Origin of the sequence: Micromonospora sp. PLK6-60 (genome assembly GCF_019890675.1) — a bacterium.
Taxonomy (GTDB): domain Bacteria; phylum Actinomycetota; class Actinomycetes; order Mycobacteriales; family Micromonosporaceae; genus Micromonospora.
In genome coordinates, this window is record NZ_JAIOAA010000001.1 from 288,357 (window position 1) to 346,027 (window position 57,671).

At 72.7% G+C, this 57,671-nt stretch carries 43 protein-coding genes (2 of these 43 cut by a window edge); 24 read left to right on the forward strand and 19 right to left on the reverse strand.

Translation table 11 applies throughout. The annotated features are described in order from the left end of the window. A protein-coding gene (locus K7640_RS01125) for a hypothetical protein (protein WP_222952748.1) crosses the window boundary here: on the reverse strand, positions 1-787 show its 5' portion. The gene continues 164 nt to the left of window position 1, outside the view; 787 of the gene's 951 nt are visible here — the first part of the coding sequence; its start codon is at positions 785-787; its stop codon lies off the left edge, out of view. 323 nt (positions 788-1,110) lie between these two features. Between K7640_RS01125 and K7640_RS01130 the strand changes: the two genes are divergently transcribed. Further along, positions 1,111-2,592, forward strand: coding sequence for a hypothetical protein (locus tag K7640_RS01130; protein WP_222952749.1), 1,482 nt, complete (start codon positions 1,111-1,113; stop codon positions 2,590-2,592). A gap of 87 nt (positions 2,593-2,679) precedes the next feature. Then, the gene (gene ygiD / locus K7640_RS01135) at positions 2,680-3,546 is read left to right on the forward strand and encodes a 4,5-DOPA dioxygenase extradiol (protein ID WP_255607727.1); all 867 of its coding nucleotides are present in this window, start codon (positions 2,680-2,682) and stop codon (positions 3,544-3,546) included. Positions 3,547-3,555: 9 nt separating this feature from the next. On the opposite strand, the gene K7640_RS01140 is transcribed toward ygiD, so the two are convergent. Together K7640_RS01140 and K7640_RS01145 are read right to left on the reverse strand one after the other, a co-directional pair. Next, entirely contained in the window at positions 3,556-4,128 is a 573-nt protein-coding gene (locus tag K7640_RS01140) for a GNAT family N-acetyltransferase (protein WP_222952750.1), read from the reverse strand. Positions 4,129-4,157: 29 nt separating this feature from the next. Continuing rightward, positions 4,158-5,171: a helix-turn-helix transcriptional regulator gene (locus tag K7640_RS01145; protein WP_255607861.1), complete on the reverse strand. Its 1,014-nt coding sequence runs from the start codon at positions 5,169-5,171 to the stop codon at positions 4,158-4,160. A 472-nt stretch (positions 5,172-5,643) separates the two neighbouring features. Between K7640_RS01145 and K7640_RS01150 the strand changes: the two genes are divergently transcribed. The 5 genes from K7640_RS01150 to K7640_RS01170 are packed head-to-tail and all read left to right on the forward strand — an operon-like array spanning position 5,644 to position 14,979. Further along, positions 5,644-8,097, forward strand: coding sequence for a glycosyltransferase (locus K7640_RS01150; protein WP_222952752.1), 2,454 nt, complete (start codon positions 5,644-5,646; stop codon positions 8,095-8,097). Next, positions 8,094-9,725, forward strand: coding sequence for a glycosyltransferase family 39 protein (locus K7640_RS01155; RefSeq protein ID WP_222952753.1), 1,632 nt, complete (start codon positions 8,094-8,096; stop codon positions 9,723-9,725). The genes K7640_RS01150 and K7640_RS01155 overlap by 4 nt, the downstream gene beginning before the upstream one ends. Further along, positions 9,722-11,140, forward strand: coding sequence for an alkaline phosphatase family protein (locus tag K7640_RS01160; protein ID WP_222952754.1), 1,419 nt, complete (start codon positions 9,722-9,724; stop codon positions 11,138-11,140). Before K7640_RS01155 ends, K7640_RS01160 begins: the two co-directional genes overlap by 4 nt. Beyond that, on the forward strand, positions 11,137-13,323 hold the full coding sequence (locus K7640_RS30685; protein ID WP_222952755.1) for an endo-1,3-alpha-glucanase family glycosylhydrolase: 2,187 nt from the start codon (positions 11,137-11,139) through the stop codon (positions 13,321-13,323). Before K7640_RS01160 ends, K7640_RS30685 begins: the two co-directional genes overlap by 4 nt. A gap of 42 nt (positions 13,324-13,365) precedes the next feature. After that, positions 13,366-14,979 carry a right-handed parallel beta-helix repeat-containing protein gene (locus K7640_RS01170; RefSeq protein ID WP_222952756.1) on the forward strand — a complete coding sequence of 538 codons (1,614 nt, stop codon included), beginning with the start codon at positions 13,366-13,368 and terminating at the stop codon, positions 14,977-14,979. A gap of 58 nt (positions 14,980-15,037) precedes the next feature. Here the strand turns inward: K7640_RS01170 and K7640_RS01175 are convergent, their stop codons facing one another. Genes K7640_RS01175 through K7640_RS01185 form a run of 3 tightly spaced genes read right to left on the reverse strand, consistent with a single transcriptional unit; the run spans position 15,038 to position 17,624 of the window. Further along, complete coding sequence (locus tag K7640_RS01175) at positions 15,038-15,598, reverse strand: GerMN domain-containing protein (protein WP_222952757.1); 561 nt, start codon at positions 15,596-15,598, stop codon at positions 15,038-15,040. Next, entirely contained in the window at positions 15,595-16,953 is a 1,359-nt protein-coding gene (locus K7640_RS01180; RefSeq protein ID WP_222952758.1) for a cell wall metabolism sensor histidine kinase WalK, read from the reverse strand. Before K7640_RS01180 ends, K7640_RS01175 begins: the two co-directional genes overlap by 4 nt. Then, entirely contained in the window at positions 16,950-17,624 is a 675-nt protein-coding gene (locus K7640_RS01185) for a response regulator transcription factor (RefSeq protein WP_222952759.1), read from the reverse strand. The genes K7640_RS01180 and K7640_RS01185 overlap by 4 nt, the downstream gene beginning before the upstream one ends. A gap of 152 nt (positions 17,625-17,776) precedes the next feature. Here K7640_RS01185 and K7640_RS29870 point away from each other — a divergent pair, with 152 nt between their 5' ends. From K7640_RS29870 to K7640_RS01200, 3 genes are read left to right on the forward strand one after another with little or no spacing between them, the layout of a single operon-like run. Then, the gene (locus K7640_RS29870) at positions 17,777-18,220 is read left to right on the forward strand and encodes an STAS domain-containing protein (protein WP_308042391.1); all 444 of its coding nucleotides are present in this window, start codon (positions 17,777-17,779) and stop codon (positions 18,218-18,220) included. Further along, complete coding sequence (locus K7640_RS01195) at positions 18,217-18,561, forward strand: hypothetical protein (RefSeq protein WP_222952760.1); 345 nt, start codon at positions 18,217-18,219, stop codon at positions 18,559-18,561. The genes K7640_RS29870 and K7640_RS01195 overlap by 4 nt, the downstream gene beginning before the upstream one ends. 53 nt (positions 18,562-18,614) lie before the next feature. Next, positions 18,615-19,163, forward strand: a complete 549-nt coding sequence (locus K7640_RS01200; RefSeq protein ID WP_222952761.1) for an STAS domain-containing protein — start codon at positions 18,615-18,617, stop codon at positions 19,161-19,163. Here K7640_RS01200 and K7640_RS01205 read toward each other — a convergent pair. Both K7640_RS01205 and K7640_RS01210 read right to left on the reverse strand, forming a co-directional pair. Then, complete coding sequence (locus K7640_RS01205; RefSeq protein WP_222952762.1) at positions 19,153-19,626, reverse strand: molybdenum cofactor biosysynthesis protein; 474 nt, start codon at positions 19,624-19,626, stop codon at positions 19,153-19,155. The genes K7640_RS01200 and K7640_RS01205 overlap by 11 nt on opposite strands. 10 nt (positions 19,627-19,636) lie before the next feature. Then, positions 19,637-20,422, reverse strand: a complete 786-nt coding sequence (locus K7640_RS01210) for an FkbM family methyltransferase (RefSeq protein ID WP_222952763.1) — start codon at positions 20,420-20,422, stop codon at positions 19,637-19,639. Positions 20,423-20,639: 217 nt separating this feature from the next. On the opposite strand from K7640_RS01210, the gene K7640_RS01215 reads away from it, so the two are divergent. Then, on the forward strand, positions 20,640-21,668 hold the full coding sequence (locus K7640_RS01215; RefSeq protein ID WP_222953115.1) for an SIS domain-containing protein: 1,029 nt from the start codon (positions 20,640-20,642) through the stop codon (positions 21,666-21,668). A gap of 153 nt (positions 21,669-21,821) precedes the next feature. Here the strand turns inward: K7640_RS01215 and K7640_RS01220 are convergent, their stop codons facing one another. The 3 genes from K7640_RS01220 to K7640_RS01230 form a co-directional block, all read right to left on the reverse strand. Continuing rightward, on the reverse strand, positions 21,822-25,118 hold the full coding sequence (locus K7640_RS01220) for an SIS domain-containing protein (protein WP_222952764.1): 3,297 nt from the start codon (positions 25,116-25,118) through the stop codon (positions 21,822-21,824). Positions 25,119-25,373: 255 nt separating this feature from the next. After that, a complete protein-coding gene (locus tag K7640_RS01225; protein ID WP_222952765.1) occupies positions 25,374-26,117 on the reverse strand; it encodes an ABC transporter permease in 744 nt (247 codons plus the stop codon). Between the two features lie 38 nt (positions 26,118-26,155). Beyond that, on the reverse strand, positions 26,156-27,034 hold the full coding sequence (locus tag K7640_RS01230) for an alpha/beta fold hydrolase (protein ID WP_222952766.1): 879 nt from the start codon (positions 27,032-27,034) through the stop codon (positions 26,156-26,158). Positions 27,035-27,096: 62 nt separating this feature from the next. On the opposite strand from K7640_RS01230, the gene K7640_RS01235 reads away from it, so the two are divergent. The 5 genes from K7640_RS01235 to K7640_RS01255 all read left to right on the forward strand — a co-directional run bounded on the left by K7640_RS01235 (position 27,097) and on the right by K7640_RS01255 (position 32,033). Then, complete coding sequence (locus K7640_RS01235; protein WP_255607728.1) at positions 27,097-29,130, forward strand: BTAD domain-containing putative transcriptional regulator; 2,034 nt, start codon at positions 27,097-27,099, stop codon at positions 29,128-29,130. A gap of 171 nt (positions 29,131-29,301) precedes the next feature. Further along, the gene (locus K7640_RS01240) at positions 29,302-29,544 is read left to right on the forward strand and encodes a hypothetical protein (protein ID WP_222952767.1); all 243 of its coding nucleotides are present in this window, start codon (positions 29,302-29,304) and stop codon (positions 29,542-29,544) included. A 26-nt stretch (positions 29,545-29,570) separates the two neighbouring features. After that, on the forward strand, positions 29,571-29,996 hold the full coding sequence (locus tag K7640_RS01245; protein WP_222952768.1) for a VOC family protein: 426 nt from the start codon (positions 29,571-29,573) through the stop codon (positions 29,994-29,996). A 335-nt stretch (positions 29,997-30,331) separates the two neighbouring features. Continuing rightward, entirely contained in the window at positions 30,332-31,534 is a 1,203-nt protein-coding gene (locus K7640_RS01250; protein ID WP_222952769.1) for a serine hydrolase, read from the forward strand. A 79-nt stretch (positions 31,535-31,613) separates the two neighbouring features. Beyond that, complete coding sequence (locus tag K7640_RS01255; protein WP_222952770.1) at positions 31,614-32,033, forward strand: PPOX class F420-dependent oxidoreductase; 420 nt, start codon at positions 31,614-31,616, stop codon at positions 32,031-32,033. A 78-nt stretch (positions 32,034-32,111) separates the two neighbouring features. On the opposite strand, the gene K7640_RS01260 is transcribed toward K7640_RS01255, so the two are convergent. The 3 genes from K7640_RS01260 to K7640_RS01270 form a co-directional block, all read right to left on the reverse strand. Then, a complete protein-coding gene (locus K7640_RS01260) occupies positions 32,112-32,528 on the reverse strand; it encodes a YeeE/YedE thiosulfate transporter family protein (protein ID WP_222952771.1) in 417 nt (138 codons plus the stop codon). Continuing rightward, a complete protein-coding gene (locus tag K7640_RS01265) occupies positions 32,528-33,184 on the reverse strand; it encodes a YeeE/YedE thiosulfate transporter family protein (RefSeq protein WP_222952772.1) in 657 nt (218 codons plus the stop codon). The genes K7640_RS01260 and K7640_RS01265 overlap by 1 nt, the downstream gene beginning before the upstream one ends. A 678-nt stretch (positions 33,185-33,862) precedes the next feature. After that, entirely contained in the window at positions 33,863-34,144 is a 282-nt protein-coding gene (locus tag K7640_RS01270) for a hypothetical protein (RefSeq protein ID WP_222952773.1), read from the reverse strand. A 264-nt stretch (positions 34,145-34,408) separates the two neighbouring features. Here K7640_RS01270 and K7640_RS01275 point away from each other — a divergent pair, with 264 nt between their 5' ends. The 7 genes from K7640_RS01275 (at position 34,409) to K7640_RS01305 (ending at position 38,281) form a co-directional block, all read left to right on the forward strand. Then, positions 34,409-35,296, forward strand: a complete 888-nt coding sequence (locus K7640_RS01275; protein ID WP_222952774.1) for a helix-turn-helix transcriptional regulator — start codon at positions 34,409-34,411, stop codon at positions 35,294-35,296. Beyond that, positions 35,289-35,489 (forward strand): DUF397 domain-containing protein, encoded by a 201-nt coding sequence (locus tag K7640_RS01280; RefSeq protein ID WP_222952775.1) that lies wholly within the window; start codon positions 35,289-35,291, stop codon positions 35,487-35,489. Before K7640_RS01275 ends, K7640_RS01280 begins: the two co-directional genes overlap by 8 nt. Next, positions 35,486-36,115, forward strand: a complete 630-nt coding sequence (locus tag K7640_RS01285; protein WP_308042393.1) for a LysE family translocator — start codon at positions 35,486-35,488, stop codon at positions 36,113-36,115. Before K7640_RS01280 ends, K7640_RS01285 begins: the two co-directional genes overlap by 4 nt. Positions 36,116-36,248: 133 nt before the next feature. Then, positions 36,249-36,632 (forward strand): YbaB/EbfC family nucleoid-associated protein, encoded by a 384-nt coding sequence (locus K7640_RS01290; RefSeq protein WP_222952776.1) that lies wholly within the window; start codon positions 36,249-36,251, stop codon positions 36,630-36,632. Continuing rightward, on the forward strand, positions 36,619-36,936 hold the full coding sequence (locus K7640_RS01295) for a type VII secretion target (protein WP_222952777.1): 318 nt from the start codon (positions 36,619-36,621) through the stop codon (positions 36,934-36,936). The genes K7640_RS01290 and K7640_RS01295 overlap by 14 nt, the downstream gene beginning before the upstream one ends. Continuing rightward, positions 36,936-38,075: a WXG100 family type VII secretion target gene (locus K7640_RS29875; RefSeq protein ID WP_308042394.1), complete on the forward strand. Its 1,140-nt coding sequence runs from the start codon at positions 36,936-36,938 to the stop codon at positions 38,073-38,075. Before K7640_RS01295 ends, K7640_RS29875 begins: the two co-directional genes overlap by 1 nt. Positions 38,076-38,083: 8 nt before the next feature. Then, positions 38,084-38,281: a DUF4926 domain-containing protein gene (locus K7640_RS01305; protein ID WP_222952778.1), complete on the forward strand. Its 198-nt coding sequence runs from the start codon at positions 38,084-38,086 to the stop codon at positions 38,279-38,281. 109 nt (positions 38,282-38,390) lie between these two features. Here K7640_RS01305 and K7640_RS01310 read toward each other — a convergent pair whose 3' ends face one another. The 5 genes from K7640_RS01310 to K7640_RS01330 all read right to left on the reverse strand — a co-directional run bounded on the left by K7640_RS01310 (position 38,391) and on the right by K7640_RS01330 (position 56,660). Continuing rightward, positions 38,391-44,384, reverse strand: a complete 5,994-nt coding sequence (locus tag K7640_RS01310) for a DUF4011 domain-containing protein (RefSeq protein WP_222952779.1) — start codon at positions 44,382-44,384, stop codon at positions 38,391-38,393. 177 nt (positions 44,385-44,561) lie between these two features. Then, a complete protein-coding gene (locus K7640_RS01315; RefSeq protein ID WP_222952780.1) occupies positions 44,562-45,779 on the reverse strand; it encodes a serine/threonine-protein kinase in 1,218 nt (405 codons plus the stop codon). A 48-nt stretch (positions 45,780-45,827) separates the two neighbouring features. Beyond that, positions 45,828-47,996 carry a UvrD-helicase domain-containing protein gene (locus tag K7640_RS01320; RefSeq protein WP_222952781.1) on the reverse strand — a complete coding sequence of 723 codons (2,169 nt, stop codon included), beginning with the start codon at positions 47,994-47,996 and terminating at the stop codon, positions 45,828-45,830. Beyond that, a complete protein-coding gene (locus tag K7640_RS01325; protein ID WP_222952782.1) occupies positions 47,993-54,424 on the reverse strand; it encodes a DEAD/DEAH box helicase in 6,432 nt (2,143 codons plus the stop codon). The genes K7640_RS01320 and K7640_RS01325 overlap by 4 nt, the downstream gene beginning before the upstream one ends. A 163-nt stretch (positions 54,425-54,587) precedes the next feature. Continuing rightward, on the reverse strand, positions 54,588-56,660 hold the full coding sequence (locus K7640_RS01330; protein WP_222952783.1) for a DUF262 domain-containing protein: 2,073 nt from the start codon (positions 56,658-56,660) through the stop codon (positions 54,588-54,590). Between the two features lie 458 nt (positions 56,661-57,118). Here K7640_RS01330 and K7640_RS01335 point away from each other — a divergent pair, with 458 nt between their 5' ends. Beyond that, positions 57,119-57,671, forward strand: partial view of a hypothetical protein gene (locus tag K7640_RS01335; RefSeq protein WP_222952784.1) — the 5' portion only. 119 nt of this gene lie beyond the right edge of the window; 553 of the gene's 672 nt are visible here — the first part of the coding sequence; it begins with the start codon at positions 57,119-57,121; the stop codon falls past the right edge of the window.

The following is a 57,671-nucleotide window of genomic DNA, read 5'->3' on the forward strand; positions in this document are numbered from 1 at the left end:
CCACCCGGTGCCGCCGCCGGACGTCGTCGGTGGCCGGCACCTCCAGTCCCAGCTCCTCGGCCCGGCTGCGGGCCAGCCGGCTCTGCACCAGCAGGTCGGCCACGGAGAAGCCGGCCGCGCGGACGAACACCGCGGCGGCGAACGGCAACCGCCGCGGCGTCGGCGTGGCGGCCGGCGGGGGCGCGTAGCGCAGTTGGACGGTCGCCGTGCCCGCCTGGCCACGGACCCGGGTGACCAGGTCGGAGACGCTGCCGGCGCCGGTGGCGACGAGCAGCCGGTCCAGGTGCGCGTCGGTGAACGCGGCCGGCTGGTCCAGGCCGGCGCGCACCCGGGCCGCCAGCCGGCTGCGCCGCTCGGCCTCCAGCACCGTCGGGTCGGTGGGCAGCGCGCCGAGGTCGGCGACGATGTCCGGGTCGACGTCGAAGGAGGGCAGCGCCATCTCCAGCGCCTCGACCCGGTCCCGGGCGGCGGCGGTGCGGACCACCAGGCCGCCGCGCCACAGTGCGTCGACGCGCAGCGGCGCCGGCCCGAGGCCGTGCAGCCGCAGCCGCAGTTCGGTGCGTTCGTGCCCGCCGGCGCCCATCCACTCGCCCTCGGCGAGGGTGACCTGCGGGGTCACGTACCCGACGGTGAGCTGGTCGAAGACCGCCGCGTAGGGCGGGCCGACCGGCATCGCCTCGGTGTCGTAGGCGGCGGCCACCAGGTTGGCCAGCGCGTCGTCGTCGAGGATCCCGGCGCGGGTGGCCGGGTCGCCGAGCCGGACGAGCACGGAGTCCACGAAGTCCACGCCGCTCCCCTCGATGCCGGGCCGTACAGGGCAGAGGATGGCGGGCTGGGTGTCTCGTGATCGTCACCGGTCGCGTCGCGGTGCCGTCGCCGTACCGTCACCACCGCGTCGACCGGCCGGTCAGGGCGCCGGCGCCCACCGTGGACCTGACCGGAATCGGCCACCGGCGACGGTGGACGGCGACGGTCGGCCGGTGGGTCGGCCGCCGATCGCCGGGCCGGGGCTTCAATCTCGGCGGGGGCGGGCGGTAGCGTGGCGCCACGCGTGTCCGCCGGCGGCTTTCGCCGGCCGCGGCTGGCGTTCGACGGTACGGAGGATGGCGGATGTCCCACGGCGAGGAGCCGTTCACGGTACGCGACGACAGCGGGTCGCGGCCGGCTTTCGATCTCACCTTGCGCGGCTACGACAAGCGGCAGGTGGAGCGGCACGTGGAGCAGCTGGACCAGCAGCTCGCCCGGCTCACCGCGGAGCGGGAGCGGACGTCGGCGCGGGTCACCGAGCTGACCGGCCAGGTGCAGCGGCTGCAGGCCGAGGTGACCGAGGCGCGGCAGCGGGCGCCCCAGGTGGAGCGGGCCTCGTTCCGTGACCTGGGTCCGATGGTGGACCAGATCCTCGACCTCGCCGAGCGGCAGGCCGGCCAGATCACCCAGTCGGCGTCCGAGCGGGCCGAGAAGCTGCACGCCGAGGCGGAGAAGGTGCTGGCCGAGGCGCGGGAGCGGGGCGCGGAGACGCTGCGCGAGGCGGAGGAGCAGCTGGCCGCCCGGCGGGCCGAGCAGGACCGGGCCGACGAGGAGCGGCGGGCGGCGGCCGAGGCGGAGCTGGCCGAGGCGCGGGAGCGGGCGGAGCAGCTGCGTGCCGACGGCGAGGCCGCGCACGAGCGCGCCCAGCAGGAGGCCAAGCGGATCAGTGAGCAGAGCGCGCGCCAGATCACCCAGACCCGGGCGGCCAGCGAGGCGCTGACCAAGGCGGCGCGGACGCAGATCCAGCAGGAGATCCAGGCGGCCCGTACGCAGAGCCAGCAGGAGCTGGCGCAGTGGCGGGCGAACGTGGAGAAGGAGCTGGACGAGCGGCGGGCCGCCGCGGAGCAGGAGCTGACCGACGCGCGGCTCGCGGCCGAGCAGGAGATGGCCAACCAGCACAGCGCCGCCGAGCAGCAGATGACCACGCTGATCGCCGAGGCGCAGCAGTACTCCACCGAGGTCCGCCAGCGCGCCGACGAGCAGGCCACCCTGCTGCACGAGCAGCTCGCCTCGGTGCAGCAGGAGCTGGGCGAGCGGCAGCAGACGTTGAACCAGGTGCGGGCCGAGCTGGAGGTGGGCCAGGAGCAGTTGGCCCGGCTCCGGGAGGACGAGTCCACCGTCGGGCGGGAGCTGGCGCAGGCCCGGCAGCAGCTCGGCGACGTCCGGCGGGAGCTGGGTGGCGAGGTGGCCCGGCTGGAGGAGGCCCGCCGGGCGGCGGACCTCGCGGAGCGGCACGCCAAGGACGTCCGGGCCCGGGTCAGGGCCGAGGCGAAGCGGGTGGCGGACCTGGCCGCGGCGGCGGTGATGGCGGCCGCGGCGGGCGGCACGGAGACCGCGGAGTTCCCGGTGGTGGTGCCCCGGCGCGAGGCGGTGCCGGTGGGCGGGCCGGCCCGCGACGACGAGCCGGCGGAGCTGCGTGGCCTGGGGCCGGCGGTCGAGCCGATCGCGCTGCCCGGCCGTCCGGACGAGGCGCCGGCGCTGCCGGGCCGCTCCGACGAGCTGCCGACCGGCGAGGTGCCGGCGCAGCGGCGCGGGCCGCGCTCGGGGGTGGAACTGCCGGCCTGAGGTGGCACGGCCCGCTGGGCGAAGCTCCTGCGGGCCGGCGTCGAAGGGCACTACCGTCGGCTGCACGGTCGATCCCGAGGAGTTCGGATGAGCAGCACAGGGGTGGCGCGGATGCCCGCGGCGTTCTTCGGGCACGGCAACCCGATGAACGCCTTGGAGGTCAACCGGTACACCTCGGCCTGGCGGGCCTTCGGCGCGGCGGTGCCGCGACCGCGGGCGATCCTGGTGATCTCCGCGCACTGGTACGTCGGCGCGACGGCGGTCACCGCGATGCCGCGTCCGCGCACCATCCACGACTTCTTCGGTTTTCCGCCGGAGCTGTTCGACGTGCGGTATCCGGCGCCGGGGCTACCGGAGCTGGCCGAGGAGATCAGCGACGTGGTGCGTCCCACCTGGGTGGGTGCCGACCTGGACTCGTGGGGCATCGACCATGGCACGTGGTCGGTGCTGACCCACGCCTTCCCGGACGCGGACGTGCCGGTGGTGCAGCTGAGCGTGAACGCGTTCAAGGATCTGGACTACCACCTCGACCTCGGTGCCCGGCTGGCGCCGTTGCGCGAGCGCGGCGTGCTGGTGGTCGCCAGCGGGAATGTGGTGCACAACCTGGGTGGGGTGGACCGTCGGCTGCCCGACGCCGGTTTCGACTGGGCGCGGCGCTTCGACGAGGCCGCCCGCGAGCTGCTGCGGGACGCGCCGACGGAGGCGGCGACGTTGGACGGTCACCGCGACTACCGGCTGGCGGTGCCGACGCCGGACCACTTCATCCCGTTGCTGTATCTGGCGGGGGTGGCCGGCGCGGCGGGCGAGCGGCCCGAGGTGCTGGTGGACGGGTACGCGTACGGTTCGCTGTCGATGACCGCGTACACGGTGGGCATGACCTGCGTGACCGGTGACCAGCCGGCGGGTGCGCCGTCGTTGCCGGCGGACGTGCCGGCGGACTCGGCCAACATCTGACCCGGGCGCTCAGCCCTGCGCGCCGGCGGCCCGGGACCGCCACTCCCCGGCCAGGACGGCGAAGACGAGCTGGTCGGCCCACCCGTCGCGGAACCGGTAGCTCGCCACGTGGTGCGCCTCCTGACGCATGCCGAGGCGGGCCAGCAGGCGGGCGGACGCCTCGTTGCGGGCGTGACACCGCGCGTAGACGCGGTGCAGCCCGGCGCCGTGGAAGCCCCAGTCCACCAGCGCGGTGGCGGCCTCGGTGGCCAGGCCGCGCCCGCCGTGGTCGGGATGGAAGACGTACCCGAGTTCCGCGGTGCGGTCGACCTGGCTGCGCCAGACCAGCTCCACGGTCCCGATGACCCGGGCGTCGGTGACCACGGCCAGCGTGAGGCAGTCGCCCTCCGCGCGCAGCGCGTCCTCGCCGGTCATGGCGAGCACCGACGCCCGGGACTGCTCGCGGGTGCGCGCCTCGCCGCCGGCCAGCCAGCGGACGACGTCCGGCCGGCGCTGGTAGGCGTGCACGTCGTCGAGGTCGTGCGGGGTCACCGGCCGCAGGGTGAGCCGGGCGGTGCGGATCGGGTACGTCGGGCGGAGCATCGGGCGATCTTAGGACGTCCCGCGCGCGGTCACTGCCCGTCGGCCGTCGGGGCCCATCCGCCGGACCCGCGCAGCGTGTCGCCGGGGGACCGCCCGTACGTGTCGCGGTAGGCCCGGGCGAACCGGCCGGGATGGGCCCAGCCCCATCGCAGCGCCGTCGCGGCCACGGTCTGCCCCGGTTGGGCGTCCCGCAGGTCCTGGTGTGCCCGCCGCAACCGGATGGCGCGCAGGAACGCCATCGGGCTCTGCCCGTGGTGCCGCTGGAAGGCGGCCTGCAGCGCTCGTGGCCCGATCTGGCACGCCGCGGCGATCTGCGCCACGGTCAGCGGGTGCACGGCGTGCGCCTCGATGTACGCGGCGGCCCGGCGTACCACCGGGGGCAGCACCCGGCCGGGCCCGGGCAGGTACTGGGCGGTCATGCTGGTGTTCGGGAACACCGCCAGCGCGGTGGCGGCCACCAGGTCGAGCAGTCCGGCCCGTACCAGCGGGTTGGCGACGGCCTCGGCATTGTCTTCGACCTGGCGGCGCAGGAACGCCCCCACCGACTGCCAGTGTGCGGCCAGCGCCGGGGACACCGGCGCCAGGGCGGTGAAGTGGAACTCCTCGGCGGGCAGGCCGGTGCGGGTGGTGGCGACCGCCGAGATCGGCGCTAGGGGCAACCGGACCACGAAGGCGGTCACGTCCTCCGACACCAGCCTGCCCGGGGCGTTGGGGTAGCGGCCGCAGTCGCCGTGGCGCAGCCGGAGCTCCTCCCCGCGGCTGGTGACGCCGTAGCACCCCTGGGTCACGGTGACCGCGGTGAAGTGGGGATAGGGCGGGGTGTCGGTCCGGACGCCCAGCGGGTAGCGGATGTGGTCGAGTTCCAGGTTCTCCACGCGGCGGGTGCGGCGGCGGAAGCGGAAGCGGCTGCGGGGGCCGGATATCCGCGGCCGGTGCTCGCCGAAGCGGCGGGCGATGAGGTGGTGGGCCAGTTCCGGGTCGCGCGTGTCCACGTCGTCCGGGGTCTGTCCCGCCCAACCGGACGGGTGGGCGGGTCGTTGCATGGTCACGCTCGGCGGATCCTTTCACGCATTGAAACAGCCAGAACCTTAGGACTGCTCACCATTCCGGCGACATCCGGAGCAGAATCTACCGAGCCACTTTGCGCATTGACCAGCCGGTTCGCGCACCCGCTGTCCGGAAAGCGCACACGGGCCATTTAACGGCCTTGCAATAACTGTCCCACAAATCGGGATCGCCGCTTCTGCAGTGCTGCTGAGCTGCCAGAACTCAGATTTTTGTTAAGTATTGGTGTGCGGTATCAGTGCTTTCGCTGTCAGTTAGTTGACCGTTCAGGCATTGGACTCCCATTGTTCACCCGCCCTAACCTCGGGCTGTCCGAGCCACTTACCGGGCGGCGCGGCGCTATTCCGTCGGCGGGCCCTGAAACCCCAATCCCGATCGACGGTCTCCACTTTCCTTGCGATTGCCGTGGCGGTCGCGGCTGCTCGGCGTCCGCGACCAGGGGAGGTTGACATGACGAGATCCGAGGCGGCGCCCGGGATCCTGGCGGAACCTGGCGACGATCCGGTACGCGAGCTGTGGGCGCCGCCGGACGCCCGGCCACCACGACTGACCGTCCTGGTGCCCAGCCGCAACGAGGCGGAGAACGTCGCCGCGCTGCTGGCCCGGCTGGGCCCGGCACTGACCACGCTGGACGCGGAGCTGCTGCTGGTGGACGACAGCGACGACGGCACCGTGGACGCGCTCGCCCGCGTCGCGCCCGGGGCGCCGATCACCGTGCGGGTGCTGCACCGCCCGGTCGGCCAGCGCGGCGGCGGGCTCGGCGGGGCAGCGCTGCTCGGCATCCGGCACGCCCGCGGTGAATGGGTCATGGTGATGGACGCCGACCTGCAACATCCGCCGGAGTCGGCCGCGCGGCTCGCGGCGGTGGCAATGCGCCATGACGTCGACGTCGTCATCGGCACCCGGTACGCGGGCAGCGGATCGGCCGGCGGCCTGGACGGCCCGCTGCGCGCGGTCACCTCGTCCTGGGCGACCCGGCTGGCCAAGACGCTCTTCCCCCGCCGGCTGGCGACCGTCTCCGACCCGATGAGCGGGTTGTTCGCGTTCCGGCGCGCCGCGGTACGGCTCGACCGGATGAACCCGTCCGGGTTCAAGGTGCTGCTGGAGCTGCTGGTGCGCCACCCCGGCGCCCGGGTCGCCGAGGTGGCCTACGAGATGGAGCCACGCCACGGCGGACGGTCCAAGGCGTCGTTGCGCGAGGGGACAACGTACCTGCGGCAGTTGCTCCGGCTGCGCGGGCTGCGGCTGGTCGGGCAGATGCGTCGCCACCCGCGTACCCGGATGGAACGGTGGCGGGAGATGAGCCGGATGGTCGCCTTCGGGCTGGTCGGGCTCACCGGCATGGTGGTCAACACCGGCGCCCTGTGGTTGCTGCACGAGCCGGCGGGCATGCACCACCTGCTCGCCGCGGCGCTGGCCACGCAGGTCTCCACCACCTGGAACTTCCTGCTGGTGGACAACCTGATCTACCGGCGGGACCGCACCGGCGGGCCGCTCGCCCGCGCGGCGCGGTTCTTCCTGCTCAACAACGCGCTGCTGCTGCTGCGGCTGCCCGTGCTGCAGGCACTGGTGTGGACCGGCATGAACGTGCTGGTGGCCAACGCCCTGACGCTGACCGCCTTGTTCCTGGTGCGGTTCCTGGTCAACGACCGGGTGATCTACACGGCCGTGGACAAGAGCCGCCGCGACCCGGTACGCCTGCTGGTCGCGGTCGCCGAACGGGCGACGACGGGCACCCCGTCGCGCCGGCGCTACCAGTACCTGAAGTACCGCTACGACGTCGCCGGCCTGGTCACCATCGGCTCGCAGATGGTCCTGCCGGAGCTGGAGTTCTTCCGGGCCCAGTGGGTCGCCGACCGGGACGTGGACATCGCGGTGCGGGTCAGCGACGTGGGCGGGCGCGGTCCGCAGCGCCGGGCGGCGCTGACCCAGTACGCCGAGCACTCGGTGCTGCGCTACGAGGAGCAGCTCGGCCGGTTGGGCGCCAACTTCCGGATCCAGCTCGGGCCGCCGATCGACATCCAGGTGGGCCCGCTGCTGGCCCGTTCCCCCCACGTGGTCTACACCAACATCATCGAAGCGCTGCTGCGGTTCGTCATGATCGCGCGGGGGCACATGCTGGTGCACTCGGCTTGCGTCACGATCGACGGCGTCGGGGTGATGTTGTCGGCGTTGACCGACACCGGCAAGACCGCGACCGTGCTGCGGCTGCTGCGCGACCACGACGGCAGTTTCCTCTCCGACGACATGACCATCATCCGGTCCGACGGCACGGCCACCTGCTTCCCCAAGCCGCTGACCATCAGCGCGCACACGCTGCGGGCGGTGCAGGCCCAGGACCTCACGCCCCGCGAGTGGCGTCGCCTGCAACTACAGAGTCGGCTGCACTCCAAGGGTGGGCGGTCGTTCGCGCTGACGCTGGCCCGGCTCAACGTGCCGATCATGGGTATCAACGCGTTGACCCAGCTCGTCGTGCCGCCACCCAAGTACAGCGTGGACCGGCTGGTCCCCTGCCGGATCGCCCGGACCGCCGAGGTGGCGGAGCTGTTCATCATCGAGCGCGGCGCGCCGGCGCTGTCGGAGCTGGCCGGCGGGGAGACGGTCGAGCGGATGATCCGCAACACCGACGACGCGTACGGCTTCCCGCCCTTCCGTTACCTGGCGCCGTCGCTGGTCGTGGACGGCATCGGCTACCACGAGCTGCGGGCGCGCGAACGCGAGGTGCTCACCGGTTTCCTGTCCCGGGTGCGCAGCCGGGTGCTCGCCTCGGACACGTTCGGCTGGGCCGACGAGATTCCCCGGTTGATCCGGGCCGAACGGACCGGCGGTGTCCCGCACCCGGTGCCCGTCCAGGGCTTCCCGCGGTGGGGCGCCGAGTTGACGACGTCGAGCGGAACGGCATGAGCGTGGCCGACTCGGCCACGGCGACGCTGCCGGGCCAGCGGCTTCCCGGCGATCGCGGGCCGGGGTGGCCCCGGCTCGCGGCCCGGGTACCGGACTGGCTGCCGCGACTGCGCCGGTCGCGGTGGACCGTCGCCGCCGTGCTGGGCACGGTCGCCGGGGTGGCGCTGTTCGTGCGGTGCTGGCAGTTGGGCGCGCTCGGCTTCAACAGCGACGAGGCGGTGTACGCCGGCCAGGCCGCCGCGCTGGCCGGCAACCCGCGCTACGCCGAGCTGTTCCCGGTCTTCCGGGCGCACCCGATGCTGTTCCAGTCGCTGTTGTCGCCGTTCTACCGCGTGGGTGAGCAGGACATGGTGGGACGGGTCGTCGTCGCGTTGATCGGCACGCTGACCGTGCTGGCGGTGTACCCGGTCGGCGCCCGCCTCTACGGCCGGAAGGTGGGTCTGCTCGCGGCGGCGCTGCTGGCGGTCATGCCGTACCACGTCACGGTCACCCGGCAGGTGCTGCTGGACGGGCCGATGGTGCTGTTGTCGACGCTGACGCTGTACTGCCTGGTGCGGTTCGCCCTCCAGCAGCGGCTGCTGTGGTACGTGGCCACGGCCGCGATGCTCGGGTTGACCATGCTCGCCAAGGAGACCAGCATCGTGCTGGCCGGTGGTGTGTACGCCTTCCTGGCCCTCACCCCGAAGGTGCGCCGACCCGTGCGGGCGACGCTGCTGGCGCTTCCGGTGCTGGTGCTGGTCTTCGCCACGCATCCGGTGTCGCAGGCTTTGGCCGGGCGGACCGAGACCGGCCGCAACTACCTGGTGTGGCAGTTGTTCCGGCGGCCGAACCACCCGATGTCGTTCTATCCGGAGAACGTGCCCACCGCGATCGGCCCGCTGGTGCTGGTGGCGCTGCTGGCGGGACTGTGGTGGGCGCGGCGGCGGCGCAGTTGGCGGGAGACCCTGCTGCTGTGCTGGATCGCCGCTCCGGTGCTGTTCTTCCAACTCTGGCCGGTCAAGGGCTTCCAGTACCTGCTGCCGGTGGTGGCGCCGGTCGTGGTGCTCGCCGCCCGGGCGCTGGTGACGCTGCCCGTACCCGCGGCGCTCGCCGGCCGACCCGGCGGCGACCCCGTCCGGCGGCGGCGGGCGGTGCGGGTGGGGGCCGCCGGGCTGGTCCTGGTAAGCCTGGCGGTGCCCTGCTGGCGGGCGGTGAACGGTCCCGCCGGCACGAGCTTTCTCGCCGGGTCCGGCGGGGTGCCGGGTGGCCGGGAGGCGGGCCGGTGGCTGATGGCGAACACGCCGGACGGGTCGGTGGTGCTGACGTTGGGCCCGTCGATGGCCAACATCGTGCGGTACTACGGCAGCCGGCAGAGCTACGGGCTGTCGGTGAGCCCGAACCCGTTGCACCGCAACCCGTCGTACCTGCCGCTGCAGAACCCGGACGGGTGGCTGCGCAACAACGACCTGCACTACGTGGTGTGGGACGCGTTCTCCGCCCGCCGCTCGACGTTCTTCGCCGAGCGGCTGATGACGCTGGTCCGCCGCTACCACGGCCGGGTGGTGCACACCGAATACGTACGCGTCGCCGACGGTAGCGGCGACCGGGTCCCGATTCCCGTCGTGATCATCTATGAGGTGCGTCCATGACCTGCTCGTCGTCCTCCACCCGCCGTCACCGGGCGCTGCTGTGCTGCCTGCCGCTGCTGGCCGGCCTCCTCGCCGCCGGTATCGGCGGCGGACCGGGTGCCGCCGCCCCGCCGGTGGCCGGGGCGGCGGCGCCGAGCCCGCCGCCGGCCGAACCGTCCGCGGACGCGGCGCGGCGGCCGACCACCCCCGTCGAGCACTTCATCTTCCTCATGCAGGAGAACCACACCTTCGACAACTACTTCGGAACCCGGCCCGGGGTCGACGGCTTCCCCGCCGACGTGTGCATGCCGGTGCGGGTGGGGCGGCCCGAGCCGTGCGTCCGCCCGTTCCACATCGGCAAGCTCGGCGCGATCGACCTGGACCACTCGGCGGACGCGTTCAAGCAGCAGTACAACGGTGGCCGGATGGACGGGTTCGTGGAGGGGGTGAGCAAGCAGGGCAAGGACGGCAAGATGGCGATGGCGTACTACGACGACCGGGACCTGCCCTACTACTGGAACATCGCCGACGAGTACGTGCTGTTCGACCGGTTCTTCAGCTCGTCGCACTCGGGCAGCATCCGCAACCACATGTACCGGGTCACCGGTGGCCCCGGGGCGACCGGCAAGTCGGAGACGATTCCCGCGCAGGGGTGGGGGAACATCCCGACCATCTTCGACCGGCTGGAGGCCGCGGGCATCAGCTGGAAGTTCTACGTGCAGAACTACGACCCCACCATCACCTTCCGGTCCCGGGTCAAGGAGGAGGACATCGACCGGGGCGCGCAGGTGATCTGGGTCCCGCTGCTGGCGTACGCCCGCTACGTCGACGACCCGCGGCTGTCCCGCAAGATCGTCGACCTGGACGAGTACTACGAGGACGCGGCCCGGGGCGCCCTACCCGCCGTGTCGTTCATCGCGCCGGCGGGCAACAGCGAGCACCCGCCCGGCAACATCGCCTCCGGGCAGAACCTGGTCCGGGCGCTGCTGACCCAGCTGATGCGCTCACCGGACTGGTCGTCGTCGGCCTTCATCTGGTCCTACGACGACTGGGGCGGCTGGTACGACCATGTCACCCCGCCGCAGGTGGACTCCTACGGCTACGGCTTCCGGGTGCCGGCGCTGCTGGTCAGCCCGTACGCCCGCCGGGGTTACGTCGACTCGACCACGTTGGACTTCACCTCGGCGCTGAAGTTCATCGAGGTGAACTGGCGGTTGAAGCCGCTGGCCGCCCGGGACGCCAAGGCGGCCACCTTCCTGGGCGCCTTCGACTTCGACAGCCCACCCCGCCCGGGTGTGCTGCTGGGCACCGTCCGGGTGCCGGTGGTGCTGAAGCGCCCGGATCCCCGGCCGGTCTACGCCTCGTACCTGATGGCGGTGCTGGTGGTGGCCGGGCTGGTCGGCACGGCCGCGGTGCGGTCGCGGCGGCGGCGGTGAGCGCCCGCCGCCGGCTACTGCCGGTGCTCGCCCTCGCCGCGCTGCTGGTCACCCTGACCCCGGGGGCCGCCTCGGCCGCGCCGGCGTCCGCGCTGCCCGGCACGCTGCGCATGCAGATGGTGCCGCCGATGCGCGGCGTGCTGGTCAGCGTGGACGGCAACTCGGGTCGCACCGACGCGCACGGCCGGCTGGACCTGCGGGTCCGCAACTTCACCGGCCTCGACGAGCGGCTGAGGGTCGCCCCCACCGCGGTGGCCGCCGACCGGAAGGTGATCTTCGACCGGACCCGGGGCAGCGCCGATCACGGGGTGCGCGGGCGCATGGTCGAGATCGGGTTGCGCACCGTCCGGCGGGTGTCCTGGAGCTACCTCGACCGCTTCGACACTCCGGTGCCGGCCGACCGGGTGACGGCGATGCGGCTGCGCAGCAACACCGGCGAGATCGTCGAACTGACCGGCGCCGACCTGAGCCGGCCGCTGTGGCTGGCGGAGAGCCGCACCCAGCAGGGCCCGCGCGGCCTGGCCTCCAAGCGGCTCTACTACGTGGTCGACACGGTGATGGTCGACGGGACCTCGGTGGTCAACCGGGCGGGGCAGAAGTTCGTCCCCTGGGAGCGGCAGCGGTGGATGATCCGGCTGCTGTTCTTCAAGGTGACCTTCTCGGCGTCCGACATGGTGTTCACCCGCCGGGCCGGGCACGGTATCGAGTTGACCCGGGCGGACGGCCGGGTGCAGCGGCTGCCGTTCGCCGACGACGGCAGCGCGCTCGTGCCCGACCTGCCCCGGGGCACGTACACCGTGTCGGTGCTGGGCGGCGGGTTGTCCTTCGGCCGGCCGGTCAGCATCAGCCGGGACCAGCAGGTCGACCTGGACGTGATCAGCCCGCTGGACCTGGTCCTGGTCGGCGTCGCGGTGTTCGGCCTGGCGTGCGGCCTGGTCGTGGCGGGGCGGCCGGCGTTGCGGCGGCGGCTGGCCGCGCGCCGGCTGGGTCACCTCGCGCGCCGGCTGGTGCGCGGCCGGCGGACGAGCCGTCCGCAGCACGCGGCGCTGTGCCTGGTGGCGGCGATGCTGGCGCTGACCGGGACGCCGTCGGCCCGGGCGCGGGCCGACGCGGGGCCGGCCCCGTCGGCCGCCGCGCCGGTGCCGTTGTTCGCCTTCTACTACATCTGGTTCAACCCGACGTCCTGGCACCGGGCGAAGACCGACTATCCGCTGCTCGGGCGGTACTCCAGTGACGACACGGAGATCATGCGCCGGCATGTGCGGATGGCGAAGGCCGCCGGGATCGACGGGTTCCTGGTCTCCTGGAAGCACACACCGCAGCTGGACGGCCGGCTGGCGAAGCTGGTCGAGGTCGCTCGGGAGCAGGACTTCCGGCTGGGTATCGTCTACCAGGGGATCGACTTCGCCCGCAAGCCGCTGCCGCTGGCCACGGTCAGCCGCGACCTCGACCTGTTCGCCAGCCGGTACGCCGACGACCCGGTGTTCGCCGTGTTCGACCGCCCGCTGGTGGTGTGGAACGGCAGCGACCGGTTCAGCACCGCGCAGGTCGGCACGGCGACGGCGCCGGCCCGGCGGAGGCTGCTGGTGCTGGGCACGGCCAAGAGCGTCGCGGCGGCGCAGCGGTTCGGCGCGGTGCTGGACGGGCAGGCGTACTACTGGTCCTCGGCGGACCCGCTGCGCGACCAGGTGCGGGAGAAGCTCACCGCGATGGCGCAGGCCGTACACCAGCGAGGCGGCCTGTGGATCGCGCCGGTCGCGCCCGGCTACGACGCCCGGGCGATCGGCGGCCGGCGGGTGATCGAGCGCCGCGACGGTGCGACGCTGCGCGCCTCGTTCGCCGCGGCGCGGGAGGCGCAACCGGACGCGCTGGGCGTGATCAGCTGGAACGAGTTCACCGAGAACACCTACGTGGAGCCCAGCGAGCAGCTCGGCGGGACGTACCTGGAGACCCTCGCCGAGCTGCGCGGGGTCTCGTTCGACTACGACCCGCGCACCGACAGCGGCCAGCCGCACGACCGGCCGTGGGGCCTGCCGGCCTGGGCGGCCCTGGCCGGCACGGCCTGCGTCGCCTTGGGGATGCCGCTGGTGTTCGCGCTGCGGCGGCGACGGCCTCGTCCGTCCGGTGGCCCGCCGACCCAGCGCGCACGACGTTCGCCGGCGGAAGGAGCCGCCGGCGAGTGATGCGGGGCGGCAGGGACGTCGCCCCGAGTTTGGGGGGGAAAAATGAACAGAGTCGCACGGGTGTTCCGCCGGCGGGCCGCCGGGCTGCTGTTGGCAGCGGGCACCGCACTGGGGGCGGGCACCGCACTGGGGGCGGGCACCGCGGTGGCCGCACCGGGGGCAGCCACCGCGGTGGCCGCACCGGCCGCCGTCGCGGCGGCAGCGCCGGTCGACGCGGCGGCCACCATCGTCGCGGAGGCCGACGCCTGGGTGGACAGCGCGGCGCCCGAGCAGGTTTCCGGGCGGGGCACCTTCCTGCGGGTCGACGGCTCGCCACGGCAGGTGGCGTACCTGCGGTTCCAGGTGACCGGCACCGGGACGACGCCGTCGGCGGTGCTGCGCCTGTACGTCGAGACGAACAGCAGCACCGGCGTGGAGGTGCACCGGGTGGGTGCCGGCGACTGGTCGGAGCGGGACCTGACCTATCTGACCGCTCCCCCGGTGGGCGCCCTGGTGAACAGCACCGGCCGGGCGCTCGCGGGGAACTGGGCGTCGGTGGACGTGTCGTCGATGGTGACCGGTGACGGTCCGCTGACCCTGGCGCTGACCACGTCAAACGACACCGGCGTACGGGTGACCAGCCGGGAGGGCGCGAACCCGCCGCAACTGCTGGTGCCGGCGCCGGGCAACCCGTCGCCGTACCGGGTGACCCCGACCGGCACCGGCGCCTACCGGGCCGTGTCCGCGGTGACCGGGCAGACGTTCACCGGCAGCCTCAAGTCGGTGGTGGAACTGGCGGCGGGGAGCTTGAACCCGATGGGCGGCGGCACCATCTCCTTCGACGCCGGCACGTACGACCTCGGCGCCGACTATTTCAAGCTGGTCGGCCTGCGCAACATCACCTTCGCCGGGGCGGGCATGTACGACACTCTCATCCGCAACGACAGTTCGGCGGCGGCGGACACCGAACCGTTCAACACCAAGGGGCTCGACGGCATCGTCGTGCGGGATCTGACCGTGCACGCCGGCGGGACGCGGCGCAACACCAGCGACGCGCTCGACTTCGACGACGGAAACAACGTGCTGGTCGAACGGGTGCGGGTCACCGCCTCCCGGGGGCGGGGGATCATCTTCGACGGCAAGAACCAGGGCTGGGAGTCGCAGGGCAACACCATCCGGGACTGCGTCGTCAGCGGCACCGCCACTCACGGGGTGGAGCTGTTGGCCGCCAGCGGAGACACCGTCACCGGCTGCCGGATCAGCGACGTCGGCGGGCACGGCATCCAGATCAACCGCTCCTCCTCCACCGCCGACCAGCCCAACAAGCCGTCGTCGCACAACATCGTCGCCGGCAACGTGATCGACCAGGCCGGCATGGACGGGGTGAACGTGGACGGCGGCACCGACAACCGGATCACCGACAACCGGATCACCAACAGCGCGGACGACACCGCCAACCGCGACGGGATCCGGATCACCACCTCGAGCGGGGTGCCCTGCCAGGACAACGTGGTCGCGGGCACCGTCGCGACCGACACCCAGACCCCGAGAACCCAACGGTACGGGCTGAACATCTCCGCCGGCTGCGTCGGGACGGTTGTCGGGCCGGGCAACGACTTCTCCGGGAACCTGCGCGGCGCGATCCACGACGCGGGCAGCGGCACCGTCCACCGGTGACGCCGGGCTGCGGGCGGTGGAGGGGGCGCACGCCTCCTCCGCCGCACCGGGCAGGTGGTCAGCGGCGCAGCAGGGGCTGGTAGTCGGCGGCGGTGAGCGGCTGGCGGGTCAGTGAGCCGTCCGCGCGGGGCACCTCCAGCGGCCGGTCGCCGCGGCGGAAGGTGACGCCGTTGACGTCGCCGCGGCGGGTCAGAGTGCAGACGATCTGCCCGAACGCGAGCACCTCGTCGCTGCGGCCGATCTCGTCGCCGACCGCCTGCACGGTCACCTCGGCGAGGGTGCCGGTCAGGCGGACGCCGCTGACGGTGAGGGTGCCGGGCAGGGCGCTGGTCAGGCCACGGTCGCGTTCGGGGGCGGTGGGGCCGGCGAGCAGGCGTTGCAGGTGCACGTCGATGCCGGGCAGCGCCTGCACCTGGCGGACCACGGTGTCCAGCCCGTCGTCGCGGACGAAGCAGAGCGTCTCGTCCTCCTGGCCGGTGGCCACGCTCGGGCTGGCACTGCCGGTGCTGGGGAACGGCCCGGGTGGGGCCTGCACCGGGCGGGGTTGCGCGTCGACCGGCACCCCGCAGCCGGCCACCATGGCGGTGGCGGCGAGCAGCAAACCCAGCCGGCGGGTCATGACAGGCTCCCGGGCAGCTCGACGCGGAAGCTGGCCCCGCCGCCGGGCCGGTTCTCGGCCCGGGCCCGTCCGCCGTGCGCGGCGGCGTGCTCGGCCACCAGCGCCAGGCCGAGGCCGGTGCCGTCGGTGCCGGCGCGGGCGTGGGCGGCCCGGCCGCGGACGAACCGGTCGAAGATCACTTCCCGGTCCGCCGGGGGCACGCCGGGTCCGGCGTCGTCGACCTCGACGACACCGACGCCGTCGCCGGCCGCGGACAGCCGTACGGCCACCGGGCCGCCGCCGTAGCGGACCGCGTTGTCCAGCAGGTTGCGCAGGATCTGCTCGACCCGCCGGCGCTCGACCTGCCACCGGGCCGGCGTGCCCGGGGCCAGGTGGACCAGGTTCTCCGGCAGGTCGCGGGCCCGGCAGGACTCCCGGGCCAGCGCCGCGACGTCCACGCTCTGCCGCTGGGCCGGCTGCTCGGTGCGGGCCAGCTCGATCAGGTCGTCCACCAGGCGCTGGAACCGGGCCACCTCGTCGACGACCAGCCCGGCGGCGGTGGCGGTCCGCTCGTCCTGGTGTTCGCGGCGGCGGGTGAGCACGCTGGCGGCGGCGGCGAGGGTCTGCAACGGTGAGCGCAGTTCGTGGCTGACGTCGGCGGCGAAGCGGCGGTCCCGCTCGATGCGCCGGGCGAGCTGGTCGACCATGTGGTTGAAGGAGCTGGAGAGCCGGGTGAGGTCCGGGTCGGTGGTGGGGTCGAGGCGGGTGGTGACGTCACCGGCGGCGATCCGCTCGGCGGCGTCGGCGACGGCGGTCAGCGGCCGGACGCTGTGCCGGGTGGCGTACCAGCCGAGCGCGGCGCCCGAGCCGGCGACCATGATGGCGACCGCGGTCAGCGTCAGCGCCACGACCTGGAAGGTGTCCTCCACCTCCCGCAGCGAGGTCAACTCGTAGTAGCTGATGGTGGCGGAGATCGGGATGCCGACCACCAGGGTCGGTTGCCCGTTGAGCCGGACCCGCTGCACGGCGGGCTCGCCGCCGCGGACCATCCGGCGCAGCGACTCGGGGACCGGGTCGTCGCCGACCACCTCGGCGGCGCGGGCGTGGAAGCTCTCGTTGATCTGGAGCAGCGGGCGGCGGCCGCTGCCGGTGTCCAGCGAGCGCAGCACCTCCACCACGTCCGGTTCGTCGGTGTCCAGGCCGCTGCGGACCACGGCGGCGTCGAAGTAGGCCACCCGCACGGCGGTGCGCTCCCGCTCCTCCAGCAGCGAGCGGCGGGTCAGGTCGTAGGAGAACAGCGCCATGGACGCGGCCAGCAGCAGCGCCCCCACGGCGAAGGCGGCGGTGACCCGGGCGCGTAGTCCGAGCCGGGTCATCGTTGCAGCTTGTAGCCGAGCCCGCGCAGGGTGACCAGGTGCCGGGGGTTGGCGGGGTCGTCCTCGATCTTCTGCCGCAGCCGCCCGACGTGCACGTCGACCAGGCGTTCGTCGCCCGTCTCGTAGCCCCAGACCCGGCTGAGCAGCTGCTGACGGGACAGCACCCGCCCGGCGTGGTCGGCCAGTTCGCAGAGCAGCCGGAACTCGGTGCGGGTGACCGGCACGGGTTGCCCGGCCTTGCGTACCTCGCCGGCCTCCTCGCTGATCTCCAGGTCTCCGAAGACCTGCGCGGTGACCGGGGTGGTGCGGGCCCGGCCGCGCCGGCGCAGCGCCCGCAGGCGGGCGGTCAGTTCCTTGACGGCGACCGGCTTGACCAGGTAGTCGTCCGCCCCGGCCTCCAGCGCGGCGACGATGTCGTGGGTGTCGTCGCGGGCGCTGACCACGACGATCGGCACGTCGTCGTCGCGGCGCATCCGCCGGATGCACTCGTAGCCGTCGAGTCCGGGCAGCATGAGGTCGACCAGCACGTTGTCGGCCGGGTGTTCCTTCTGCTGGCGCAGGCCCTCCTCGGCGGTCGCCGCGCCCTGGGCCGTGTAGCCCTCCTCCTCCAGGGCGAGCAGCAGGGCGAGCCGGATGCGGTCGTCGTCCTCGATCACCAGTACGGCCGTCATGGCTGCATGATGCCCGGCTCGCGGCCGGCAGCCCAACCCGGTCACCGGTTCCCCGCTTTTGTCACCGAACCGTCACACAACTGCGGGGTGCCCGCCACGGGCCGCGAGCACGGTGGTGGGACGACCGACACCCGGCGAGGGGAGCCGACGCCGTGACCGCACCGCAGCCGCCGGACCCGGACTGCGAGGTTCCGCTGGTCGAGCTGGAGATCACCGACGAGCTCGACCTGGCACAGCTGCGGGACGTGGCCGGTGTGCTCGACTCGGTGCTCAGCCTGCGTCCCCGGGAGGTCGTGTTCGACCTGTCCGGGTGCGGGCACATCGACGCGGCCAGCATCGGGTTCCTGCTCGACGTGCGCCGCCGGCTGGCCCGCCACGGGGCGGTGCTCACGCTCCGCAACCCGGATCGGCGGGTCCGGCGGATCCTCGACAGCACCGGGCTGGGCCGGGTGCTGCGGATCGTCTACACCACCGAGGGCGCCCGGTCGGCCGGGGAGGACCGGCTCCCGCCGGGCCACCGGCCGGCGCTGGGCGGTCGGGCGTCGGTCGGCGCCCGCCGGCCGGGGCCGGGCCCGTTGACGGGGCACCGGCCGTGAGCGGCGAGGCGCTGGTCAGCGCGCTGCTGGTCGGCCTGGCCGTGGGCGTGGTCGGCCGGCTCGTCCTGCCGGGGCGCCGGGCCACCCCGGTCTGGCTGACCATCGCGGCGGGCATCGCCGCGGCGCTGCTCGGCACCATCGGGATCCGGCTCGCCGGCGCCGGCCTGGACGCGGAGGCGGGGCCGCGGCTGCTGGTGCAGGGCGGGTCGGCGGTCGTCGCGACGCTGCTCGCCGTCCGGGCCGCCGCCGCACGACGGCCGGCCGATCCGGCGTGGCGGCGTGCACCGGGTCCGGTCGATCGCCGGGAACCGCGCCGGCTGCGCTCGGTGCCGCGCGGCTGACCGGCCGCGACCGGCGCCACGGGCGGTTCGCCGAGGAATCGAGAGGAGAGGTCATGACGGTCGTACCGGCCGATCACCTCTGGACGTTGATCTGCGACGGCTGCGGCGACACCGTCACCGACACGGCGGTCGTGCTGCCCGACGCGGAGGTGGTCTGGACGCTGGTCTTCGACCACGGCTGGTCCGGCTCCCCGTTCGCCTCCGGGCCGCACCACTGCCCGCGCTGCGAGATGGGCGGGGCCGACCGCCCCGGGCGGTCCACGGCCGGTGATCCGCTGGGGCTGGGCCGGCCCGACGACGCCGGTGCGGCGCCGGCGTGGGACGAGCAGCCGGCCGACCGGGTGCGCCGGGCGCTGGCCGAGGCGTTGGACCTGGGCGACGAGGTGCTGGTCGACCTCAGCGGGGTGGAGGTCATCGACTCGGCCGGTCTCGGGCTGCTGGTCCGGGCGCACCAGGACGCCCGGGCGCGGTCGGCGCGGCTGTGCCTGGTCGCGCCGTCGCGGTTCGTCCGGACGGTGTTGCACACCATGCGGCTGGACGGTGTCTTCCCGGTCCTGGAGGGCCCGGCGCGGTCGACGGCCACGCCGGTGGTCAGCCGCTGATCGTCACCTCGACCGGGCCGACGCGCAGCACCCCGTCGGTCAGCGGGGCGCAGCGGATGCCGCCCCGGCCGCGCAGCGCCCGCCAGGCGCCCGGGCCGATGGTGGTGTCCATCCAGGCGCAGGGGTTGGCCGGGCGGTGCACCCGCAGGCTGACCGGGCCGTCCCCGCTGTCCAGGGTGAGCACCGCACCGACCAGGTCGTCGACGGCGATGCCGCTTGTCAGGATGTTGCGCCGGACCTGGGTCAGGTCGGCGCCGGGGGGCAGGGACTCCTGGGCGATCACGGTGACGGCGGCGTGGCGGTGCGCGGGCCGGCCGAAGTACCGGTCGCCGACGATGCCCAACCCGGCCCGGATCTGGATCGCCTCGACCAGTTCGCCGGGCGGCGCGGGGGCCGGGCCGTCCGCCGGCCGGCCGACGTACCGGTGCACGGGCGAGGCCAGCAGCGCGACGATGCGGGGCATGGCGCGGATTCTACGAACCGGCGCCGGCGTACCGGGCGTACACGTCGCCGGAGTTGGCGCTCGGCGGCAGGGCGCGCAGGTGGTCGGCCACCCGGGCCGCCGGCACCCAGTCGGGGAAGACCAGCCGCCGGCTGTCGCCGAGCGCCAGGTTGAAGCCGTCCAGGCCGAGCGCGGTCAGCCGGTCGAGGCAGCGGTGGGCCACCGGCCGGGCGATGGTGGTGAACTCGAAGGAGAGGGCGGACAGCGGGCGGGACAGGCCGGCCAGTACGGCGTCCTCGAAGCCCTCCACGTCGATCTTGACGAAGCCCGGCACGCCGTACGTGTCGATCAGCGCGTCGAGGGTGACCAGCGGGACCTCCGCCCGGTCGTCCCACACCTCGTGCCGCCAGCCGTCGGCCCTGCCGGCGGCGTGGCGGAAGTGCGGCGAGGCGGTGCTGAGGGTGGGGTTGGCCGAGTTGACCGCGAGCGTGATCCGGCCGGGCTCGGCGCCGCAGGCCGCCTCGACCAGCCGCACCTGGTCGTCGTCGGCGTAGAGGGCGCGCAGGGCACGGACGCACAGCGGCTGCGGCTCGACCGCGACCACCCGGGCGCCGAGCCGACGGAAGCAGGCGATGTGGTCGCCGACATGTGCGCCCAGGTCGAAGGCCAGGTCGCCGGGGACCACGAACCGGGCGTAGAAGGCGTCCATGGACGCGTCGCGGGCCGGGTCGCCGTAGTAGGTGTCCAGGGAACGGCGCAGGGTGCAGGTGGCCGGGTCCGCCTTGAGCGCCGCGATGACGTCGGTACGGGCGTCCACGCTCGGACGTTAGCCCGGCCGGGGCGGGCGTCGCGGGGTTTGCCGAGGCGGCCAGCCGTACGGGTGGACCGGCACGGCGCGCACGCAACGGACGTGTCATGCGCGAAAATGTTTCGCCGGATTGATCCCCGAGCAGTTTCGTGCAAAAGTCTTCACAGCGAGTGCTCCGACGGCCGGAGCGGGCGGGAGGGTGGTCGTGGCGGACGCCGGGCAGGGCATGGCAACCGACATCGCCGAGCAGCCGGCGACCTATCAACGGATCCTCGACCGGGCGGCGGCGGTGCGCGAGGTGGCCCGGGAGGTCGCCCGCCGCGACGTGCGGCACGTGGTGCTGGCCGCCCGGGGCACCTCCGACCACGCCGCGCTCTACGGGTCGTACCTGAGCCAGATCCGGCTGGGCCGGCCCGCCGGCCTGGCCTCCCCCAGCGTGGTGTCGCTCTACGGCGCCCAGCCGGACCTGTCCGGGGCGCTGGTGATCGGGGTGTCGCAGAGCGGCCGCTCCCCCGACCTGGTCGAGGTGCTCGACAGCGCCCGCCGGCACGGGGCGAGCACCCTGGCGCTGACCAACGCACCCGACTCCGAGCTGGCCCGGGTCGCCGAGCTGCACGTGGACATCCTGGCCGGCCCGGAGCGCGCGGTGGCGGCCACCAAGACCTACACCGCAGAGCTGCTGTCCCTGCTGCTCGTGGTGGAGGGCGTGCGCACCGGCACCGGTGACCCGGAGCCGGCGGTGGCCCGGGAGCTGGCGCGGCTGCCGGAGCTGGCGGCCGAGGCGCTCGCCGGCCGGGACCACGAGGCGGTCGCGGCCCGCCTGCGGTACGCCAACGAGCTGGTGGTGACCGGCCGCGGTTACGCGTACGCGACAGCCCGCGAGGCCGCCCACAAGATCATCGAGACGTCGTACCTGTCGGCGCTGGCCTATTCCGGGGCGGATCTGCTGCACGGCCCGGTGGCCGTGGCGGACCGGGAGATGCCGGTGCTGGCGGTCGTCGGGGACGGCCCCGGCGGCGCCGCGATGGCCGAGGTGATCGAGCGGCTGCGGGCGATGCGGGCCGACGTCATCACGGTCGGGTCGGCCGGGTCGGCCGGCGACGCGGCGCACATCGGCGTCCCGGCGGTGGACGAGCGGTATTCTCCGCTGCTGGACATCCTCCCGCTCCAGCGGCTGGCGCTGACCCTGGCGCTGGCCCGGGGCGAGGACCCGGACAGCCCGCGCGGCATCACCAAGGTCACCCACACCCGCTGACCGGGCCATCCCGCCGGCCGGTCCGGGGCCCCGACCGGCCGAGGCCGTCCCCCAGGAGCGGACGCCCGCGCCGGCCGAGCCTGAGTCCGACGCGCGAACGGCCGCGCCGGGCGGGTCGGTGGACCCACCCGGCGCGGCCGGTGTCGCGGGGTGTCAGCGGGACAGCAGCGCGGCCGCCACCTCGCCGACCGAGCCGACCAGCACCGTCTCGACCGGGACCTTCTCCAGCATGGCCTCGTCGAAGCCGGCCTCGGTCTCGGTGACCGCGGCGTCGATCTCGGCGAGCCGGGTCCCGCTGGTCTGCAGGGCGTTGGTCAGCGTGGCCGCGTCCGCGGCCGGGGCCAGCGCCACGTGCAGCAGGGTCAGGCCGGACACGTGCGCGCCGACCTGCTCCGGCACCATCAGCACCAGCTTGTCGTCGCGCCGGCCGCGGACCACCTGGATCATCCGGGCGTCGACGGCGTACCGCTTGGAACCGGTGAGGCGGGTGCCGTTGTCGGCCCGGCTGGGCGTGCCGGCCACCGCACCGGACTTGGCCACCACCCGGATGGCGCTCTCGTCGCCGGTCCGCTCGACCCGGTACCGGACGGCGCCGGTGACCTGCTCGATCAGCGGCGCGTGGGCGCGCAGCGCGAGCAGCACCGGGTAGGTCAGCAGGTTGACGTCGCTGCCGGCGGAGACCAGGGCGGCGGTCAGCGGGTTGTCGAGCAGGTCGTTGTCGTCGCGGGAGGTGCCGACGGTGACCGTCTTGGCCTGGTGCTTGACCGAGTCGATGGAGCGGGTCAGCTCCTCCACGGCCTCGGTGAGCTGGTCGCGGACGTAGTCCAGCGGCTCGCCCATCTCCTCGGCGCGCATCGGCAGGGCGGCGGTGAGCCCGCGCAGCAGGAGCAGCACGTTGGCCAGGCTCAGGGTGGCCTGCGGGGAGAGCACGCCGCGGGTGCGGCCGGTGGCCACCTCGGCGAGGAACTCCTCCACCGGCTCGGCCAGCTCGGCGACGTCGGTGAACCGGGACGCGCCCTGGTCGACCCGCTCCTCCAGCAGGGTCAGCGCCTGCCGCAGCGGCAGCGCCAGCTCGTCGATCGCCCGCGCCGTGTGGTACGAGATCAGGTGCCCGACGGCCGTGCTGAGCAGCCAGGCCAGCGCCGGGTGGGCCCGGGGCACCCGGATGACGTGCTGCGCGGCCCAGGCGATGTCCACCCCCTCGTCGGCGATCACCACCGGCGCGTTGCGGTGCGCCGCGTAGATCTCGATCTCCTTGGCCATGTCCCGGACCTGCTGCGGCGGGGTGCCCGCCGCGCAGACCAGGATCATCGCCTCGGCGGAGAGGTCGATGTGCTTCTTGTCCTCCAGCGCGTCGGTGGAGACGGTGCGGTAGCACAGCTCGGAGAGCTTGATCCGCACCTCGGCCGCCGCGACCCGGTTCGGACCGGACCCGACGACGGCCCACGACGGGTACGCGGGCATCTCGCGCGACGCGGCGGCCACCTCGTCGGCGAGGCCCTGCACGGCGGTCAGGTGCGCCGGCATCTCCAGCAGGCCGACCAGCAGGGCGTTCTCGACCTCCGGCCGCAGGTGCCCCCAGGAGCGGGCGATCTGCAGGCCGAGCAGCACGCCGGTGGCCACCTGCGAGTAGAACGCCTTGGTCGAGGCGACGGCCATCTCGACGTCGCGGCCGTCGGAGGTGTAGAGCACGCCGTGCGTCTTGTGGGCCAGGTCGCTGTCGCGGCGGTTGACGATGGCCAGGGCGGCGGCGCCCCGGCGGACCACCAGGTCCACCGCCCGGTTGGTGTCGGTGGTGGTGCCGGACTGGCTCACCGCGATCAGCAGGATGCCGCTCATGTCCTGGGGCAGGTCGGTGGCCGACAGTTCGGTGGCCGGCACGGCCCGGACGGCCAGGCCGGGCAGGTGCGGGCGGATCACCTCGGCGATGCCCTGGCAGGCGACGGCGGCGGTGCCCTGCCCGACCAGCACGACCTCGGTGAACCGGCCGCGGGCGATGTCCTCGCGCAGCGCGGTCGGCAGGCCGCTCTCGCCGACGGCGACCTGGAGCAGGCCGTCGACCTCGGCGATGCGGCCCCGCAGGCTGCGGCGGAACGAGCGCGGCGCCCCGGCGATCTCCTTGACCAGGTAGTGGTCGTAGTCGCCGCGGGCCACGTCGCGGGTGGTGATCTCGGCGGTCTGCACCCGCTCCGGGGCGCCGACGCCGGCGTCGGTGATCTCGGTGATGCCCTCCAGGGTGCCGGCGGCCTCGCCGTCGAGCACGACGACCACCCCACCGTCGGTGCCGGAGCCGTCGACCCGCAGGTACCGGTCGGTGAGCGCGACCAGGCCGTACACCTCGCTGGCCACGAGGTAGCACCAGTCGGCCAGGCCGACGTAGAGGCCCTGGCCGCTGCCCTTCTGGGCGAGCACCAGGTGGCCGGCGTCGTCCTGCACGCCGATCGCCATCGAGCCGTGGAACTGGGCGACGCAGTCGCCCAGCGCGGCGCCGGGGGCCAGGCCCCGCTCGCGGGCGGCGGAGTACATCACCGGGATCAGCTTGGCGTCGGTGGTGATCTCGTCGGTCACCACGGCGTGCTTGCGACGCAGCTCCACGTGGTTGTCGATGTCGCCGTTGAGCACGGCGGCGGAGTAGGGCCGCTCGGCACCATCGGCGACGCTGTTGACCGGGTGGGCGTTGGCCTCGCTGATCCGGCCGACGCTGGCCCAGCGGGAGTGGGCCAGCACCGAGATCCGGGCGCTGGGCAGGCGCAGCGCGGTGGCGAGCCGCTCGTCGGCGGCGATGGCGGTGCGCAGGTGGGCGACGTTGTCGCCGAGGGAACCGAGGATCGCGGCGCGCTTGTAGACGAAGACGGCGCCGTCGCCCACCATCTCCACGGCACCGGAGCGGAAGCGCGGGTCGCGGGCCGGGGCGAGCGCGTCGATGGTCTTGCGGTCGACGTCGTCGAGGCCCACCCAGATCTGCACGCCGGCGGAGTCGCGGCCGCGGACCTCCAGCCGGTCGATCGCGTCGAGTACGGAGTCCACGCCGAGGTAGGACACGGCGAGCCGGCCGTCGGCGGTGTCACCGAAGCCCAGTTCCCGCATCCGGCGGGCGGCGGCGAGCCGGTCGTTGCGCAGCATCCAGAGCAGGTCCCGCACCGCGACGGCCTGCGCCTGCGCGGCCTCGACCTCCTCGGCCGAGCCGTGCGACCCGTCGTCGAGGACGGCGTCCCAGCCGTCGAGCCAGCGCTGGATCCCGTCGAGGGCGGTGGAGACCTCGCGCTGGAGGTTGGCGTCGGCGGCGAGCACGGCGAGGGTCGCCGGCGCGGAGATGAGCCGCAGGGCCTGCTCGGCCCGCTCGTGCGCCTCGGTGAGCAGCTCGGACGCGGCGGCCACCGAGGGTGTTTCCACCGAGTCGGCTGAGGCCAGCTCCCAGGCCAGGCTGCCGAGCACAGCGGGTGCGCCCACCGCCTCACCAAGACGGTCATACCGGGGCAGCAGGGCAACAATGCCACACATCGTGGGCAACTCCTCTTACCGTCGACTCGGATCCCGGGCCACTATAGTGCGCAAACTCGCTGCGCAAAAAGCACCGATTCACACACGGGCTGCGCGCCATTTCGCGGTCACATTCCGTGCACTGCTCTTACCCCGGTCCGCGCCCGGCGTACCGCCAGGGTTGCGGCCAACCGGCGCACCGCCCAGGTTGTGGCCAACCGGGAGTCAGCGCCGGTGCAGCCGCTGCCGGGCCACCAGCTCGACGGTCAGCACGACCGCGACCGCCTCCACGGCCAGCAGGCCCACCAGGACGAAGAGCTGGGTGATCCCGGCGGCCACCGGGCTCGCCCCGCCCAGCAGCACCCCGACGTACGCGCCGGGCAGGGTGACCAGGCCCACCGTGCGGGTCTGGTCCAGTGCCGGGATCAACGCCTGCGCCGCCGCCGGCCGGCACACCAGCAGGAACGCCTCGCGCGGCGGCAGGCCCAGCGCGAGGGCCGCCTCCACCTCACCCCACCGGCCGGCCACCTCGTCCAGGGCGCGGCGGCCGGCCAGCGAAGTGGCGGTCATCGCGCCGCCGATCAGGATGCCCGCGACCGGGATGATCGCGATGCCGCGCAGCGGGAGCAGCCCCGCCAGCAGCAGCCCCACCACCACCGGGAGGCTGCCCGCCGCGATCGGCACGGCGGCCCACCAGCCGTGCCGGCCCCGGGTGATCCGCCGCGCCGAGGTGCCCGCCGCCACGGCGCACATCACCACCACGAAGGCGGCGGTGGCGCCGAGCGAGGCCACGATGGCGGTGATCAGCACCGAGACGGCCGCGAGTTGGACGGCGGCGCGGGCGGCGGCGACGGCGATCTGCCGGCCGTGACCGAGCCGGCCCACCGCGGCCACCGCGGCCGCCACGGCGGTCAGCAGGACCAGGGCGACCGCGAGGCGGGGGCCGGCCACCAGCATCGACGACGACATCGGGCCAGTCTGACGCAGCCGGGGCGACCGGCCGTGGGCTACCGGGCCAGCAGCGCGCGCAGCAGCTTGCCGACCTCGCCGGGCGCCTCCTCGGCCATGAAGTGGCCCGCCGAGGTGGTGTGGTGCTCCAGGTCCGCCGCCCAGGCCCGCCACAGGCCGGCGGCGTCGTAGCCGAGCGCCGCGCCCCAGTCCTGCTGGACGACGGTGACCGGCATCGTCAGCCGCCGGCCGGCGGCCCGGTCCGCCTGGTCGTGGGTGACGTCGATGCCGGCCGAGGCGCGGTAGTCGGCGACGATGGAGTCCACCGCCGCGCGCGAGGCGGCCAGGTACGCGGCCCGCACGTCCGCCGGGATGGCCGCCGGGTGCTGCGCCCACACGTCGAGGAAGTAGCCGAAGAACGCGTCGGCGCTGCCGCTGATCATCTGCTCGGGCAGGCCGGGCGGCTGGGCCATGAGATAGAGGTGGAAGGCGACGGCGGCGCTGGCACCGTGCAGGATGTCCCACATGTCCAGGGTCGGCAGGACGTCGAGCACCCCGAGGTGGGTGATCGTGTCGGGGTGGTCGAGGCCGGCGCGGATGGCGACCAGGGCGCCCCGGTCGTGCCCGACGAGGGCGAACCGGTCGTGGCCGAGCGCGCGGGCCAGCGCGACCACGTCGGCGGCCATCGTCCGCTTGGCGTACGTGGTGTCGTCGCCGGCGACCGGCTTGTCGCTGGCGCCGTAGCCGCGCAGGTCCGGGCAGATGACGGTGTGCTCGGCGGCCAGGTCCGCGGCGACGTGCCGCCACATCAGGTGGGTCTGCGGGAAGCCGTGCAGCAGCACGAGGGGGCTGCCGGAGCCGCCCACCGCCACGTTCAGGCGCACGTCGCCGTCCACAGCGACGCGCTGGTAGTCGAAGTCCGGGATGACAGGTGTCACAGCTGGTTCCTCTCTCGGTGGGCTGGTCCGTCGTCAGCGTGCCGGTGCCGGATGAGCAGCCGATGAGCGCGATACGTTGGCCCCCGGGCGAGGGAAGGACGGGTCGGGCGGTGCGGGTCAGCTGCGGGGTGCTCGGGCCGGTGACGGCCTGGGACGACGCCGGCACGCCGATCGACCTCAAGGGGCCTCGGCACCGGGCGGTGCTGGGTCGGCTGATCGCCGCGCGGGGCCGGGTGCTCCCGGTGGACGTGCTCGTCGACGACCTGTGGCAGGTGCCCCCGGCGGGTGCGGTGAGCGCGGTGCGTACCTTCGTGGCGGCGCTGCGGCGGGCGCTGGAGCCGGGCCGCGCGCCCCGTGAGCCGGCCCGGCTGCTGGTCACCGACGGGCCCGGCTACGCGCTGCGGGTCGACGCGGACAGTGTCGACGCGTGGCTGTTCGAGGACGAGGTGGGCGCCGCCGACACCGCGCTCCCCCAGCCGGCGCTCACGCAGCTGGACCGGGCGTTGGGGCGGTGGCGGGGGCCCGCCTACGCCGGCTTCGACGAGCCGTGGGCGCGCGTCGAGCGGGCCCGGCTGGAACAGCTGCGGTTGCAGGCGGTGGAGCGGCGGGCCGAGGCGTTGCTGGCGCTCGGGCGGGCCGCCGCCGTGGTGCCCGGTCTCGACGCGCACGTCGCCGAGCATCCGTGGCGGGAGGACGCGTGGCGGCTGCTGGCGGTGGCGCTGTCCCGCACCGGGCGGCAGGGCGACGCGCTCGCGGTGCTGCGCCGGGCCCGGGAGCTGCTGCGCGACCAGCTCGGCGTGGATCCGGGCCCCCGGCTGCGGCAACTGGAGATCGACATCCTGCGGCAGGCCGAGGAGGTGGGCGCCGGCCCGCCGGGACCGGCGCAGGTGTGGGCGCAGACCGCGGCGGCGTACGAGCGGGCCGTGGTGCCGGGCGCCCGCGCCCGCCTCGAATCGACCGTCGGTCTGCTGCGCAGCCTCGCGGTGACCGGCGCTGGTGGGCTGACGGCGGCCCGGGAGCAGCGGGTCGCCGCCATCGTGGCGGCCGAGCAGGTGGGGGATCCGGAGCTGACCGCCCGGGTGATCGGCGGCTACGACGTACCCGCGAACTGGACCCGCTCCGACGACCCGGCGCAGGCGGCCCGGGTGGTGGCGGCGGCGGAGCGGGCCCTCGCCGCGTTGGGGCCGGGCGGCTCCGACGCGACCCGGGCCCGGTTGCTGGCCACCATCGCGGTGGAGTCGCGGGGCACGCGGTCGGCGCGCGGGCCGCAGGCGGCGCGGGAGGCGGAGGCGATCGCCCGCCGGCTGGCCGACCCGGCGTTGCTGGCGTTCGCCCTGAACGGGACGTTCATGCAGACCTTCCACCGGGCCGGGCTCGCCGCCGAACGGGACGCGATCGGCGCCGAACTGGTCGCCCTGGCCGACCGGCACGGCCTGGTGACGTTCGCGGTCCTCGGGCACCTCGTCCGCCTCCAGGCCCGGGGCGCGCTGGCCGACTTCGCCGGCGCCGACGGGCACGCCGCCGCCGCGGACCGGCTCGCCGACCGGCACGAACTCCCCCTGGTCGGGGTGTTCACCGGCTGGTACCGGGCCATGCGGTACGCCGCGACCGGGGCGCCGCCGGCGGCGGCGGAGGCCGGGTACCGGGAGGCGGCGGACCGGCTCACCGGCGCGGGGATGCCGGGCGTCGAAGGTGGGCTGTTGCCGTTGGCGCTGCTGTGCCTGCGGGTGTGGCACCGGCTGCCGCCCGACGTCGCCGCCGACACCGACTGGGGACCGTACGCGCCGTGGGCCCGGCCGCTCGTGCTGCTCGCCGACGGCCGGGCGCGGGAGGCGGCGGCGGCCCTGCGGCGGGTGCCGGAGCCGCCGCGTGACCTGCTGTACGAGGCGTTGTGGTGCCTGACCGGGCGGGCCGCGGTGGGGGTGGGTGACCGGGCGGTGCTGGCGCGGGCGCGGGCGGCGTTGCTGCCGGCGGCCGGGGAGGTGGCCGGGGCGGGCAGCGGCATGCTGACCGTGGGGCCGGTCGCCGGATATCTCGAGGAGTTCGCCGCCGCGCTCGCGGATCAGCCTGCGGCTTCCGGGCACGGCCTGCCGTGAGCCGGTTGACGAGCTGCGGGATCCGGTGGAAAGCTGCGGTACGACCCGCGCCTCGGGCGCGGCTGTCCATGAAGGATGATGCCTGTGATCTCGGCGACCAGCGGCCGCCGCGTGCGCGCGGAGGGCTGAGCGGGCCAGTCCCGTTCACTCGCACCCGCGCCCGCCTCTGCGGTGCGCCATGCCCTTTTCCAGCGCGCCCTCTCCTCGGCGCGTTCCGCAGACATCACTTCATCTGACCTGAGGGACCGGCAGCGGGGTGTCGCCGGCGCGCTCACCACGCGGATCACCGAGCGGGTGATCGCGGCCGGTGCCGCGTGCGCCTGGCTGGCGGCGTCGGAAGAGAAGTCCTGGCGCGTCTACCAGCGGGTCGGCTACGCCCCGACCGGCAAGCGGCGCCACCTCGCACACGACTGACTCAAGCCTTGAAAGGAAAACGTCTGATGGGATCCATTGTTCGGCACATCACGTTCGACCTGGCCGCCCCGCACGAGCCGTACGAGCTGGCCCGGTTCTGGTCCGGGGTGCTCGGCTATCCGATCTGCCCGGAGGACCAGCCCGGTGACGACGAGGTGGCGCTCGACGTGCCGGCCGGTCAGCCGACGCTGCTGTTCCTCCGGGTGCCCGAGGCCAAGACGCTGAAGAACCGGGTGCACCTCGACCTGGAGCCGGACCAGCCGCGGGATGCGGAGGTGGACCGGATCGCCGCCCTCGGCGCGACAGTGGTCGACGACCAACGCACACCGAACGGGCGGGGCTGGATGGTCTTCGCCGACCCGGCCGGCAACGAGTTCTGCGTCGAGATCAGCGGCGCCGAGAAGGAGGCGATCATCCGCCAGGCGGCCGCGGCCGCCACCAGCAAGGACTGACCACGACAGTCCGGGCTGGCACCCACCGTGCGTGCCAGCCCGGACCGACAACTCACGGTGGATGGCGGCGATCGCTCGCCCTTCTGTCCCACCGTGGCCCGGTCCCGCCCCGCCTGTGCCCTCATGGCAACCGACGGCCGCCAGACGCGCGACGGCGCGTCGCAACGCCGAATGGGCCTGGCGCGTTCATTCGCCGAAAATGCACCGCTCGTCGGGCGCCAAAATGGGCAGGAATGGCGGAAGTGGACCAGGCTTTTCAGTCTGAATGAGACCGCTGCGGAGCGCTTTCGACAATCGGGCCGTGCCCACCCTCGCCGACAATTACGTTCTGTGACGTGACCGCCAATCGCATCGCTGCCGTGCTGCTCAGCGCCGTCCTGACCACTCCCGGCCTGCTGCCGGCCTCACGGGCGTCAGCGGCCCCCGCGGACCGGCCCTGCCCGACCGTGGCACCGCCGGCACCCGCGCCGGCCGTACCCGCTGCCCCACCGGTCGACGCCGCCGACCGGGCCGTCGGCGGCGAGTCCCTGGCCACGGCGGGCCTCGCGGCGCCCGCCGGCGCGCCGGCGGCGCCGGCGGTGACCGCCACCTCGTGGCTGGTGGCCGACCTGGACAGTGGCGCGGTGCTGGGCGGCTGCGGCCCGCACGAGCGCCGCACGCCGGCCAGCGTGCAGAAGATGCTGCTGGCGGCGGCGCTGATGCCCCGCCTCGACCCGGCGCAGGTGGTCGAGGTGACCCGTGCGGACCTGCGGGATCTCGACCCGGCCAGCTCGGTGATGGGCGTGGTTCCGGGCGGCCACTACACGGTGGAGAGCCTGTGGCTGGGGCTGCTGCTGCGGTCGGGCAACGACGCCGCCAACGTGCTGGCCCGCGTCGGCGGCGGCGCGGCCGGGCGGCCGGGCGGGGTGCAGGCGATGAACGACGAGGCACACCGGCTGGGCGCCAACCAGACCCACGCGGTGACACCGTCCGGGCTGGACGGGCCCGGTCAGTACACCAGCGCGTACGACCTGGCGTTGATCGCCCGGGCCACCTACGCCCGGGCGGACTTCCGCCGGTACGTCGCCACCCGGGCGGCGCAGATCCCGGCCGGGGCGGGCACGCCGGGCCTGTCCTTCGCGCACGACAACACCCTGCTGGACCACTATCCGGGCACGCTCGGCGGGAAGACGGGCTTCACCGACCTGGCCCGGCAGACGTACGTGGGGGTGGCCGAACGCGACGGCCGGCGGCTGGTGGTGACCCTGCTCGGTGCGGAGACCGCGCCGCTGGGCAGCCTCGGCGAGGCGGCGGCCCTGCTGGACTGGGGTTTCGCCCTCTCCCCCGGCGCGTCGGTCGGCCAACTTGTCGGCCCGGACCAGCAGAAGCGGGACCGGCCGGTGGTGGCGCTCAAGGGCGACGCGCCCGGCCAGCCGGCGGCGGCGCGGTCGTTCTCGACGCCGCTCATCGTCGCCGCCGGGGGCGCGGCGGCGCTGGCCGTGCTGTTCCTGGCGGCGCCGTGGCGGCGTCGGGCCGCCCGCCGAGCCGCCCGACCCTGACCGCGCCACCGGTCGCCCTGCGACGGGCGGGGTGGGTGCGTACATTTGCGGAGACAACGCCGCCGGGAAGAGGAGAGCCATGTCGAAGCCGCCGCTGCCGGAGTCCGCGATCGCCATGCTGCGCAAGCCGAACCCGGCCGTCATAGCCACGCTGCGCTCAGACGGCCAGCCGGTCTCCACGGCCACCTGGTACCTGTGGGACGACGGCCGGATCCTGGTGAACATGGACGAGGGTCGCCGCCGGCTCGACCACCTGCGCAACGACCCGCGGGTGACGCTGACCGTGCTGGACGAGCAGGGCTGGTACACCCACCTCAGCATCATCGGGCACGTGGTCGAGCTGCGCGAGGACAAGGAGCTGGCGGACATCGACCGGCTGTCGCAGCACTACACCGGCAACCCGTATCCGCGGCGGGAGCGCGGCCGGGTCAGCGCGCTGATCGAGATCGACCGCTGGCACGGGTGGGGTGAGCTGAAGGACAGCAGCCAGATCGGCTGACGCCGTGGTCGGCGCGGCGCCGGCCGCCGGGCCTGCGCGGGTCGCGACAGGCCCGACGGCGTACGGCCCGAGCCCCGGCTACCGGGCGCAGGAGCCGCTGTCGATCCGGAGATATCTGGTGTTGGCCCACCGGCAGAGGCGGATGCCGACGGCGATGCCGGCGAGCGTGACGAGGGCGGGCATGCATCCGCTGGCGACCTGGACGATCGGGATCGCCGGGCAGCCCCCCGAGATCGCCCAGCCGGTGCCGAACAGCACCGCGCCGGGCACCACGCCGGCATGGATGCGTCCCGGTACGCGGCGCACCCGCAACACGGCGAACGCCACCACGATGATCGCCACCGCCCCGGCGAAGGAGAGGAACATCCGCAGGTCCTGGAAGGTGAACATGCGGTTCAGTTCGGCGTAGTCCCCGAAGCCGATGTTGGCGACGGTGAAGCCGAGGGCCAGCCCGGTGATGATGTTGACGATGAGGATCGCACCCCGGGTACGCATCAGATCACCTTCCAGAGCAGGAACGACACCAGGACGGCGGTGCCGAAGAAGACCGCGGTCGCGACGATGCTGACGGGTTGCAGGCGACCGCAGCCGTTGAGCCCGTGACCGCTGCTGCAGCCGCCGGCGAGGCGGGTGCCGAAGCCGACGAGGACACCCCCGACGAACAGCGCCGCGACCATCTCGGTCGGCTTGTCGGTGACGATCTGGCGGAAGCCCTCGCCCATGTCGAGACGGAGCTGGAACCGTCCGGAGGTGACCGCCGCCACCCAGCCGCCGACGAGGATCGACAGCAGCAGGCCGACCTGGCTGACCAGGGGCGCCGGAAGCAGCCTCGCCATCGAGGAACTCGCCTCCGCCGGGGGTTGCCGGTCCGGCCCCGGTGTCCCTGCGCCACCCGAGCCGGAGGGGCGGGCGGCGGGCGTGAGCGGCGGGGCGCCGAGCGGTCCGGCGGTGGCCGCGGCGAGCGCTTCGATGAGCACGGCGTCGTCGGTGACCTGCGCGTTCGCCCGTTCGACGCGGCGTTCGGTGCGCCAGTGCAGGACGCGGTCCCAGGCCCCGGACACCCCGAAGGATCGGTCGGTCGCGATGGCGTAGTTGATGGTGACGAGAGCGAGTCCGGCCGCCCCCGCCCACCAGGGCCAGTAGTCGTTCATGCGGGACTTGAGATCCAATCTGCGAGTCGGGCCCACCATCCGTATCGACGCGGGGCGGGTGGCTTTGCCGGCGGTCTGGCGGGGCGTGGACCAGGCGCGGGTGGGGCCGGGTCGAACCCCCAGCCAGGGGGCGGCGCTTCGGCCGGCGTCGGTTCCGGCACTGCCTCGAAACCCGACGGTGTGACCGGGCCAGGTTCCACCGGGCTGGACCCGTCAGCTGCGGGAATGCCTCTCAGGTGCATCGCGTCGACCCCGTTGGGCAGCAGGGTGATCGGCACCAGCTGGCCGGTCCTGGACAACTGGTACCGGGCACACTCCCGCCACTGGTTCGCGCTGTCGCAGTAGTAGTTGCGCCAGTCGCGCAGGCTCGCGTTGAGCAGCGGAAACAGCGGACAGCTCTGGATGTGCGAGCAACCCATATCGCTCCTATCTGGCCCCGCGCCGTCGCCGATCCGTCGGCGGGCGCACGGTGGCCGGTAGGTGTAGGTCAGGGACCACGCGTGCCGGTTGCGGCCGCGATGGTCAGGCCATCGGACGGGTGGGGAAGTCGGGTGGGGAAGTACTGCACCTTGAAGATCGGTCTGACGCCGCGAGACGCAACAGAAATCTCGGACGACTTGTACCGATCCGAGACGAGGGCCCACGTTTTGCGGCGCGGGCCTTCCCTTGCGCGCTCCGTCAGCGACGCAGCCGGCGGGCGCAGCGGCCGTCGTGGTCGGCGGGCAGCAGGCAGCGCCGGCCGCCGGGCAGGCGCAGGTCGCAGAAGACCCGATGGCGTACGTTCTGGTCGTCCTCGGCGGAGACGGTGGTCTCCCCCGGGTCGCTCTGCGGCAGGATCGCCGTCCAGCGGGCGACGACCCGGGCCAGCCGCCGCGCGGCCGGCAGGTCGGCGGCGACCAGCGGCAGGTGGATGACGTACCGGCCGGTGGCGCGGGCCGGTCGCTCGGTGCGGTCACCCATGCCGGACCTGCCTTCTCGTCGGGGCGTGGAAGGGCGGGACCGCCCGCCCTCCGCGTACGGGCGGACCCACCTGGCACCTGTCTCCGCAGCTCACCGGCGGTACGGCGGCAGGGCTCTGGTAGAGAGCCTGCGGCAGTCCGGGGCACTTCTGCAACGTTCCACGGCGAAATTCTCGCCGGATCCATTGACTTTCTTTACTGCAACCGGTACGAGTTGCAGGAGAAGGTCACGCACTGTTGCGGCATGGAATCAAGGAGTGCTCGGATGGCCGACGACCTCGGATCGACCGTGCCGCGCCGGCAACTCGGCCGGCTGCTGCGCCAGTACCGCACCGAGGCGGGCGTGACCCTCGACGCCGCCGCCGAAGCCCTCGAATACAGCCGGCAGAAGATCTGGCGCATCGAGTGCGGGCTGGGCGCGGTGCGGGTGCTCGACGTCAAGGCGATGTGCGAGCTGTACGGGGTCTCCGACGAGCTGACCGAGGCGATGCGCGGGCTGGCGGCGGAGACGAAGTCGAGGGGGTGGTGGCACGCGTACGGGGACGCGGTGCCGAGCTGGTTCGAGCTGTACGTGGGGCTGGAGTCCGCAGCCGCCCACCTGCGTCGCTACGACGAATCGCTGATCCCGGGGCTGCTTCAGACCCGGCAGTACGCGTTGGGGTTGTACCACCCGGGCAGCCGGCTCAGTGCCGAGGAACGGGAGCGAGCCGTCGAGGTTCGCATGCAGCGCCAGGGGTTGCTGACTCGGCGCCTGCCCGAACCGCCACGACTGGAGGCCGTGCTCTCGGAGGCGGTGCTCCGACGACCGGTCGGTGGGTCAGGTGTCATGACCGGCCAGCTCAATCACCTGCTGGAGACGTCCGAGCTCCCGCACGTGTCGGTGCGCGTGGTGCCGCTCGCGGCTGGGCCGCACCCGGGGGCGGTGGCCGGCTCCTTCGTCATCCTCGACTTTCCCGCCACCAACAAGGGACGCACGCCACCCGAGCCATCCGTCGTGTACAGCGAATCGTTGACCGGGGCCCTCTACCTCGACAAGCCCGACGAACTAGCGGCATACGAGAACACGTGGAAGGGCGTAGCAGCACTCGCGTTAGGTGAGGCAGAATCGAAGGAGATGATCAAACGGCTCGTCGGGGAGATGCGGCATGACTGACCTGACCGGCGCGATCTGGCACAAGAGCACCCGCAGCGGCGACAACGGCGGGGACTGTGTCGAGGTCGCCGCCAACCTTCCCGGCCTGGTCGGCGTGCGCGATTCGAAGGATCCGGACGGACCGTGCCTGACCTTTGCGCCGGCCGCCTGGTCCGCCTTCGTCCGGTCGACGCCGCCGGCCGGCCGCTCGTGACCGCCGCGACGATCGTCGCGTTCGCCGGGTTGATGGCGCTGGGCGCGCTCTCCCCCGGCCCCGACTTCGCCATCGTCGTACGCCATGCGGTGGCTTCCGGCCGCCGGCGCGGGATGGCGACGGCCGCCGGGGTCGCGGCGGGGGTGTTCGTCTGGGTGCTCGCCGCCGCGACGGGCGTCGCCGCGTTGCTGGCGGCGTCGGCGACGGCCTTCACGGTGGTGAAGCTCGTCGGGGCCGGCTACCTCGCCTACCTGGGCATCCGGGCGCTGCGCGCGGCGGCGCGCGGCGGTGACGTGGTGGCCGCCGAGGACGCCGGGCCGAGGCGGGTGGGCACGGCCGCGGCGTTCCGGCAGGGCTTGCTGTGCAACGTGCTCAACCCGAAGGCGGCGGTGTTCTTCGTGGCGCTGATGCCGCAGCTCCTCGGCACCGGCGCCACGGTCGTGGACGGATTGCTGCTGGCGGTGACCGGGGCGTCCGTCGCGCTGCTGTGGTTCGTCGGGGTGGCCAACGTGGTGGCGGCGCTGCGGCGGCTGCTCCGGCGGCCCGCGGTGCGTCGGGCGATCGACGCGGCGACCGGGGTGGCGCTGCTCGGGCTGGGCGTCCGGCTGGCCACCACCCGCCTCTGACCGCCTGACCACACCGAGCCGCCGCACGCGTCAAGCCCTCGAATGCGACGCCCCACACGGAGCGCGACCGCCTGATAACGTTTCTGCGACTTCGACGTCCGACGATCGAAGGTCGTCCCCTGGGGAGGGTCGGGTGTGGGCGGATGAGGCTGCGCTGGACGCGGCGGCGCGCCGGCTCGACGACTGGGAGGCATCCCTGGCCGAGCGGGCGCGGCGGACCCGTTCGCTGACCGGCCGGCTCCAGGAACTCACCGGCACCGCCCGCAGCCCCGACCGGCTCGTCGAGGTCACCGTCGACTCCGCCGGTCACCTGATCGACCTGCACCTGGACGAGCGGACCCGGCAACACCCCGCCGCGCACACCGCCCGGCAGATCGTGACCACCGGCGCCGCCGCCCGCGCCGACCTGCTACGACAGGTCACCGAGGCGACCCGGGCCGCCCTCGGCGACGACGACCCGACCGCCGCGGCCATCATCGAGTCCTACCAGCGGAGCTCCGCCGATGCCGACAGGTGAGCACCTCCAGGTCCACCCCGAGGACCTGATCGCGCACGCCGGGCACCTCGACCGGACCGCCGACCGCATCGACACCGCCCGCGCCGCCGGCCAGCACGTGCGGCTCGGCGCCGACGCGTACGGGCAGCTCTGCGCGCTGATGCCGACGCTGCTCGACGGGCTGCACCGTACCCTGGTCGACGGCATCGGCACGGCGGCCGGATCGGTCCGCGACACCGCCGGGCGGCTGCGGACCAGCGCGCAGCGCTACCAGGACACCGACGCCCGCGTCGAGCGGCACCTCGACCGGCTGCGGCGCCAGTAGTGACCAATTCCCTGGTCGCCCCCGTCGCCGACGGCGCGCCCAGCGCCTGGGCCGGCGTGTGGATCCTCGAAGACATCGAGCTCATCACCAAGGGCGTCCGCAACGGCAGCTGGATCGACGGCACCCTCGGCGTGGTCAGCGCCGGCCTCGACGCCCTCGCCTTCGTCTCCGACCCGGTCGGCGCCCTGCTCCAGTACGGCATCGCCTGGCTCATCGAACACGTCAAACCCCTCAGCGAGGCCCTCGACTGGCTCGCCGGCGACCCCGCCCAGATCACCGCCCACGCCCAGACCTGGCGCAACACCGCCACCGCGCTGCGCGAAAGCGCCGCCGACCTGGCCCGCGACGTCCGCGCCGACGTCGCCGACTGGGCCGGCCGCGCCGGGTCGGCCTACCGCTCCTGGTCGGTGGAACAGCAGCAGGCCATCACCGGGCTCGCCGCCGGCGCGGACGCCATGGCCACCATCACCGAGGCCACCGCCGGGCTCGTTGCCGCCGTCCGGCTCCTCGTCCGCGACGTCATCGCCGCCTGCGTCTCCCGCATCATCGTGTACGCGGGCGAGCTGGTCGCCACCGCGGGTTTGGCGGCACCGCTGGTCGTGGAGCAGGTGTCGACGCTGGTGGCGTCGTGGGCGGCGCGGATCGGGAAGCTGCTGCGGGGGTTGATCGCCAGTCTGCGGCAGATCGTGCCGGCGGTGCGGCGGCTCGCGGAGCTGAAGCAGGCGCTCCAGAGGCTACGCCGGCAGCCTCCGGAACCTCAGCCGTCGCGGGAGCCGGAACCACCGCCTCCTCCTCGCAACCCAGACCACCCGGACTTCAGCAACGCCGAGATCGACGCACGGAAGATCACCGCGTACGCAATGAACCCCGAGCACCCGGTCGGGAGGAACAAGTACCGCGTCATCAACGCTGCCACCGGGCTCGGGCCGGAGGACGCCGCGACCGTCGAGCAGCAGATCCGCGAGGGTGTACGGCACGCCGCTCCTCTTCTCGGCAAAGCGGATGAGTACGGCCAGCGGTGGTCGGTCGACGTGCCGCTGACCGGCCCCTCCGGCAGTATCATCGTTCGTACCGCATGGATGGTGGAGGAGGCCGGGTCGACGCCCCGCCTGGTGACCATCTCGTTCCCACCGACGTGAGGCTGGCCGTGGATCTGTACGACGTGGTCGAGCTGACAGAAGACCTTCCCGACGAGGAGCTTCAGGTTGGTGCCGTCGGCACTATCGTGCACGTATTTCAGAGGCCCCGGCTTGCTTACGAGGTCGAGTTCACCGATGACGGCGGCCGAACCGTCGCCAGCGTCGCACTGACCCCGGAAAAGATCCGCCTCGCAGCCCGCCACTGATGGCGACAGATCAGCGAGGCAGGCAATCACGCCACGGTTGCCATGCACGGAGCTGCCGATCTCAGTCGGTCTCGTGAAGGCACTGACGCACTAGGCCGGACGGGGCGTGTCAGCTCAGGGCGAGGCGTCCCTCCTGGTCGAACCGGATACGGCCGCTCGTCACCGCGACGTGCAAGCCGTACCGCAGGAGCTTGTCGATCTTCTCGGTGCGCCGCCGGTAGCCCAGGCGCTCCAGCCCCGCCCGCAGCAGCCGATCCTCGTCCATGCTTCGCACGCTCTGCAGGACATGGACGAACGCGTTCGCCACCTCCTCCGGCGGCACCTCCTCGAAGCCCCGGTCGTTGCTCGCCTGGGTGACCCGGTACGCGCGCCACCTCTGTGGATCCGTCCCCTCGGGCCAGGCGTACCGTCCGACCGTCGGGTGCTCGTACAGCCGGCGGGCGTCAACGAGTGTGAGGACGGCGAGACGCCGGTCCTCCCGGGTCCGGAGGAAACCGAACCGGGCGAGAGCCAGGCGGGCCAGCCGGTGCTGTTCGACGGGCCCCTCGGCCGCGATGATCTCGCGTAGCGCCTCCCGGACAAGTCCGCGGACCCGCTGGTCGGTGGCGAGTAGGTCGAGGTCGCTCTGGTCGCCGAGCGGAGTCGGCGCGTACGGGATGAAGGGTCGAACCTCGATGCTGCCGGCGGTCGCCGGCGGCCCGCTCGCGGCAGGAGCCGGCGTGAATGCGGTGGCGAGGCCGGTGACCAGAATCGACGAGGCAACGGCCAGTGGCTCGGTGTCTTCCGCGACCCGCGGATCCGTCAGATTTACAGACGGACCCTGCTCGTCGTCGGCGGCAGCGCGGGGTGCCGGCAGCTCGGGCCCCTCGTGCGGTACAACGGACGCCGCCGACGCGGCAGGCTCCGAAGCGTCCGCCCTCGCCACCGCCTCGTCGACGCGGTCGAGCAGTGCGGACCGGTCGTGGATCCATGCCGGCAACCAGAACCGCACCACCTCCGGCCAGCCCATGATCGTCCGAAGCAGGGCCGGGGCCAGGTCCCGGTCGGCCACCGTCGGGCGGGAGCTCCAGTCCGGCCCGTCCAGCATGACCGCGACCTGCCAGCGCGTTGCCCCGGGCCGGCGCACGGCAATGTCGACGGTGAAGTCGGACAGGCCGTGTGCGGTGCGTACCTCGTGCCCGCGCTCGCGCAGCGCGGCGGCCACCTGGTCACGGATCCGGCTACGCCGCTCGGTCCGGTCGGTGGTCAGATCGCCCAGCCGATCGGCGCCGGCGGCGGCCAACTCGCAGTACGCCCGCAGGTGCTGAGTGCCGACCGCCGAGGTCCGCGACAGGTCGATGTCGGACGGTTCGAACGACGAGAACAGCACGACCTGCCGGCGGGCCCGAGTGATGGCCACATTGAGCCGACGCTCGCCGCCGACCTGGCTGAGCGGACCGAAGTTCAGCGGAAGCTGGCCGGTCTCCGGGTTGGTGGAGAACGCCAATGAGAACAGGACGACGTCCCGCTCGTCACCCTGCACGTTCTCCAGGTTCTTGACGAAGATCGGTTCCGCGACCGCGCCGGAGAGGTGCTCCCGGACGAGCGGGTCGCTGCTCTCCTCCAGCAGGTTGAGGATGAGGTCCCGCTGCTGGATGTTGAAGGTGACCACGCCGATCGACTGACCGGCGGTGGCCGGGTCGTGCAGGCGTCGGATGATATCCGCGAGGACGGCCTGCGCCTCGACCTCGTTGGTTCGCGTACCGCCCCGGTCGTACCGGCCGTCGACCCCCCGCCAGGTGATGCCGGCGGAGCTGCTGGCGCCGGGCGACGGGAGGCTGGAGAGCTTGTTGTCGTAGTAGTAGCGGTTGGAGAAGGCGATCAGCGATTCGTCGTGGCTGCGGTAGTGCCAGGACAGCCACCGCTGCGGCAACCCGGACTCGACGGCCTCGCTGAGGATGCTCTCCAGGTCTTCCAGCACCGGGGCCTCGCCGTCGTCGACCTCGTCGACGGTGTGGCTGGCCTGCATGATGCTGCTCGGCGGCATCTGCCGGGAGTCGCCGACGACCACCACCGCCCGGCCGCGTCCCATCGCGCCGACCGCCTCCGCTACCCGGATCTGTGATGCTTCGTCAAAAATGACCAGGTCGAACCGCTGCCCTCCCGGGGCCAGGAAGTTCGCCGCCGAGGCGGGGCTGACCAGCACGCACGGTGTCAGGGCCAAGACGGCGTCCGGGTAGAGCTCGAACAGCTCCCGGAAGGACCGCCCGCCGCGTTTGCGGCGCAGCTCTGCGGCGAAGTCGGCGAAGCGCCCCCGCCGGTCGCTCGGGCTGAAGGGGCGGCGTCCGACCAGCACCGACGGCAGGCGCTCGGGCAGCGCTGCGCGCAGCTCACCGGCGGCGGTCTCGAACTGGGCGATCTCGTCGTCGTGCAGCTCCGGGTCGAAGTACTGCAGACCACCGGCTCGCAGCCGTTCGGCGAGGGAGGTGGCGGCGACTCCGCGCCGGTACGCCTCCTCGGCGAACTGCCCGGGCACCTCGGCGCGCAGCAGCTGGCCGTGGTAGTCGGTGAGACCGGCGGAGGCGAGCACGTCGGCGTGGGTGAGCACGGTGGCCCACCGACGCAGCGGGAAGAGCTCCTCGGTACGCAGGTCGTGCAGCCAGGTCGCGCCGTCCCGCTGCCAGGCGGCGGCCCAGTGCGAGCCGGTGGCCCACAGGGCCAGCTCCGGCTCCCCGGAGCGCAGCACCCCGCGCCAGGCCCGCCACCGGGAGGCGACCCGGTCGAGGAGGACGGCGTCGGTGTCGGTGAAGCCGGGCTGGAACAGGTTCCAGGCCTGCGGGTGCCGGGCCAGCAGCGTCCGGCCGATCCGGGTTGCCTCGATCGCCTCGGCAAGCCGCTGCGGGGCGTCCGGTTGCGTGGGTTGCCATCCCGGCAGAAGCAGGCCGCCCACCGCCGCCGCCTGCTGATACAGGGCCGCGGCCCGGGCCTGAGCGGCGACGAGGCGCCCGGTGGTCACCTCGACCTGCTCGGCGTCGAGAGTCGCGCCGGCGATCAGGTGCACGGCCATCTTGTCGACGACGGCCTGCTTGCGCTTGCGCTTGCCGAAGACCTTTTTCGCCGCCTCCTGCGCCTCGACGTGCCAGGCGGTCAGCTCCGCACGGCCGTACACGTCGGGCCGGAAGGTGGCCAGCTCACCGGCGAAGCCCTGGTGGAAGCCGGCCAGCTCCGACTGCAGCCGGGCCACCGCCTCGTCCCAGCGCCGGTCGCTGGCCCGCACGGTGGTCTCCCGGTCCGGCAGCATTCCGCGTACGGCAAGCCAGGCGCCGGCCTGCAGTTCGCTGACCGTCTCGGGTGCGGGCAGCGTCCGCAGTAGCTCGACCAAGTGGGGGCGGGTGGCGAGGTCGACGCGGACGCGTTCCAGGTCGGCGGCGATCTCGGTGAGGGCCGCGCCGTGCAGGCCGTCCAGGGTGCGGCACCCGCTCAACGACCAGGGGTGCTCGGGTCGGACCCGCGCTGAGCGGGCGGCGGCCGGGAACTCCCGCAGCGTGCGCTCCACCTGTGCCCGCGCCTCCTCGGGCGCATGTAGGTAGGTCACCGGGATCGGCGCGACCGGCCCGTCCCCGTACGCGAGGACCTGCTCGTAGGCCGACCAGAGCGACATACCGACGGGGTTGGTGGTGTGGACCTGCGCCGGGTACTCGACCAGCGGCGCGAGCCGGGTCCGGTAGGCCGTCTCGACGGCCGTCCAGCTGCCGTCGGTCCCGGCGTCGTACTGGTCCAGGGCGTCACGCAACTGCTGGCGGATGGCGTTGAGGGATTGTTTGCGCCCGTGCAGGTCCAGCGCGAACGGTCCCAGGCCGATCTGCCGGAGCCGGCGCTTGACGACCTCGAGAGCGGCCTGCTTCTCAGCGACGAACAGCACGGACCGGCCGGCGGCGACCGCCCTGGCGATCATGTTGGTGATGGTCTGTGACTTGCCGGTGCCGGGCGGGCCTTCGAGGACGAAGGACTGGCCACGCTCGGCCATCGCGATGGCCTGCATCTGCGAGCCGTCGGCGGGAATGGGCAGGTGCAGCTCCGGCTCGTCGACGGCTTCTTCCGGCTGATCCTCCGGCCGGGCCGGGTCGTCGAATGTCGCGCCGGAGGACTGCACCAGGTGCCGCACGACGGGGTTCTCCATGAACCGCGGCCAGTGGTCGCCGAGGTCCCGCCACATCTGGAAGGTGGAAAACTGCAGCAACCGTAGGCTGGCGGACTCGTCGATGCGGTAGTTCAGCCGGTTGTCGACCAGGCCCGCGTTGATCGCGGCCAGGGTCTTCGCGACGTCGATGCCGTGCTCGTCGAGGACCGGCTGTTCCAGCTCCGGGATCCGCACCCCGTGCTTGACCCGCAGCCACTCGATCAGGCAGTAGTTCGGGCTGGCGACCTCGCTGCCGTCGATGACCATCGCGTACGGCCGGCGACCGGTGCCGCCCTCGATGCGCACCGGCAGCAGGAACAGTGGGGCGTATGCCTCTCCCCCGGTTGTCCTCGGGTGCACCAGCGTGCCGATGGTCAGATAGAGGTAGTTACTGCCGGTCTCCTGCAGCATGGTGCGCGCTTCGCGCTGAAGCGACCGCATGGCGGTCTTGTAGCGGGCCTCGGTGACCGCGCCGTAGACCCGGCGGTCGGTGCGCAGCTCGCGGGTGAGGACGTCGGCGTCGAGGTCCTGCGCCCGGCGCGCGCCGGCCAACTCGTGGACGTGGCTGATGTCGTCCTGCGGGATGACCTGCACCTGGCGACCGTCGTGGATCAGATCGTCGAGCAGGGCGAGGGCGCCGGCCGGCACGTGCAGGTCAAGGCCGCGGCCCCGCTTCGGCAGGTTCAGCAGCGGGTTGCGCAGGCTCAGGTCGAGCAGGGACTTACGCCACTGCTGGATGCGCGCCGGCGAGTCGTCGGAGGGCTGCGGCGTCTCGTCGCGGTCGTCGGCGAGCTGGCGCAACTTGGCCGCGGCCACCCCCGACGGAAGGTCCAGGGAGGCCACTGTGGTGTCGGTGGTCGTCTCGGTGTCGACCGGCGCGACCAGCTGGTCGGCCGACGGCAGCGGCCGGATGCCGGAGCGGTGGGCGAGGTGGACGTCGACCACGCCCTGCAGCCGGTGGCCGTCGCCGCGGAAGTGACCGAGGCCGACCCGCACCGCCTCGGTGAACGTCGCGGTCTGCGCGCCGGGCCCGAGGCGGGTGAGTTCGACAGGCACCGCCCGGCCGGAGTCGACCATCGAGATGAGCAGGTTCGTCTCGGTGACCGCCGCGGCGCTGAGGCGCTCCTCCTCCAGCAGGAAGCCGCCGAAGGCGTGCCCCTCGCTGATGAAGACCAGCGGGTGCAGCCCGGCCGCCTCCAGGCAGGCGGCGTAGGTGACGGACAGATCGAGGCAGTTGCCGAGCCGTCCGTCCAGCACCGCCGCCGTCGTCCGGACCTTCTGGCCGCTGTTCTCGAACGACGCCGGCAGCGTCTGGTAGGTGATGTCGAGCCCGCGCAGCGACTCGTAGACGGCACCGGCGATCAGCGCCGCCCGCTCCGACCCGTCCTGGTAGCCCTGCAACGATCCGGAACCGGTACGCGCCAGCAGGAGCTGCGCCGCCGACCTCAGCACCGCCTCCACCGCGCCGGTGTTCGGCTGCACGAACGCGGCCAGGCTGTCGTAGAGCGCCGGGCTGTTGAACCACTCGTTGTGCGCGAGCACCATCGACGGGGCGACAAGCGTCAGCGGCGTGCCGTTCGTCGGCGTGCCGGTCGCCTCGACGGTGAGGCGGTAGTCGACCGGGAACGCCTCGTCGGTGCGATATAGCAGGGTGCGCTCCGGCGTGACGTCGCGGAAGTCGTCCCAGCCGGTGCCCGCTCCGGGCCGCAGCGGCCGGGTGAGGGTACGCGTCCACGGCTCGGTGAGAGCACCGTCAGGCCCGAGCAGCTCCAGCGTCAGCGTCACCTCCGCCAACGGCTCCGCGCCACGGTTGGTAAGCGTGAGGTGACGGACCAACGGCACCCGGTTGTGCACCAGGGCGGCGTTGATCGCCGGCTGCACGAGCAACGCGACGGCGAGCTGGTCGTCGGCGGCGGTGAACTGCGCGAAGACGCTGTCGGACATATGCGTTTCTCCAGGTGGCGAGGCCAGGAACCGCCCAGCCTAGCGGTCGGCCGATCGGTGGAGCCTCCCCCGGCCGATCTTGGTCGTCGTACCACTCGGGCAGGATGTGCGCCATAACGACGCACCACCTGGTCTACGGCCTCGGCGCACTCGCCGGCTAGGCGCGACGCACCTCCTTCACGGTTCTGTCTGCTCGCCCAACTCGCCCTGGCAGGCGATCGCGTTTCGCCGGCACTCGTCGGCCAGCTCCCGATGCTTGTCGGAGCTGCTCACGTCTCGAGCAAGCTCCTCGAACGCCTGTCGAGCCCGTCGGAAGTCGCCGGCGAGCAGGTAGAGGTTGGCGAGATCGAGCCGCAACGGAGCGAGTTCGTCGCCGGGCTCCCCGGGAGCGGAGCGCAGCGCCGCGTCCAGCATCTCCGCCGCCTGCACAAAGCGTTCGTGCTCGGCCAGCTCCTCGACCTGGGCCCGCAGTTCGGGCAGCGATGGAACTGTTCGGGGTGGTGACGTCGGGGCCGCTGCTGCCTGGTCGGTTCGCCGTCCGGTCACGACGTCGGCGCTGCCCCGGGTGTAGGGCAGGAGGAGCTGTTCGACCTCGGCAGCCGAGGCGGGCCGGTCCGACGGATCCTTGGCCAGAAGGCAGAAGAGCAGATGAGCCAGGTCGTCGGGCACGTCCGACCGGTACTCGGTGACGATCGGGATGGGTGACCGCAGGTGCCGGTGCAGCATCTCGAGGGAGTTCCGGGCATCGAAGGGCGGACTTCCGGTGAGCATCTCGAACAGAATGCACCCCAGCGCGTACAGGTCGGCGGCCGGTCCGACGCGTGCTGCGGATGCCTGTTCCGGCGCGATGTAGGCGGGAGTGCCGAGGGTGTGGCCGGTTGCCGTCAGGCGGGACTGCTCGGCCGGGCCGATCAGTGCGGCGACACCGAAGTCGAGAACCTTGACGGCGCCCGAGGGGGTGACCATGAGGTTCTGCGGCTTCAGGTCACGGTGCACCAGGGAGGCGGCATGAGCAGCGGTCAGCACGGAGCAGACCTGGGCGGCGATCGACGCCGAATCCGCCACCGACAGCCGTTCCTGCTCCGCGACAATGTCGGCCAGCTGGCACCCGCGCACGAGCTGCATGACGATGTACAGGTCCTCGCCGTGCCCGCCGAGGTCATGGATGACCGGCACGCCGGGGTGATCGAGGCGGGCGGTCACCCGCGCCTCCCGCCGGAATCGCTTGATCGCGACCTCTCGCTCGGCCTCCGGCACCTCTGTCGCTCGGAGGAACTTGACCGCCACCGGCCGGTCAAGGCGGTCGTCGTACCCCGCCCACACCTGGCCCATCCCGCCACGGCCGATCGGGTACGTCAGCTCGTACCGATCACCGATGCGGTCCCGCGCCTGCACCTGTGGCTCCCTCGTCACATGTCGGCCCTCAGCTGGGTGGGCCGGCTTTCAGGCCGGCTGTCGTTGCACGAGACGTGCGGTCAGAAACGGACTGGGCGTGCCGTGCCAGAACACCGCCAGCTCATCGCGGGGCCGGGTGGCCGCGACGAAGAGAAGCGACCGGTCCTTCTGGCGTTCCCGCTGGTAGCGCTTCGGGTCGGTGTCCCGGTACCGGCTGATCATCTGCCGGGGTACGAGTCCATCGGCGACCGCGGCGATGATCATGCGCTGGTATTCGAGGCCCTTGAACCGGTGCATGGTGCCGACGTGGATGCCGTCGGGTTGTTTCGGGCCGTCCGGGCCGATCTCCACCGCCGGCAGTCCATCGGCTTTCAGCCGGTTCAGGACCTCTGCGGCCAGGTCCTTCGTCGGAACGCAGATGGCCACCGAGCCGTCGACCGGGTTACCCCAGGCGCGTACCTGTTCGGCGATGAGGTCCCGCTCCTGGGCCCAGGTCGCGGTGCCACGGAACACCGGCGGGGCACCCCGCAGCAGCGAGCGGTAGCCCGCCAGGTCCTCTTCGCCGCCGTCCAGGTCGTCGTACACCTCGCCGGTCATGATCTGGAGCGCGTCGGCGAGGATCTGGCGGGTGGTGCGATAGCTCAGCGTGAGACGGGACGACCGGCCGCGGATGTTGATGCCGAGGCTGCCGAGTGTCACGTGGTTGTCGTAGATGCGCTGGTGGGTGTCGCCGGTGAGGAAGAGGTCGTCCGGACCTGAGGGAACCATTGCCCGCAGCATCTTCCAGTGCGCGGCGCTGAGGTCCTGCGCCTCGTCCACCACGATGTGCCGGTAGCGCGGGCGGCGGAGTGCGCCGGAGGACTCCCCGGCGGCGAGCGCCCGGTCCATCTCCAACCGCGCCGCCCGCTGGGCCACCTGGCGCCAGGTCCAGATGCCACGGTCTTCGAGCCACGAGGTGAAGCGCTCCGTCAGCTGCCAGATCTGGTCCCGCTCCATCCGAGTCAGGCTGCGACCCCGGTTGGGCCGGCGGGCCTTGAAGTAGTCGGCGCGGGAGTTCAGCACCTGGCCGAGGATCACCTGGGTCCACTCGGCGGCGAGGAAGTCAGCGCCCCAACCGGACTCACCGGTTTCGAGGAGGAATTCACCCCACAGGTCGGGGACCTGATTGTCGTTGATGACGCTGCGGTTCGCGCCGGCCTTCGCCTCGGTCACCACCCGGCTGGCCAGCCGGTCGATGTTGACGATGTCGACGCGGGCCACCAACTCCTGACCGCCGAGCGCCAGCAGACGGGTACGGAGGTCGGCGGCCAGGTTGCGGTTGAAGGTCGTCAGCAGGATGGGTTTGTCCGCACCGGGTGGCAGCTGCCGGGCGAGGTGGGCGACCCGGTGCAGCGCGACGATGGTCTTGCCGGTGCCGGGGCCGCCGCCGACGCGGGCGGGACCGTTGTACTTCCTTTCGACAAGCTTCCGCTGGGTGGGGTGCAGGAAGATCTGCCAGCGTTCGAAGGCTTCCCCGATGATCGCCTGCAACGCCTCGTCGTCGGATGTCACCTGGGTGGCGGGGCGTTCGACGGCCGCCTCGTAGTCGTCCGGGTCGATCGGCTCGTCGGCGCGTACCGGGTCGGTGACCTGTTGGAGCACCTCGTCGTAGGACGTGCCGTCGAAGAGCGCGAAGAGCACGTCGGTGGTGAGCTGCGGTGCCCGGTCCAGCAGCTCCAGCAGCTCGGCCTCGGTGGTGAGCTCCCGGATCTGCGGCAGCAGCGGTTCGGAGACGCCGAGGTCGAGGAGCTGGGCGTCGGGGTAGGCGTCGAATAGCGGCTTGCTCGCGGGCACCGCTTCCGCCTCCGGCGGTATCACCCGCCCGACGATGCTGTCGCCGACCGGCGCCAGGTCGACGACTTCGATGCCGCCTGTCACCCGGTTGATCCGGTACGCGTACCGGGACAGGTCGTCGTACACCTCGCCGCGGTGCTTGACCGCGACGAGCAGGTAGTCCCGGTCGGCGATGTGGAGGAGAAGCGCCCGATGGTCGCGGGTGACGCGCGCGGACATCAGCCGGGAGTCGCCGCTGAGCGCCTTCAGCTTGAGCCCGGGGTTGTCCGGGTTGTGGCGGAACTTGTGCATGAACTCGTAGACCGCGCCGATGTCGGCGCGGGTGAGCTTCATGACCTCCTTGTCCGCGCGGTCCAGGATGCGCAACATCGCTCCGGTGCTCATCGGTCCTCTCCCCCACTCGTCGCCGCGAGCTGCGCCGCCAGTTCCTCGGCGGACCATTCCCGCGCGGTCCGCGCATGCCAGCCCGCCTCGGCGTACGCCCGATCGCGGTCCTCGGTCTCCGGGTCGTCGGGCGAGCCGGTGAGCACGATCGCGACCCGCAGCTCCGGCCACGCCAACTCGGCCGGCCACGCCTGGTCACCCAACTCGTAGCCGACGACCGGGGCGGGCAGGTTCTGCCGCGCCAGTTGTTGCACAAGGGGCTCCAGGCGGCTCTCCTCTCGGTCCAGGTACCGCAGGACCTCGTGCCACGGCGACTGGGCGTCCACCGGCTCCGGTTCGGTCGTCGCCGGCTGCGGCGCGACGCCGAGCCAGGTCGCGGTCTCTTCGTCCAGCGGCAGCGCGCGCTGGGCGAGCATCAGTCCGGTACCTTCGGTGACCGCCAGTGACGCGGGGTCGAAGGTGTCCAGCGCGGAGACCGCGAGCTGGCCGCCGTCACCGCCCCCGTTCACGAGGAACTGGATGACGTTGCCCCAGGTGAGCCAGGCGGCCCAGCGTTCCTTGTGCCCGCCGTCGGTCATCGGGGCGGGCAGGTCGTCGACGAGGGCGAGGGCAGACCAGGTTGGCAGCGGCTTGCTGCGGCTGTCCACGAGCATTGTCACCGGGCAGCCCGCGTTGTCCCGGGCGCGCGCCACCATGATGTGGCGGGCGGCGCTGTGCGCGGGTAGGACGTCGCCGCGCAGGGCGGCGATCAGGCGGTCGGCGACCCCGCCGGAGTCGGTGGCGCTGTTGTCCCGAGCCTGCTTGAGCAGACCGGCAAGCGTCGCTTCCGCACGGCGCTGCCACCGGCTGAGGTCGGGCTCGGCGAGGAACCGCATCAACTGCTCGATCGGGTTGGCCCAGATCGTCTCTTCCAGTTCGTCCGGGTCCGCGCCGGGCAGGAACTGCCGGTACCGCTCCCGGGCGGTCTGCTTGCTGACCCCGCCATACGGCGTCCAGTGTCCCGGCTGGTCGGCATCACCCCAGGTTTTCACGTCGTCCCAGGTGGCGGCGAATACCAGATAACCATGGGCGCGCAGTCTGGCCCGCTTCTCGGCGTCGTCGGCGAGCCTGTTGTATTGCGGTGAGGCGTGGTATTTGAACCCGTCGAGATAGACCACGACCTCCGGCGACGGCGCGTCGAGGCGGGTGAAGTGCACGTCGGGCCGGGTGCCCCGGACGGTGTTCTGCAGCTTCATCTGCCAGTGGGTGACGCTCTGCCCGCCATCGGTGACGAACCTGAGGTCGGCGATTCGCGCGCCGTCGTGGTCCCGGCGCCGGTCGATGCGCAGCCCGGAGCCCGGCGTCTCACCGAATCTCAGCAGCTTGGTGAGGAACTGCAGCTCCAGTTCGCTCTCCACCTGATGGATCAGGGAAATCTCGTCGGTGCGGGTGCCCTCCTCGACACCCCAGTTGTCGAGCAGCTTGTCGAGCATGTCCAGCGCCTCGTCCCGGCTCATCAGCGCGAAGTGCTCGTTGCGGGCGTAGCGCAGGAGGCAGCGGTGACAGACCGGCTTGGCCTCGTTGCGGCAGTCGCAGTCCGCGATCTGCTGGCGGGCCAGGCGCAGCACGGCCCGGAACTCCTCCGGCTCGGCGAGGCGGTGGAGATAGCCGGTGCCCTGTGGCTGGGTGTCGTAGACGACCACGAAGTTGCGGGTTCCGTCGCTCTGACCGTCCGGCATGGTTGCCGAGATCGCCTGGAGGTGGGCCGGCTCGCCGCCGTACTGGGCGGCGATGCCGAGCTGGATCGCGGCCGCGAAGGACAGCAGCCGTTCCTGCACCAACGCGGTCGCCGCCGGGATCAGGATCCGCAGGGCCTCGGTCTCCAACTCGTGCGCCAGGATCAGGTCGACGTGGGTGTCCGGCCCGGCCGCGGACCGGCGGTACGGGCACCAGGGCCGGTGGTGTTCGGCGCCGGCCATGACTGTGGCGCCGGAGGCCTGCGCCGCGAGTTCCTGGCTGATCACCGGGCTGCCGTCGACCGTGGTGCCCCCGCAGGACGTGCAGGTGTGGAACCGGTTGATCCGCACCTCCGCACCGGCGAAGAGCTCGGCGGCCCGGTCGTAGCGCTGGGCGCCCAGGTTGAAGTGGCGGATCAGGGCGTGCCGGCTGTAGTCGACGCCGAAGGTGTCGTGCGCGTGCCGCCAGGAAGAGTCGACCTTGGCCGGATCGACGTCGACCGCGACGGTGGTGGCATAGAAGCGGCGGTCCCGGTCGTCGCTGTCGTCCCGGATCCGGGCGTCGTCGCGCTTGTCCCGGCTGTAGACACGGGTCGGCTGGAGGACCTGGAACAGCCGGCCGTGGTCGGCGATGCCCCGGTCCGCGCAACGCGGGCACGCGCTGGTGTCCTCCTTGGCCAGATGGGTACGCACGTAGCCGCACTGGGCGCAGACCCGCCACTGCGCGTAGGTGGGCCGGTCGGGTGGGCCGACGTCGAGCCCGGAGATCTCGTGCTGGTAGCCCCGCACGTAGTAGCTGTTGCCGGGGGCGATCTCGACGAGGGCCGGGCGGGCGGGTCGGGCGTACTCGCGCAGCTCGCTGTGGAACCGGCGGTCGCCGTCGACCTGTTCCTCCCAGGTCAGGGTGGCTTCGAGGTCGGTGCGGCTGTCGATGAGCGCGTAGTTCGGCAGCAGCCCGAACTCGACAAGCGTGCCGTGGGCGGCGGCCGCGCTGACCTCCCGCAGCCGGCGGCGGACCGCGGCCTGCTCCGCCTTCAGCATCCTGATCTCGCGGGCATGGTCGGGGTCGCTCGGCACGAGGGTGCCGCGGGCCTTGCTGATCTCCTGGAGTCTGCGCCGCAGGTCGGCCAGGCGGAGTTCCCAGGTCTCGTCCGCCTCCTTGGCGCGGTGGACGATGCCGTCGACGGCGAACTCCCGCAGTTGCTCGACCGCGGAGGGCAGGACCTTGTCGCCGAAGAGCGCCAGAAAGTCGTTCACCAGCCGGACGCCGTCGCGGCGGCCGGCGTCGACCAGGTTGGCCAACCACCCGCTCGGACCGAACAGGACGTGCGCGCGCCGGGGCATCGGCAGCACACCGGGCAGCCGGCCGCGGGCGGCCAGGTCGATCAGGTGGGCCAGGTACTGCCGGCGCAGGATCTCCACCGCGGAGAGGAAGCAGCCGGGCGGGACGATCTGCCCGGCGATCATGTCGCGCGGTTCGGTCAGGTAGTAGCGTTCCCGTTCGCTGCGGCCGACCAGGGTGAGCACGAGGGCGTTGCCGCTCTTGCGGCCGGCGCGGCCGGCCCGCTGCACGTAGTTCGCCGGCCCGTGCGGAAGCGACGCGAGCACCACCGCGGAGAGTGCGCCGATGTCGATGCCCATCTCCAGCGTCGGGGTGCAGGAGAGCACGTTCGGGTCGGTGTACCGCTTGCCGTCGCGGAACTTCTGCTCCACCTTCTCCCGCTGGGCGCGGGTGAGCATGCCGGTGTGTTCGCCGGTGGCCACGCGGAAGACCGGGCTCTCCAGGTAGAGCCGCCGGTAGTAGTCGTCCGGCGCGGTGTCGTCGGGGACGGGTCGCAGGCGGCCACGGCAGCGGTACTGCCGGCACGGCTGGCCGGTCCACTCGCCGACCCGGTCCGGGTGCTCGGTCTGCTGCCAGTGGCAGGTGTCGCAGCCGACCCCGGCCCGCACGGCAGCGTCGTCGTCCAGCCGTGTGACCCGCAGGTGCCCGGGCATCAGCCCGTACACGGTGTTGCCGTCCTCGGTGTCACCGGCGGCGACGACGTCGGCGGCGGCCAGGGCCGGCAGCAGCCGGGACAGGTAGACGCCGGCCTCGCTGAGGTCCATCCCGAGGCAGCGGGAGGTCCAGTCCTGGTACCAGTTGCCGCGGGCGGTGATCGCGTCGAACTCGGAGCGGGCCTTCGAGGTCGCGAGCAGGAAGGCGGGCGCCGACACCCCGCGCGGGAAGGCGGGCATGCCGGCGGGACGGCCGCCCCACACCTGCCACCGGGTGCCGCCGCGCCGCAGGTAGGGCACGAGCCACTCGTGGTAGACCGCGCCCCGGGTGCGCAGCCGCTCCAGCAGGCCACGGAGGAAGGCGAGGTAGCGGGCGTCGTCCGGCGGCGTGTCACCGAGCTGCCCGACGCCGGTCAGGTGCACGTCGCGGCAGATCGCGGCGGCCTTCACCGGGTCATGGAGGGCGACTTCGACGGCGACGCTGCGGGTCAGCTCCAGGGTGCGGCCCTGGCGGGAGCGCAGCCCGGTCTCCATCACCGTGGCGAAGACGAGCCGTTCGCTGATCAGGGACCAGGTTTCCCGGCTGCCGTCGTGCTCACCGGCGAGCAGGCTGTCGACGTCCGGCCGATCGTGCAGGTCGGGTGGGACGACGGTGGAGAGGATCTCCGGCTCGGCAGCCTTCTCGATCATCTCGACGAAGAGGTCGTCCAACCCGACCGACTGCCCCGGGCGTAGGCGGCTGGCGAGCAGCGAGCGCAACGAGAAGGCGTACGACCGGTTGGCCACGAAGCCGGCGCGGTGCGCGGCGTCCTGCACCGAGTCGTTGAAGAGCAACGTCTTCTTCTCGTGCGCGGCGAGTTCACCGCCGGTGAACAGTTGGGTGATCGCCACCGAGGCGAGCGTGGCCAGCCCGGCGCCGAGGAACCGGATGCCGTGGTCCATCGAGCAGGACGGGCAGCGGTCCTTCTCCGCCGCGTCGATGGCGACGATGTCGCCGAGCACGACGACCGCGTCGTCGGACCGTACCCGGTCCCGCTGCTCGTCGAAGGGACGGACCCGGCGGCCGTACTCCAGCACCAGCAGCCCGCCGGCCCGTTGCTGGATCTCGTCGTCGGTGGCGGCGATCAGCGCGCGGACCCGGCGCTTGTCCCGGCCGACGCTGGCCCGGTAGATCTTGTCCGGATCGGTCTCCAGCTCCTGCGGGTCCTTCTCCGGCGACAGCGCCATCCAGCCGGACCGGCCGCAGTGCCGGCAGTAGACGGCCGGCAGGCGCGGATGGCGGTTGTCGGCGACCACCACGTCCGCCTCGGGCACGTAGGGGTCGAGTTGCCGGGGTGGTTCGCCGTACCAGCCAAAGGCGGGCTGGTGGGAGGTACCGCGCAGCAGCCGGGACACGGACCGCACCCACAGGTGGGTCTCGATGTTGAGCAGCGGGCGACCGGGCGCGTCGGGGTTCTGCGCCAGCGACAGCAGGCCGACGAAGCGGGCGAGCGCGCGGGCGGTCACCTCGGGGCGCGTCTTCATGGCGCTGCCCCAGCCGGTGGCGTTCTTCCGGGGCAAAACGTCGATGATCTCGTCGAGCGTGCAGGGCCGGGCCTGGAGCGAGTCGAGCACCGCCTTGGTCAGCGGGTGCTGGCGCAGCAGCCCTCCGAGGCGTGGCGGGTCGTCGACACACCGCTTGCCGACCACCAACTCGGCGACCTCGGTCATCATGAGTTCGGGGTCACGGTCGTCGACGGCGGCGAGCTGCTCCGGGCTGGGCAGCGGCAGACCGAAGTCCTGCTGTTTCATGAACTCGCCGGGCTCGTAGCGGTCCTCCCCGACCAGCGACCCGGCGTCGAAGGCGACGCCGAAGACCTGCTCGGCGACCTCCCGGATGGCCGTCCGGCCGTCCCGCCCGCCGCCCTCCCCGAGGGTGGCGGAGGTGGCGACCGGGCAGATGCCGCCCAGCGGACGATCCGGCTCGGCAAGGCCGAGCGCGGCGCCGAGGCGGCGCAGCAGCATCGCCACGTCCGTGCCCTGCGCGCCGTCGTAGGTGTGGAACTCGTCCAACACCACGTACGCCGGCTCGGCCGCGTCCCAGAGCGGCAGGTCGTCGCCGCGCTGGAGCAGCAGGTCCAACATCTTGTAGTTCGTGATCAGGATGTCGGGGGGCGTCCGGCGCATCTCCGACCGCTTGGTCATCACGTGCCGGTACTCGATGGCCGCGACGTCACCGATGTAAAGGCCGGCGGTGACCCCGGCCAGCTCCGGGTCGGCAAGCAGCTCGTTGATGCGCTGCGTCTGGTCGGTGGCCAGGGCGTTCATCGGATAGAGCAGGATCGCCTTGACCCCGGCCCGGCCCTGCTGGCGCTGGCGGCGGCAGTGGTCGAGCACCGGGATCAGGAACGACTCGGTCTTGCCGGAGCCGGTGCCGGTGGTGATCAGGGTGGGCTGGGCCGCCTTGTCCCTGGTCGACAGCCGGGCGAACGCCTTCGCCTGGTGCAGGTAGGGAGCGAAGCCGGCCGGCGCCCAGTCCAGGCACGCCCGCCAGTCGCCCGCCGCCGGGCGGAAGGGGGTGCGGATCCGCAGGTACGGGCCGCGGAAGATGCCCTGCTCCGGGTGGGAGAGGAAACCCTCCAGACCTTCACGTACGTCGTCCTCGGTCAGGCCGAAGGTGGTGGTGAGGTATTGCGTGAGGGTCCGACGCAGGGTGTCGGCGGCGATCGTCGGTCTCATGAGCGGATCACCCGAGGCATGCTACGTCACCCCATACCGGCCTTGACCTGCCCGACGGGCTGGACCACGCACGAGTCAGATTCGCGACACTCAGCGGCCGGGAGAGGATTTCCGCACTCCTGCCCGCCAGCACCGATCATTTCGATGCTGGCGGGCAGGCTCGTCATACGGTTGCCGGCTCCTCACCATCCCCGTCTTCGCTGGTGTCGAGGCCAACCTCGCGTGCTAGTTCGGTGGCGGTCATCCGCTGGTCAGCTGCCGCACGACCCGCATGGTCGAAGCGCACACCCTCGGCCTCCAACACCGTCCGTGGGTCGTCGCGACGTTGAGGGTCGGGCCAGCGGAAGTCTGCCGAGATGGCGCCGTCGATCTTCAAGACGCGATGTGCGTTCGGCACCTGCACACTGGCGAGGCGTCCGGCGACCGCGCGGTGGAATACGCCGACCACCTCGGCTATATCCGAGTAACTGGTCCAGCGGCCGGCGGGGATGCTGGCAAGTGCCTGGTTCATCAGGGACCAGCGTGGGCTGGGTGGGGTCACCGCAGCCGATTCGTCGGGCCCCGGCCAGATGAGCAGAACTCGGTCAGCGAGGGCTCGGCCACGCGCGAGAATCTCCGTTCTGCCCCACCGGGACGAGTCGGCGATTTCGCGATTCATCACGAGTCCGCTGTCGCGGAGGATCTTCTTCTTGGCCTCGAATCCATCGTTGGCCAGGTTGGGGTTGTACGCGGTCAGGCTGAGATTCCCGAGCGTGTGCACCAGGGAGCTGTGTAGTTCCTCCACGGTCTCGTCGGCCTCCAGGTCGGGAGCCAACATCTCCCGCCACTCGTCCGTCAGGGACTGCGGCAACACGTGCTCGATGGTGACCTTCGCGGTGTCGAAGTTGATGGGCTCCTTGTGCTCGAAGTCCTCCTCGATACAGCGCAGCACGTAGCTGCGCTGCGGACCACGACCCAGCCAGTAGAAGCTGTTCACCAGCACGGCATCGCGAATGTACTGGTCGGTGGGGAACTTCTTCCGGACCCCCGACAGCGCCCGCGTGATCGCCTTGGCCGAGGGGACCTGTTCTCCCAGGTCCTTCACCAGCGACATCAAGATACGATTGGTGTTGGCGCTGGCGATACCCCCGATCATGCGACGGACCAGGTAGCTCTCGACGACACGCAATGCATCAGCGGCTTCGACCGAGCTGAGGCGGCGCGCCTCGTGCGCCAGCAGGACGTAAAGAGCGATGGGGTGGACCACTGCCGCACCCCAGCGGTCGAGCCGGTCCAACGCTCGCCGCAGGATCGGATCGGCGACCTCGTCCGGCTGCAGAATCTTGCGGAACAGGCGCGCCTTATGATGGAGATCGATAATCCACTCTTCGATCGCAGGCTCACCGGACAGTTGGCCGAGGCGCAACTGCTGCGACTGGTAGATCGCCTCCTGGGTGGCACGGTCGTCCCCACGGAGGACCAGATCCAGCCAGACCAGGTCCTCAAGCTGCTTGTCCGTGAGCAACTCCTGAAGCGGCAGCCAATGCCGTTCGTACACGTGGTCACCCCGAGCGGGCAGGCGCATGAAGAGGTAGTTGCGCAGCAGGTCTGCCTGGGTGAGCGGCTGGCCGGTGTAGTTGAGGGACTCGAAGATGCGGTGGACGTTGTCATCCGGGTGCGCGGCGATTTCCACGAGGCTCAACCTCGCCGCCACCGCCTGCTCGATTCGAATCAGATCGTGGTCATCGTCCGGGTCGTCGGCTTGGACGAGCGCGGCCCGGAAAAAGCGATACGCCTCTCCGATCCGATCCTCACCACCAGCACCAGGATCTCTTTCTACGAGCGCCAACCATGCCGCCCGGTCAGCCTTGGTGGGCAGGAGCGTGTATCGCTCCATTCCCGACGCGTACTTGTTGAACAAGTACATGTCGTCGATCTTGGCCGCCAGCTGCGCATCAGACTCTTGAACGTGATCCCTAATCGCACACAGAAGGATACTCAACGTAGTCAGCCGCTGTTGACCGTCCACGACGAGCCAGCTCTGCACGCCGGTCGGCGTGTTAGCCGGGCTCGGTGCGAGAACCACCGAGCCGAGGAAGTGTGTGGCGTTGTCACTCACCTCCGTCACCCGCATCACGTCAGCCCAGACCTGCGCGAGATCCTTCCGCTTCCAGCTGTAGCGGCGCTGGTAGAGCGGTACGACGTACTGCTTCTCGCCTTGCAGTAGGTTGCGGACGGTCGTCTCGTTCGCCTTCAAGTAATCTCCCCAGAGGACGATGCAGCTCGGCCGGGCGGGCGCGAAAGCCGTGCCCATACTGCTACCGGGCCATTCCCGACGGTGTCAACAAGACTGTAGGAAACTCGGCTGATCGACCTCGTCGAAGCCGGCGAAGGTCGGCATGTCGGGCCAGGCCGGTTGACGCCCCTCCGCGAGCGCCTGGATCCGCCAGAAGCCCGCCGCGCAGCAGTCCGACCGCATTGACACTAAGCGTCTAATCGATGACCCTGGGTATCCGGAATCAACGCTGCGCCTCACCCGGGGGGTAAGCGTGCAGATCGAATCACTCGTGCGCTCACTCGGTGCCGAGTCGACGCTCGCGGTCGAGTCCTCCGAGCAACTCGTCACCGATGTGCTCGCGTACGCAAAGGAGCGCGCCCGGGACAACGACGCCTACCGCGGCCTCCTGCCTGTCCCGGACACGGATCACCTCGTACGTGCTGGACCCGCCGGGCGACGACGAGCTGTGGTCGGGCGTGGACGACGAGCTGGACGAGTTGCTGGGTGCTGCCCCCGGCGACCAGGACTGGCGGCCACGGCCCGCACCGCCGGACGAGACCCGCACGTGGGAGGCACCGGCCGAGGCGGGTACATCAGCCGAGGCCACGGACGTCTCCCCCGCCGAGGAGCTGCCGCCCGGCCGCCCCGACGTGTTCGACATACCCGCCGAGCGGCGGGGGTGGTTCACCCAGGTCCTGACCCGCGCCGCGGCGGCGACCGCGCTTCTCTTCGCCGGTGACAACGGCACCGCGCGCGCCTACGCGACACCTCGCCAGCGTGACGATCCGCCCGACCTCGGGCAGCAGACGCTGTTCGAGATCGACCTGCCGTGGGCGTCCAGCACCGCTCGAACGCTCCGACTTCCCAACGGTCTACGGGCGGAGGGCACCCACTACCGGGCGCCACTGCCGGACGGCGAGATCCTGGAGGTCTTCCGCGGTGTGGAGAGCGGCCTCTACCGGCAGCTCGCGGACGGTCGGCTCGGGGCAT

What these genes read in the sequence shown, in the direction of transcription:
- K7640_RS01245 (WP_222952768.1), top strand. Translation starts at nt 29,571, where the DNA reads ATGGGATCCATTGTTCGGCACATCACGTTCGACCTGGCCGCCCCGCAC.
- K7640_RS01295 (WP_222952777.1), top strand. Translation starts at nt 36,619, where the DNA reads ATGCCGACAGGTGAGCACCTCCAGGTCCACCCCGAGGACCTGATCGCG.
- K7640_RS01130 (WP_222952749.1), top strand. Translation starts at nt 1,111, where the DNA reads ATGTCCCACGGCGAGGAGCCGTTCACGGTACGCGACGACAGCGGGTCG.
- K7640_RS01260 (WP_222952771.1), bottom strand. Translation starts at nt 32,528, where the DNA reads ATGCGTACCCGGGGTGCGATCCTCATCGTCAACATCATCACCGGGCTG.
- K7640_RS01275 (WP_222952774.1), top strand. Translation starts at nt 34,409, where the DNA reads ATGGCCGACGACCTCGGATCGACCGTGCCGCGCCGGCAACTCGGCCGG.
- K7640_RS01180 (WP_222952758.1), bottom strand. Translation starts at nt 16,953, where the DNA reads ATGACCCGGCTCGGACTACGCGCCCGGGTCACCGCCGCCTTCGCCGTG.
- K7640_RS01255 (WP_222952770.1), top strand. Translation starts at nt 31,614, where the DNA reads ATGTCGAAGCCGCCGCTGCCGGAGTCCGCGATCGCCATGCTGCGCAAG.
- K7640_RS01175 (WP_222952757.1), bottom strand. Translation starts at nt 15,598, where the DNA reads ATGACCCGCCGGCTGGGTTTGCTGCTCGCCGCCACCGCCATGGTGGCC.
- K7640_RS01200 (WP_222952761.1), top strand. Translation starts at nt 18,615, where the DNA reads ATGACGGTCGTACCGGCCGATCACCTCTGGACGTTGATCTGCGACGGC.
- K7640_RS01215 (WP_222953115.1), top strand. Translation starts at nt 20,640, where the DNA reads ATGGCAACCGACATCGCCGAGCAGCCGGCGACCTATCAACGGATCCTC.
- K7640_RS01265 (WP_222952772.1), bottom strand. Translation starts at nt 33,184, where the DNA reads ATGAACGACTACTGGCCCTGGTGGGCGGGGGCGGCCGGACTCGCTCTC.
- K7640_RS01170 (WP_222952756.1), top strand. Translation starts at nt 13,366, where the DNA reads ATGAACAGAGTCGCACGGGTGTTCCGCCGGCGGGCCGCCGGGCTGCTG.
- K7640_RS01205 (WP_222952762.1), bottom strand. Translation starts at nt 19,626, where the DNA reads ATGCCCCGCATCGTCGCGCTGCTGGCCTCGCCCGTGCACCGGTACGTC.
- K7640_RS01145 (WP_255607861.1), bottom strand. Translation starts at nt 5,171, where the DNA reads ATGCAACGACCCGCCCACCCGTCCGGTTGGGCGGGACAGACCCCGGAC.
- K7640_RS01140 (WP_222952750.1), bottom strand. Translation starts at nt 4,128, where the DNA reads ATGCTCCGCCCGACGTACCCGATCCGCACCGCCCGGCTCACCCTGCGG.
- K7640_RS01155 (WP_222952753.1), top strand. Translation starts at nt 8,094, where the DNA reads ATGAGCGTGGCCGACTCGGCCACGGCGACGCTGCCGGGCCAGCGGCTT.
- K7640_RS01325 (WP_222952782.1), bottom strand. Translation starts at nt 54,424, where the DNA reads ATGAGACCGACGATCGCCGCCGACACCCTGCGTCGGACCCTCACGCAA.
- K7640_RS01160 (WP_222952754.1), top strand. Translation starts at nt 9,722, where the DNA reads ATGACCTGCTCGTCGTCCTCCACCCGCCGTCACCGGGCGCTGCTGTGC.
- K7640_RS01150 (WP_222952752.1), top strand. Translation starts at nt 5,644, where the DNA reads ATGACGAGATCCGAGGCGGCGCCCGGGATCCTGGCGGAACCTGGCGAC.
- K7640_RS01270 (WP_222952773.1), bottom strand. Translation starts at nt 34,144, where the DNA reads ATGGGTGACCGCACCGAGCGACCGGCCCGCGCCACCGGCCGGTACGTC.
- K7640_RS01280 (WP_222952775.1), top strand. Translation starts at nt 35,289, where the DNA reads ATGACTGACCTGACCGGCGCGATCTGGCACAAGAGCACCCGCAGCGGC.
- K7640_RS01225 (WP_222952765.1), bottom strand. Translation starts at nt 26,117, where the DNA reads ATGTCGTCGTCGATGCTGGTGGCCGGCCCCCGCCTCGCGGTCGCCCTG.
- K7640_RS01185 (WP_222952759.1), bottom strand. Translation starts at nt 17,624, where the DNA reads ATGACGGCCGTACTGGTGATCGAGGACGACGACCGCATCCGGCTCGCC.
- K7640_RS01235 (WP_255607728.1), top strand. Translation starts at nt 27,097, where the DNA reads ATGAGCGCGATACGTTGGCCCCCGGGCGAGGGAAGGACGGGTCGGGCG.
- K7640_RS01320 (WP_222952781.1), bottom strand. Translation starts at nt 47,996, where the DNA reads ATGAGCACCGGAGCGATGTTGCGCATCCTGGACCGCGCGGACAAGGAG.
- K7640_RS01310 (WP_222952779.1), bottom strand. Translation starts at nt 44,384, where the DNA reads ATGTCCGACAGCGTCTTCGCGCAGTTCACCGCCGCCGACGACCAGCTC.
- ygiD (WP_255607727.1), top strand. Translation starts at nt 2,680, where the DNA reads ATGAGCAGCACAGGGGTGGCGCGGATGCCCGCGGCGTTCTTCGGGCAC.